The sequence below is a fragment of the Rahnella woolbedingensis genome, assembly GCF_003602095.1.
Taxonomy (GTDB): Bacteria; Pseudomonadota; Gammaproteobacteria; order Enterobacterales; family Enterobacteriaceae; genus Rahnella; species Rahnella woolbedingensis.
Genome location: NZ_RAHH01000016.1, coordinates 1 through 57,671 on the forward strand (window position 1 = coordinate 1; position 57,671 = coordinate 57,671).

Genomic DNA, 57,671 nt, shown 5'->3' on the forward strand with positions numbered 1-57,671 from the left:
GTTCGAAGATGCCACCGCACAGGAGCTGCTGTCGATCCATGCCCAGAAGGACATGAAGACCAAGGTGCTGAATAACCGGATGACGGATGTGGTGGCAAATCACGCAGAAACGGTTGGCGGTAATCAGGCAATAACCATTGCAAAAAACCAGATACAAAACGTGGGTGCTAACCAGATTGAAACCATCACCTCTAATCAGGTCGTCAATGTGGGAAGTAACAAGTCTGCAACTGTCGGTAAAATGAAAACAGAAACGGTCGGTTTTCTAAGCATATTAACGGTGGGAATTGCGTATCAGGTTTCCGTGGGCAGCAGCATGAATACGACCGTTGGCGTATCGCAATCCTCTGAAATAGGTGTCTTAAAAACGTTGAACGTAGGACAAACGTACCGCATCGACGTCGGGAAAAAAATGAAGCTGAGCGTAGGTGAAAGTAAAAGCGAAAAGGCTGGCAAGATCTCGCTTTTTTCATCCGGAGAACATCTGGAACTCAGTTGTGGTGCCGCCAAAATAGCACTAACCCAAGATGGCAAAATATTTCTCTCCGGCACCTCATTACATATGCAGGGAGTCGCGATGGTTAACAGTGACTCGGCGCTCATAAATCTTAACTGCGGATTATCAGAAGCGCCGCCATCCACCCCCAAAGACGACGAAAGCAGTGATATGCCAGCAGGCGCAACGCCCCCGTTTATTTAAAACATTAAAAGGATTTACCCCATGACCGGATTTCCGGCTGCACGACAGTTTGATATGACCGCTACGGGCGGCCAGATTGTTCAGGGCTCGCGCGGTGTGATGATTGGTGCACCGACCGGCGTGGCGTGCTCGGTGTGCCCCGGCGGTGTCAAAGAGGGGAGCCCGGTCAACCCGTCGCTGGGCGCCAAAGTCCTGCCAGATGAGACCGATATCGCGCTGCCTGCGGCACTGCCGTTTGTGCTCAGCCGCTCCTACAGCAGCTATAAAACCGATACGCCCGCGCCCGTCGGGCTGTTCGGCCCCGGCTGGACGGCAGCGGCGGACATCCGCCTGCAAATCCGCGCGGATGAGCTCATCCTTAACGATAACGGCGGGCGCAGCCTGCATTTTCATCTGCTGCCGCCGGGCCAGATTGCCTTCAGCAACAGCGAAAAACTGTGGCTGGCGCGCGGCGGCGTGGATAAACAAAGTGACGCGCATCCGCTCAGTAATCTGTGGCAGGCGCTGCCGGAGAGCCTGCGCAACAGCCCCGAGGACTATTTCGTGGCCAACGACGCCACCGGCCCGTGGTGGATTTTAGGCGGCGTTCAGCCTCCGGAAACCTCGCAGAACGAACTGCCGCCATTTCGCGAACTGCTCGGGTTAAGCGACCGCTTCGGCAATACGCTGCGTTATCACCGTGATACCCAGGGTGAGTTTGCGGGAAAGATTACCGGCGTGACCGACAGCGCCGGGCGGCGTTTTCGCCTTGAGCTGGAGCGGCTTGCGGACTTCAAGCCCGCGCTGAATACCGGCTGGGGCGAAGACTCTGGCGTGCGCCTGGCCGCCGTCTGGCTGGCGAAAGATGTGAGCTTCCCGGATTTGCCCGACAAACCGCTGGCCCGCTACGATTACACGCCGCGCGGCGAGCTGAAAACCGTCTATGACCGCGCCGGTGAAATGGTCCGCCGCTTTGACTGGCACCCTGACAATACCGGCCTGATGATTGCGCACCAGTACGCCGGACGTCCGGCAACAAGTTACGTCTACGATGCGGCTGGCAAAGTCATTTCTCAGGCCAATCCCGGCGGCCTCAGTTATCAGTTTGAATACAGTGACAGCCAGACCCGCGTCACCGACAGTCTGGGACGTGTGCGCCTCTATCACTTTGAGGGCGAGCGCGGGCTGCGCCGGGTGGTGAAGCTCGAACAGGCCGACGGCAGCTGCACGCAGAGCACCTTTGACACGCAGGGGCGGCTGACGTCGCAGACCGATACCCTCGGTCGCATCACCAAATTCCAGCTGAACCCGGCCAACGGCGCGCTGGTCGCTGTCTGGTATCCCGACGCCGAAAAACGCAGCCAGTTCAGCTACAACAGCGCCGGCCAGCTGGTCACCGCCATTGCGCCGGACGGGCGTCGGGTGGATAACAAGTATGATGAGCTTGGGCGTCTGACGACTGAAACCGATGCCCTGAACCAGACCCGCCGCTATCACTACGCGGATGAAAACAGTGCGCAGCCTTGCGCGACGGAAGACGCCGCGGGCGGCAGGCAGGAACTTGAATGGAACGCGTTGGGTTTACTGACGTCGTTTACCGACTGCTCCGGCTATAAAACTTCGTACCGCTACAACCGCGACGGTCAGCCGGTAGAAATTATCCACGAAGAAGGGATGACGAGCCGCTTTGAATACGACGCTCGCGGCAGAAGAATATCGGGCGAAGACAGCGCCGGAGCGAAAACCCTCTGGCAGTACAACGAGGCCGGGGACGTCACCGCCATAACCCGTCCGGACGGCAGTAAAAGCGTGCAGAGCTATGATGCACGCGGCAATCCGGCCTCGCAGACTGACGGCGGATTAACGCGCCGGACCGAATTCGACAGCGCGGGCAGGCTTGTCCGACTGGTGAATGAAAACGACGCCGAAACGCGCTTCAGCTATGACGTGATGGACCGGCTGACGCAGGAAATTGGCTTTGACGGACGCACGCAGAGTTATCGCTACAACGTCGCCGGCCAGCTGGTGCAAAGCGACGACTGCGGGCTGACCACGTTCTGGCACTACGACGACGAAGGCCTACTTCTCCGTCAGCAGCGCCCTGAACTGAGCGACGGCCCAGACGAAGTGCTGTGGCGCTACGACGCTTCTGGTCGCGTACTGGAAACCGGCCACCGCAGCGGAACGCACCTCGTCAGCGTGCGCTTTCAGTACGATAACAACGACAACCTCACCGGCGAACAGCAGATTATCCATAACGCCAGCGGCGACCTGCTGTGGCAGCACACCGTGCGCCGCCAGTTCGACCCGCGCGGCTTTGAGTCATCTTTAACCTGCGACGGCCTGCCGGACATCCGCTGGCAGACCTACGGCCCCGGCCATCTGCTGGGCGTCAGGCTCGGCGATGACGTCCTGCTGGAACTCACCCGCGACAAACTGCACCGGGAAACCACCCGGCAGTTCAGTGAGCGCTGGCAGTCTGAAAAAAGCTATTCCCGCATCGGCCAGCTTGCCGGTCAGCACGCTGTATCCGGCGGTCACCCGAACCTGACCCGCGATTATCATTACAACGCCGCCGGGCAGATGACGCAGATGTCCACCGGCGGCGGCGACCATTTTTACCGCTACACGCCCGCAGGCAGGCTGCACAGCGTCAGCTCACCGGCGGGCGTGCTGACCACGCTGACCGACCCGGCGGGCAACCGCACGCTCACGCATCATGATACGCATCCGGCTCCGATAAACGAGCTGCCGGTCTGGCACGGCAACCGCGTTCAGCACGACGAAAAGTATCAGTATGAATACGATGTCTTTGGCAATCTGACCGCAAAACGGCCTTACTACGCAGGCTGGGTACAGCATTCGCACGACGACGAGGCGGTGCAGACCTTTGCCTATGACCGCGCGCACCGGCTGACGCGCTTTGCGATTGAGGAGAACGGGCAGACCACCACGCAGGCGCGCTACATTTACGACCCGCTCGGGCGGCGCGTCGGCAAGCAGGTCATCACGCTGAACCCGCAAACGCAGGAAACCGACACGCAAAACACCTGGTTCGGCTGGGACGGCGACCGGATGGTGCTGACCGAGAACCGCGACATCCAGCTGCACACGATTTATCACCCCAACAGCTTCGTGCCGCTGCTGCGCGCCGAACACGCGCGGGCAGAAGACAGCCACCGCACGCTGGCCGAAAAGCTCGAAGAGGACGCGGGCGGCGTTTTCCCGCCGGACATTCATCAGCGCTTTAACCAAATTGAGCAGGAAATCCGCCGTCATCAGGTCAGCGACGCAAATCACCAATGGCTGGCCTCTGTCAACCTGAAGGCGGAAAATATCGCGCTGTGGGTTGACCCGCTGCCGGAAAGCGATGAGATGGCGTTGCACCTTTTCCACTGCGACCATCTGGGCACGCCCATCGGGCTGATTAATCACAAAAATGGCAAAGTGGACTGGAACGCAGACATTGACGTCTGGGGCAACGTGCAAAGCTGCGACAACCCGCACAAACTGCGCCAGCCCATCCGCATGCAGGGCCAGCAATACGATGAAGAATCGGGGCTGCATTACAACCGGCACCGTTATTATGACCCGGCGCAGGGACGGTATATCACGCAGGATCCGATTGGGTTGAGAGGGGGATGGAATGGGTATAATTACGCGTTAGATCCCATTCTCGCAACAGATCCTACAGGACTCAAAACTTGCTCAGGCAGCGCTCGCATTTTACTCGGAAACTCAAGATTAATTGGTAAAGGAGGGGGTTACAATACGGAACCCACTAATCCAGACCTTTACAACGTAACCAAGGACTCGGCCGCAATTATTCCCTCTCAATGGGGATTGAAAAATAAAAAAGAAAGCCGAAAAGTCATTAATAACATCAGTGGGAAAATAGCTAATGGTACGACATTTAGTTGTGTCCGTGACATTGTTGATGATCTCAATTTGCGTAAGAAGGGTATAGACCCACAAAAAAAACTGATGGATAAATATCCTGGAAATCTAATTTTGGAATTGCCAGGTGCGTCAGGTGATTTAGGTATACAAGATGTTGACGTAATAGTCCCTGAGGGCATGGATTGTCCGGAAGGTACAAAATGAAAACATATTCAGCAATCTGGTATGTGTTATTTTTTTTAACTTTACCTGCAGCAGCAAATTACACTGGCATCATACCCATTCACAAACATGCTGAAATAACGTCAGAAAACACTTCTTTTGAATTTTACCTATCATCTAAACAAAGAGTTAAAGCATACAAATTTGTTTGTCAGGATGGCGATTATTATAATGAAGAAAATTACGGTAATTTCTCAGGATTTTATCAATGCAAACTGTTTGAGATCCTAAAAAATGGTCATTTGGGCTCTGATATACTTGGCCCCGATAGAAGTTGGCGATCATCTGTAACGCGTGCTCGTTTTGATATCTCGTCGATTATTGGAGGATGTAAAAACCATTCTGAATATGGACATGAAAGGATTTTTTTAGTTCATGGAATGAAAGTTATTATTAACATTCACGATCTCAAGCCAACAAATGGAATGGATAATATTTTTGAAAAATACAGCTTCAGCTTAGATGTAAATATAAATAACCATCAATCATCTCAATCAGAATTTTCTGGGTATGAAAAAGAAGAATGCGCAGCCGTATACGAAAAAATTGATCCATCCGGGCACTATATTGATAAAGTTAAAATAAATTGAGATTGTTCTTATTCTCTACTGAGTTTATGACACGGGTGCCAGTTCCAGCACTGCATTTGTTCCACTGCGACCATCTGGGCACGCCCATCGGGCTGATTAATCATAAAAATGGCAAAGTGGACTGGAAGGCAGACATTGACGTCTGGGGCAACGTGCAGAGCTGCGACAACCCGCACAAACTGCGCCAGCCCATCCGCATGCAGGGCCAGCAATACGATGAGGAATCGGGGCTGCATTACAACCGGCAATGACCCGACGCAGGGACGGTATATCACGCAGGATCCGATTGGGTTGATTGGTGATTGGAACTTATATATTTATTCAAATGACCCAATTCAGTATTTTGATCCTATGGGTTTAAAAACTTGTACATGTCGAGCATTCTTTTCTGGAGTAGGGCCAAATCAGGCTACTGGTATTGGTGCATTAGGATTTTCTCCTCCAAATAAGTCAGTTGCGATAAACCCGGCAGCATTTGGGCTTCCATACGGCACAATGAAAGAAAGAGTCGCAACACAGAAAGCAATAAAAGCGCAAGAAGGAAAAATAAAAATTAGCACCAAGGGATTAGATAAAACGGGCTCACTTGGTACTGAGTACACTATCGGAGATGTAGGTGATAAAAATGTAAGGAATAGTTCTAAAACAAGATTTGATATTTACAGGTTCTCTTCACAAAAGGATGCCCTTGATTTTGGCAAGCAAGAATCTGACGCGATAATTACTGGCGTCCCTGATGAATGGAGTTGTCCAAAGTGATTATTATTGTAGGGAGGAAAAATATACTATTGTTACTTGCTTTAGTGTTGATGAATAATTCATTCGCCAAATCAATAGATTCCAGTTATCAATGCAGGGGGATATGGTCTGCTTTATCAACTTATCCATACGAGCATGAAAATTTTTTATCCAGAACTATTTTTCCCCAGATAAAAAATGGCTATCAAAGGACTGAGTGATGGGGTTGCTTTCTATTCAGGAGGGATTAATAAAATACTTAATGTTCCGATAACTCCTGCTCTTAGCGAAGTGCTATGGTGGCCAAAGTCTGAATGGTTTGTAGTGAACTACAGTGACGGAGGGCTTGTTGGTGCCTGGAATTCATATTTATATTTTGTAAAAAACAATAAAGTTAAAAATAGAATTGATATAAGTCATTTCCTCTCTGAAAGATACATCAACTTGAAAGCTAACTGTGATGAGGTTGAGGAACTAAATTATGGAGTGGTTTCATGGACAAACGGAGGGGGCGCTATAATTATTTCCGCTGAGGTGCCACCTCACTCATCATGTAAAAACATGGGAGAGACGATATTTATTAGCTTGAACATTAATAGCATGAAATTAAAGGAAGAAATAAAAAAGAGTCAATTAACTAAAGCACAAAAAAACACTTAGGCTGCAGGTTTCATAGCTTGAAAACCGAATTATAATTCATTGAGATTTAAGGTAACTAACAAAAGAGTCGAAGGTACGTTATAACCGGCATCGGTATTACGGCCCGGCTCAGGGATGGCATCCTACACAAATTTACGGGGATAATATTCAAAGATAAACTCATCGTGTAAGTATCCCACCAAAGCGAACCCTTGTGTTTCAGAGATCGTCAGGCATGAGGATTAGTGAACTTCCGCCCCACGCTCACCGCAGCCTCTTAGCCCAAACATCCGTCACCAAAACACCGTCAGCTTCTTTAAGCTAACGGTGCATTCCAACCAATCTGAATCCCTACTTCTTCACAATCCCGGCAATATCATTGGTGTTCATCAGGTGGTAATCGCCGTCCATGTCGGTGTAGCTGGTCATGCCGGTATCGCGGTCACGCTCGGGTTCGCCGTGGGCGAAAAGCTGATCGCCGGCTTTGGTATTGATCACATAATCACCGGCACAGCCCGTTAAACCCAGAGCCAGCAGCATTACCATCACGCAGGATAATTTCTTCATTGTTCAGTAGTTTCCCGTTGCAATCATCTGCCCGCATTACAAAACAACCCGCCGCAAGAAGCAAAGAAAAAATATAACAACAGGTTATCTGACCGATTATCGCGTTGCATTTTGGTGCATGGCGTTGCGGCATCGTCATTTTCCTATTCTTTTCAGCACCAGCGCAGTGCGATGTGATCCCGTCGTTGTTTCTGTGAGTTCCCCGTAACGCCTGACGGACGCTATCTATACTCACATAACCGTAACATTCACAGATGTCGGGTAACACTGGCAGATATTTTGCTTACGTTTCTTACCTTTGATGTTGTCCGCCGCGGTGGACAAACGGGATCTTCTCTCCATTGGCTTGTGCTTTAAATTTCAGATTTTCAGATTACGACTTTGCGTTGGTGTTTTTGCTGCATGCGTTGCCCATAACCCGTTTGCATAAACTCAGTCCTAAGGATCTTGATGATGTCGATGAAATTTATGAAAAGTCCGCTCTCTCTTTTACTGGCAGGTTGTCTGGTCACGGCGTTCGCCGCGCGTGCCGATATTGTGATTGGTGTGGCCGGTCCGTTCACTGGCCCGAACGCTACTTATGGTGATCAGTACTGGCATGGCGCGACTCAGGCCGCCGAAGACATTAATGCCGCAGGCGGGATTAATGGTGAAAAGATCAAACTGGTGCAGGGTGATGATGCCTGTGAGCCAAAACAGGCCGTTGCCGTGGCTAACCGGCTGGTGGATCAGGACAAAGTGCAGGCCGTGGTCGGGCATTTCTGTTCGTCTTCTACCATGCCTGCGTCAGAGGTGTATAACGACGCCGGAATTATCGCCATCACGCCGGGGTCAACTAACCCGCAAATTACCGAGCGCGGGATGAGTGACATGTTCCGTATGTGCGGACGCGATGACCAGCAGGGACTGGTCGCCAGTGATTACATCATCGATAAGCTGAAAGCCAAAAAAGTGGTCATCATCCACGACAAAGACACCTACGGTCAGGGGCTGGCGGATGCCACCAAAGCGGCGCTTAACAAACGCGGCGTGAAAGAGGTGATGTATGAAGGCTTATCGCGCGGCGAAAAAGACTTTAACGCGCTGGTTACCAAAATCAGTGCGCAAAAGCCGGATGTGGTGTTCTTCGGTGGCTGCCATCCGGAAGCCGGTCCGTTAGTTCGCCAGATGCGTGAGCAGGGCGTTCAGGCCACCTTCTTCTCCGGTGACTGTATCGTGAACGAAGAAATGGTCACTGCCGCTGGCGGCCCGCAATACACCAACGGCATTCTGATGACCTTCGGCAAAGACCCGCGTCTGATCCCAGACGGCAAGGCCGTTATCGATAAATTCCGCGCCAACAAATTCGAACCGGAAGGTTACACGCTTTACTCCTACGCATCCGTGCAGGCTATTGCTGCGGCATTCAAAGCCACCGGCGGCAGTGACTCCGCCAAAGCCAGCGCCTGGCTCAAAGCCAACAGCGTCGATACCGTCATGGGTAAAAAATCCTGGGACAGCAAAGGCGACCTGAAAGTCTCCGATTACGTCGTCTATAAATGGGATGACAAAGGCAAATATCAGGAAGTGAAAGAATAAAGCTATCTTTTTTGCCATTCTGAACCCGTGTCAGACCGCGCGCTCAGCCAGGCGCGGTCACAAAAAGAGACTGCGTATTTATGGATTCCTTCTTCCTGCAACAACTGTTCAATGGCATTACGCTCGGTGCGGTCTACGGTCTCATCGCCATCGGCTACACCATGGTTTACGGCATTATCGGCATGATCAACTTCGCGCATGGCGAGGTGTATATGATTTCTGCCTACCTTTGCGCCATCGCGCTGGCGCTGCTTTCCTTCTTCGGGCTGCACTCTTTTCCTCTGCTGATCCTGGGCACGCTGGTGTTCACCATCGTGGTAACCGGCGTTTATGGCTGGGCGATTGAGCGCATCGCCTATAAACCTTTGCGAAATTCCACCCGCCTTGCGCCGCTGATTTCTGCCATCGGAATGTCGCTGATATTACAAAACTACGCGCAGATCAGTCAGGGGCCGCGACAGCAGGGGATCCCAACCATGATGGACGGTGCCCTCAGATTCCACATCGGTGAAAGTTTTGTCCAGATGACCTATACCAAACTGTTCATTCTGGCGGCCTCGCTGGTCGGAATGCTGGTTTTATCGTGGATTATCAGCAACACGCGGCTCGGACGTATGTGTCGTGCAGTGCAGCAGGACAGAAAAATGGCCTCGATTCTCGGCATTAACACTGACCGCATAATCTCGCTGGTCTTTATGATCGGCGCGGCGATGGCCGGGCTGGCGGGCGTTCTGGTCACCATGAATTACGGCACCTTTGATTTCTATGCCGGATTTATTATCGGCATCAAGGCCTTTACCGCTGCGGTACTCGGCGGGATTGGCTCCTTACCGGGCGCGATGCTTGGCGGGCTGATTTTAGGCATCGCCGAAGCGCAGTTCTCGGGCATGGTGAATTCGGATTACAAAGACGTGTTCTCTTTTGGATTGCTGGTGGTGATCCTCATTTTCCGCCCTCAGGGCCTGCTCGGCCGTCCGGTCGTGACGAAAGTGTGAGGGAAATAAAATGACGACACAAACTGCTGTGAGCGGCGGGTTTTCGCTCAAACACTGCCTGCTGGATGCCATTTTCGCCGGACTGGTGGCGCTGATTATTTTCGGCCCTGTGGTCGGCGTGGTACTGGACGGTTATAGCTTTAACTTTCATTCCCAGCGGCTGATGTGGATTATCGCTGCCGTGATGCTCGGGCGCTTTTTGCTCAGTGCTTTTCTGGAAACCGCGAGCGGTCAGAAAATGCGTGCTCGATTTGAGTCGGACAGCGCCGGTGTATACGTGCGTCCGCCGGATCACAAAAGTAATCTGCGCTGGATATTGCCGCTGCTGATGGTGTTGGCGATTTTCTTCCCGTTCGTGGCCACCAAATACATTCTGACCGTCGCGATTTTAGGGCTGATTTACGTGCTGCTTGGCCTCGGGCTGAATATCGTGGTCGGTCTGGCCGGGCTTTTGGATCTGGGATATGTCGCCTTTTATGCCATCGGTGCGTACGGGCTGGCGCTGGGGTATCAGTATCTCGGCCTCGGGTTCTGGTCAATGCTGCCGCTGGCCGCACTGATGGCGGCGGCTGCCGGTGCGTTGCTGGGTTTTCCGGTGCTGCGCATGCACGGTGATTATCTGGCGATTGTGACGCTCGGATTCGGTGAAATCATCCGTCTGGTGCTGACCAACTGGTTGTCGTTTACCGGCGGTCCCAACGGCGTATCCGCACCGCCACCCACCTTTTTCGGGCTGGAATTCGGCAGGCGGGCGAAAGAGGGCGGAGTACCGTTCCACGAGTTTTTCCATCTGACCTACAACCCGAATATGAAGTTTATTTTCATCTACGCGGTGCTGGTTCTGGTGGTATTGCTGGTGCTGTTTATCAAACACCGGCTGACCCGGATGCCGATTGGCCGCGCCTGGGAAGCCCTGCGCGAAGATGAAATTGCCTGCCGCGCGATGGGGCTCAATCACGTTCTGGTCAAGCTGTCGGCGTTTACGCTTGGCGCTTCAACCGCCGGTATCGCGGGGGTGTTTTTCGCCACCTATCAGGGGTTCGTCAACCCGACATCGTTCACCTTTTTCGAATCTGCGCTGATCCTCGCCATCGTGGTGCTGGGCGGTATGGGCTCGACCATCGGCGTGGTGCTGGCGGCATTTGTGCTCACCGTCGCACCGGAACTGCTGCGCAGCTTTGCGGAATACCGCGTGCTGCTGTTCGGCGTGCTGATGGTGGTGATGATGATCTGGCGGCCACGGGGATTAATCCGCATCAGCCGCAACGGGTTTGCCGTGCGTAAAGGAGTCGCGCCATGAGCGAAGCGTTAGCGGGAAACAATATTCTGAGCGTTGAACATTTACGTATGCATTTCGGCGGCATTAAGGCGCTGAACGATGTGAATCTGGCGGTAAGACGCGGCTCGATTACCGCGCTGATCGGCCCCAACGGTGCGGGTAAAACCACGGTATTCAACTGCCTGACCGGTTTCTATAAAGCCTCCGGCGGCAGTATCTTGCTCAACACCCGCAGGCGCACCACTAATGTGATTCAGGTGCTCGGGCAGAAATTCCAGCCGGATGACTGGGTAAAACCTGCGCAACTGGGTAAGCGGATTTTCTACAAAATGTTTGGTGGCACGCATCTGGTGAACCGCGCCGGGCTGGCGCGTACTTTCCAGAACATCAGGCTGTTTCGTGAGATGTCGGTGATCGAAAACCTGCTGGTCGCGCAGCACATGCAAACCAACCGTAATCTGATCGCCGGCGTGCTGAACACGCCAGCCTATCGTCGTGCAGAAAATCAGGCGCTGGACCGGGCATTTTACTGGCTGGAAGTGGTGGAACTGGTCGATTGCGCCAACCGGCTGGCGGGGGAAATGTCTTACGGTCAGCAACGGCGGCTGGAGATCGCCCGCGCCATGTGTACCGCGCCGGAGATGATTTGCCTCGATGAACCAGCTGCCGGGCTCAATCCTGTAGAGACGCGGACGCTGAGCAAAATCATTCGTTTTTTGCGCGATCACCACGACATCACCGTGCTGCTGATTGAACATGATATGGGCATGGTGATGGAGATTTCAGACCACATTATCGTGCTCGATCACGGCGATGTCATTGCCGAAGGTTTACCGCAGGCTATTCAAAATGATGAGAAAGTCATTGCCGCCTATCTCGGTGCTGATGAAGACGACGAGGTCAGCTTATGAGTGACGCGATGCTGGAATTTCGCGAGGTGAATGTCTGTTACGGGGCGATTCAGGCGTTACAGCAGGTCTCTTTGCAGGTCAATCAGGGTGAAACTGTGGCGCTGATTGGTGCCAACGGTGCCGGAAAATCCACGCTGCTGATGTCAATTTTTGGTCAGCCGCGCGTGCAGAGCGGGCAGATTCTATTTCGCGGCGAAGATATCAGCCATAAATCGACGCACTTTGTGGCATCGAAGGGCATTGCGCAGTCGCCGGAAGGGCGGCGGGTTTTTCCGGACATGACCGTCGAAGAAAACCTGCTGATGGGCACCATTCCCATTGGCAATAAATATGCATCGGAAGACCTGCAAACCATGTTTGATTTGTTTCCGCGTCTCAAAGAGCGGCGCAAACAGCGGGCGATGACCATGTCCGGCGGTGAGCAGCAAATGCTGGCGATTGCCCGTGCGCTGATGAGTCGACCCAAACTGCTGTTGCTAGACGAACCCAGTCTGGGACTGGCGCCCATCATCGTAAAACAGATTTTTCAGACGCTGCGCGAACTGGCACAAAGCGGCATGACCATTTTTCTGGTCGAACAAAATGCACATCATGCGCTGAAGCTTTCCGACCGCGGATACGTGATGGTCAACGGCCAGATACGTCTCAGCGGCAGCGGAGAAGAGTTGTTAGGAAATCAGGAGGTGCGTAAAGCCTACTTAGGCGGAATCTGATTTTTGCTTCTTTAAGCCCGTAATGCCGCGTGTTGCGGGCTTCTCCACAAATTTCTTTCTCAATTTTGCATCTCCCTCCACATTTCGCTCATACTATTCCGCTATCATGCAATTCTTACCGAAAAGTGACGGTGTCGTTAAAGTTATGCGTTATCATCCGCAATTAACGGTCAGTAGTTTGTAAAAAGTCAGTTTTTTAGGATAAATCAGTGACCTGACGCAGTGTTAAGGCGTTGACCTGCAGAGGGCAACACGCTAAACAGCGCTATCTGTTTTTGGCATGGCATTTTCCTGTCTCAAGGATGAAGTGAAAGACCAGTCAGTCATTCACTCAGTGAGTTGAACCGTCGGCGCTGTCCGTAAAGCGGCAGAGAAGGGTCGTAGAGTTTATTGTTTTAATCAGACAGGGTGCTGAAATGGCTTCTGAGATAATTTCATTTATTTTATTTCTTTCTTCAATTTTCTTATACGTTACCCGGGCGTCGGCCAGCCGTGTCTGGTTTTCGCTGGTGCTGTTTTTCCTCGGCCTCTACGTCATCCTGAATGTCATTCTGATTGGCAGTAATTACTTCACCGGCGAAGGCATCACGGATGCGGTGTTATATACCGTCACCAGCAGCCTGAAAGGCGCGGGCCTGAATAAATATATTCTGCCATTCATAGGGTTACTGAGCGGACTGATTGCCGTTTTCGCATTGCTGGCCTGGGGACTAAAACAGCGCCGGGCCAAAAACAGCAGCGTGATGTACAGCGTGCTGGCCGTTGTGCTGGCAGTTTTCTCGGTGGGATCTACTCAGGCATTCCAGAATATTTCACGTCTGGTCAAAACTCAGATTTCCGGTAATGGCGCCGATTTCGATACTTATTACAAAGTGCCGGAAAAAATCGTTAAAGGCGCGAAAAAACCGAATCTGGTTTATATCTATGGCGAAAGTCTCGAACGTACCTATTTCGATGACAAAGTGTTCCCGGGGCTGACGGCTCAGTTAAGTGAGCATAAAGCGCAGAGCATTGATTTTACGAATACTAAACAGGTGCCGGGCACCGGTTATACCATCGCCGGTATGGTTGCCTCGCAGTGTGGTATTCCGCTGTTTGCGCCTTTCGATGGCAACGCCTCGAGCGCGCTGGCGACGTTCTATCCGGAAAACGTCTGTATAGGTGATGTACTCAAAGGCGCCGGTTATACCAACTATTTCTATCAGGGCGCAGAACTGGCGTTCGCCGGTAAAGGCACCTTCCTGAAATCTCACGGTTTCGACCATCTTTATGGCTACAACGAACTGCGTCCGACCGTCGCGGACCCGTCTTATAAAAATGACTGGGGCTGGTATGACGATACGTTGCTGGACGAGGTCTACAAAAAATTCGTGACGCTGAGCAAGGAAGGCAAGCCTTTCTCACTGTTCACGCTGACCGTGGATACTCATCATCCGGACGGCTTTATTTCACGCGGTTGTACCCGCAACGAATACAAAGTTAACGGTAAGGCTAACCAGTCGCTGAGTGCAGTTTCATGTAGTCAGGAACTGATTGCGGCCTTTATCGATAAAATTAAAAAATCCGGGTATTTCGATAACACCATTATTGTGGTGTCTTCCGATCACCTGGCGATGAACAACACGGCTTACAACATTCTGACTAAACAGAACCGTAAAGACCTGTTCTTCGTGATGGACGGACGTCATCCGGTGAGCGAACTGAATGCGGCTAAACGCAGCACCATTGATAACGGTGCGACTGTGCTCGATATCATGGGCGGCGACAACTATATCGGTCTGGGACGCAGCGGAATTTCGGCGACATCAATGACCGCGCAGTTCCTGAATATTGATGACAAAGTAAATGCCTGGAAACCGGCTGTCATCAAGCAGTGGGGCTTCCCGAACAGTATTAAAAATTACACGGTAAACAATAAAGACAGCAGCTTCACGTTCTCTGGTATGACCATCAAAACGCCGTTTATTCTGAAAGTGACCGGCGACAAAATTGAACCGATGTTCGACGTTTATCTGTCCACACCGCTGAAAAAACAGCTGGCCGGACTGGCGACCAGCGACAACTTTGTCTGGGTGGATAAATGCTACGAAATGGGGCGTGTCTGGGCACCGGAACTTTCGCTCAATACCGGTCTTTGCGTGGCTTCCGGTAATCTGGGAGCGAAACCTTCTATCGTGCAGGCGACCGGCGATACCTTCAAAGGTAAAGTTGATTTCGCCAAAGATACCTCAGGCAGCAATGCGATTTACCAGCAGACCCTGAAAACGCTGAATATTGACGACGAGGCAACCCGGTATCAGTCACCAGCTATCGCCTTTATGGTGCCGGGTTTACCGGAACAGGTGAAAGCGATTACCGGTGTCTCTACGGTGGAAAACTGGGGGCGCTGGTCGGATGCCAATCTGGCACCATCGGTGAAAATCGATTACGTCAAACCGCTGCCCACCACGTTTGATGTGGTGATACGCGCGCGTGCTTACGGTAATAACATTGATAAACCGGTCTCTGTCCGCGTGGGCGATCAGGAGCAGTTTGTCACCTTCGGCGATCAGGACGGCATTGTGAAAGTGCAGTTCACTAACCCTGAAGCGGCCCAGAGCATTGTTATCACACCACCTGCACCGACCGAGCCAACCGAAGGCACCAGCGGCGGCTTCCAGCCACGTAAACTGGGCATCGGCATGGTATCGCTGGAAGTCCAGCCGGTAGAAGAGCCGCAATCTTAAAACGTGCTGATTATGCTCCTGATGTACCTGAAAACCCGCTGCGGCGGGTTTTTTTTATGGGCTGTTTTCTTCCCGCATAAGCCTTAGCTTTTTATAGGTTTAAAAGCATTCTTTTTACTTGTCACTGTGATGATATTACGGAAAGCGTGTAAGGCGAATAGGGCGATAATTAGGACAAAGTGCAGGCGGTGATCGGTTTTTGTACAGCAGGAGTTGCTAGAATGCGCGCGGGTGCCTGAGGCTTATTTGGCTTGGGCAGAAAGACATAAAAGTTGTTCAAGGCATATAGGACGAAAGCCCCGAGGAGATTTTTCAATCGACCCGGGGCTATCACTGCCTGTCTAAGCAACAGCAGGATAGCCTCTTAAAAGCAGAAATGCAACGGAGGGCAAGATGTCGCGAAAGCTTGTGTTACACGGACTCATCGTGGTTTGTTTCACATTGCTGGCCTGGACCTGGATGGTGCGTGATTCGCTCTGCGAGTTACATATCAAACAGGGTATGACAGAGATTGCGGCAGTCTTAAGCTACGAAATTAAGAGCTAACCGTAAGGTGGGGTTCGCCCCACCTTTTTGGTTGTTGACGAAGCATGTTGGCTTCAGGCACCCGTTCTTTCTCTTCTTCATCGCACGAAATTTGGAAGACGTCTTCCGTATTTATACTTTCCTTCTTGTGAACTACTCCCTTCGCGCAGTACCTTCTGATTATAGTACTTGGCCTATATAGCATTTGACCTATAATCGACAAAGGGTCACTGTGTGGATAATTAATACGACAGAAAGATTTGATGGCTGGTTCGTTGGTCTTGAAGATGTTGAGCAGGCGAGTGTATTGGCTCTGGTGATCGTCTTAAAAGATAAAGGGCCTGCATTATCCAGGGCTTATGCAGATACAGTGAATTACTCCTGTCATCGCAATATGAAAGAACTGCGTATACAGAGTAAAGGTGATCCCATCCGGGCGTTCTTTGCTTTTGATCCTTTGCGCAGAGGCATATTGCTTTGTGCGGGAAACAAAGTCGGAAATGAAAAACGATTTTATGAAGTCATGATACCGGTCGCCGACAGTGAATTCACCCGGTACCTGAATACGTTAAAAGAAGAGGAATTGCCTTAATGAGCAGAACCCTTGAACAGTTACTGGCATCGGTAAAACCTGAGGTTGCCGCGCAGGCGCAGGCAATGGCCGCAGATATTCTGATTCCCCTTGAGCTGGCCGAACTGCGTGAAAGAATGAATAAAACACAATGTGAGATGGCTGAATCGTTGGGCGTTAAACAGCCGACGGTTGCCGGTATGGAAAAGCCGGGTCGTGACCTGAAATTATCAACTTTGAAACGTTATGTTGAAGCAGCCGGTGGCAAATTACGTTTGGAAATCGATCTTCCGGATGGCAGCCATTTTGGGTTTGCGATGTAGCGACAAAACCTGACTTTTTACAATTTCAGGCATCAGATCAGAAAAGCAAAAAGCCCGCTTAAGTTTCCTTAAGCGGGCTTTTCTAATTTGGCTCCTCTGACTGGACTCGAACCAGTGACATACGGATTAACAGTCCGCCGTTCTACCGACTGAACTACAGAGGAATCGTTTGAACGGGGCGAATAATAACGACTGACCCGAAGCATGTCAAAGGGTTAACGCAAAAACTTGTCCGACTGCTGTCTTAATATTCAACTTGTTGAGTATTAAGACAAAGTGGTTAAAACCTCCGCCAGATGTTCCCCTCCTCACGCCATTTCATTGACGGATTGCACTAAAAGCAAACATAAGTTGCTTGATTGTTGTGCAGTCGTTATCGGCAAGTTCAATTTAAGTCGATCATTAGCCAGTTTTTTGCCAGCAACGTGCCATAAAAACGTCATAAATTCAGATCTGCTGCACAAATTTCACTCATTTATGGAAATTGGCACACCCTGTGCATTGTTATTTTACTAACAGCGACTAGTTTTTTGACAATGAAGCAACAGAGGATTAACCGATGCAGCCAGCGCAGGATGTGATCGAACAACTCGAAGCCTCGTTCGCCGGACAGACACCGACGGGCAAACGCATTGCCAGTTATTTGCTGGCTAATCTGGCGCAGATCCCTTTCGAAACGGCGGACAGCATTGCACGCAGCGCCGCGACCAGCGGGATTTCCGTCGGGCGTTATCTTCGCAGTCTCGGCTATCGCAATCTGGATCATTTCAAACAAACGCTGCGCCTGCAAAGCGGCACCTCGTATCAGCCGTGGGTGGTGACCGACCGCCTTGGCGCTTACCGCGAACGCAGCAAACAGCCGCAACAGGAAAAGCTGCGACAGTCCCTGGCGCTCGAGCTTGATGCCATTAATCACGTATATCAGCTGGCACAAACCGACAGTTTCGCGCAGATCAGCCGCCGTCTGGCTGATGCGGAGGCAGTATTTATTCTCGGCATTCAGTCGGTGCGCGGCATCGCTAACAATTTCTCCAGTTATCTCGAATATTTACGACCAAAAGTATATTTCGCCGACGGGCTTTCCGGCACGTATGTCGAATCCCTGAATTCAGAATTCGCACAGCCCTACCTGGTGGTCACCGACACGCGCGCGTATTCGAAGATGGCGCAGACCTATTGCGAAGCAGCCTGTGAACGCGGGCTGAACGTGGCGCTGATCACCGACATTTACTGTCCGTGGGCGCGCGATTATCCGGTGGATTTATTGCAGGTGAAAACCGACACCGGCCAGTTCTGGGATTCGATGGCACCGCTCAGCTGCCTCTTCAATCTGCTGTGTTCGGCGGTGCTTGAACTGCGCGGCATTGAGGTAGAACAGCGTCTGGCCAATAACCGGATCCTGCAAAAGCAACTTGGGCAATTCGAATCGTAATTTCACTGCAAAGACAGGAACGGAAAGACATTAACCATGACCCTCAATCATAAAACACCTGACATCGCGCTGACGGATCTGGCTGAAATACTTCCCGACACCGTGATCGACCTGAAATACGCCACCGCCGATAACCTGACCGGTCAGCCGATTTATCGCGAATCCCGCTGCTTGTTACACCCTGATGCCGCCGCCGCGCTGGTTCGCTGTAATGAGGTGGCGAAACTGGCCGGATTTACCCTGAAAATTTATGACGCCTACCGGCCGCAGGCGGCTCAGGCCTGTTTGTGGGCGGCATTTCCAAACCCTGATTACGTCGTGGATATCAAACTCGGGTCGCATCACAGCCGCGGTGTGGCGGTGGATCTGACCTTGCTGGATGAGCAGGGTGAGGTGGTGGATATGGGCGCAGGCTTTGATGAAATGACCGAAGTATCGCACCCGTTTTATCCCGATTTACCGCCACAAATCCAGCGTAACCGCTTGCTGCTCAACGCCGTGATGGCGGCGGGGGGCTTTAAGGGGATCACCAGCGAGTGGTGGCACTTTGAATTACCGGATGCCAAAACGTATCCGTTGTTGGAAGAGCGGTTCGGCTGCTATCCGCCGGTCAACGCCGCGTAATCATTGCAAGTCTCTTATCACTTTTATAAAGCCAGGAGTTCTCCGATGAGCAACACAGCAATCAACACGTTTCGCAAAAATACGAAAACACAGGTCGCCGGTGCCATTTTCCTCGCCCTGTCAGGCTTAAGTTTTGCCGCGCAGGCCGCCGTGCCTAAAGACATGCTGGTGATTGGTAAAGCGGCGGATCCGCAAACGCTGGATCCGGCGGTCACTATCGATAACAACGACTGGACGGTCACGTATCCGGCCTATCAGCGTCTGGTGCAATACAAAACCGAAGACGGCAAAGGTTCGACGCAGGTCGAAGGAGATCTGGCGGCAAGCTGGACGGCTTCATCGGATCAACTGGTCTGGACCTTTAAACTCAAACCGGGCGCTAAATTTGATGATGGCACTGACGTGAATGCCGATGCGGTGAAGTGGTCATTCGGGCGGCTGATGAAAATCGGTCAGGGCCCGTCTGAAGCCTTCCCGAAAGATATGACGGTGACGGTGGTGGATCCAATGACCGTTACCTTCACGCTGAAAACGCCGTTCGCGCCATTCCTCTACACGCTGGCGAATGACGGCGCGGGCATCGTCAATCCGGCGATTGCTAAAGCGAACCCTGCCGATGAAGGCAAGGCATGGCTGGCCGGTCATACTGCCGGCTCCGGCCCGTACAAACTCGATCGCTGGCAGAAAGGTCAGCAACTGGTGCTGGTGCCGAACCCGCATTACAGCGGCGCAAAACCCGCGTTCAAACGTGTCACCGTGAAAATTATCGGTGAAAGCGCCACCCGCCGTCTGCAACTGTCACGCGGGGATCTGGATATCGCCGATTCTCTGCCGATGGATCAGCTGGCTGCGCTGAAGAAAGAGGACAAAGTCGCCGTTGAAGAATTCCCTTCATTACGCGTGACGTATCTGTATCTCAATAACGCCAAAGCGCCGATGAATCAGGTAGATTTACGCCGCGCGATCTCTTCTGCCGTGGATTATCAGGGCATGGTGAAAGGCATCCTTGGCGGTAACGCCAAACAGATGCGCGGGCCGATCCCTGAAGGCATGTGGGGTTTTGACCCGACGGCCAAGCAGTACACGTTAGATATGACTCAGGCCAAAGCAGACCTGGAGAAAGTCAAAGACAAACCTAAAACGCTGGACTTCCTGTACTCCGATAATGACCCGAACTGGGAATCTATCGCGCTTGCCGTGCAGGCCAGCCTGGGTCAGGCCGGTATCAACGTGAAGCTGGAAAAACTGGCTAACGCCACCATGCGCGACCGCATCGGGCAGGGCGATTACGACATCTCGATTGGTAACTGGAGTCCGGATTTCGCCGACCCGTACATGTTCATGAACTACTGGTTCGAGTCCGACAAAAAAGGCCTGCCGGGTAACCGTTCCTTCTACTCCAACCCTGACGTAGATGCGTTGCTGAAAAAAGCGGTGTCCGTCACCGATCAGAAACAGCGCACTGACTATTACCAGCAGGCGCAGAAAATCGTTATCGATGAAGCGGCGTATGTTTATCTGTTCCAGAAAAACTATCAGGTGGCGATGAACAAAGACGTTAAAGGCTTTGTTTTCAACCCGATGTTGGAGCAGGTGTTTAACGTCGGCCAGATGAGCAAAAAATAAATCCCGGTCATACTTCGAACTGCCGATGCGTTGGCTGCACTCATTCGCCCCGGTCACAGGGTATATCCATGCTCCCGGGGACTTGTGAGCTTGTCGCCTTCCTGCAGCCCGAATTATTTAGGGGATTGGGTTAGGAGGTAGAATGACTTTTTGGACTCTGATCCGGCAACGCTGCTGGGGGCTGATTTTGGTGATGGCGGGCGTGTGCGTCATTACTTTTATCATCTCGCATATGATCCCCGGTGACCCTGCGCGTCTTCTGGCGGGCGACCGTGCAAGCAATGAAATGGTCGAACATATCCGTGAGCAACTGGGGCTGAATCAGCCGCTGTACGTGCAGTTTTTCCGCTACGTCAGTGATTTGCTGCATGGCGATTTAGGTACTTCGATCCGAACCGGTCGTCCGGTACTCGAAGACCTGAAAGCGTTCTTTCCGGCGACGCTGGAACTGGCCGTCAGCGCGCTGTTTCTGGCCATTGTGCTCGGCATTCCGCTGGGTGTGCTGTCGGCGTTTTATCGCAATAAATTCCCGGATCATCTGGTGCGACTGCTCTCAGTGCTGGGGATTTCGACCCCTGCGTTCTGGCTGGGGCTGGGGGTTATCATCCTCTTCTACGGCCATCTGAATCTGTTACCGGGCGGCGGAAGGCTGGATGACTGGATGGATCCACCCGCCAATATCACCGGTTTTTATGTGCTCGATTCCCTGCTGACCGGCAACTGGGATGCGTTCTGGAACAGCCTGCAACATCTGGCGATGCCTGCGCTGACGCTGGCGTTTGTACACATGGGAATTGTGGCGCGGCAAATTCGTTCGGCAATGCTTGAGCAACTGAGTGAGGATTACATCCGTACCGCACGTGCCAACGGGCTTTCGCACTGGCGCGTGATTCTCAGCCACGCTTTACCGAATGCGCTGATCCCGTCCGTGACGGTGCTCGGACTGGCGATGGGCGATTTGCTGTATGGCGCGGTACTGACCGAAACCGTGTTTGCCTGGCCGGGCATGGGCGCCTATGTGGTGAATTCAATTCAGGCGCTGGATTTCCCAGCAGTGATGGGGTTTGCGGTGGTGGTGTCGTTCGCCTATGTCATCGTCAATTTGTGTGTGGATTTACTGTATGTGTGGATTGATCCGCGCATTGGCCGTGAGGGGTGAGGCATGTCAGTGATTGAACCGGGCGTCAATAATCATCGGGCCGACATCGTGGCGCCGGACGTCAAACCGCGCTTCGCTAACTGGCGTCGCACATTTCATCTCCTGAGCCGCAGTCCGCTGACCATGCTGGGGCTGGCGATCATGCTGATCGTCTTGTTTATCATGATTTTCTCACCGTGGCTGGTACCGCATGATCCGAACGCGATCAGCCTGACCGACCGGTTGCAGGCACCTTCCGCATTGCATTGGTTTGGCACCGATGAAGTCGGGCGTGATCTGTTCAGCCGCGTGCTGATTGGCAGCCAGCAATCGGTGGCTGCAGGGCTGGCGGTGGTCACTATCGCGGGAACGATCGGTTCGCTGCTCGGCTGTTTCTCCGGCGTGGTCGGTGGTGTGGTGGACGCGCTGATTATGCGCTGCATGGACATCATGCTGTCGGTGCCATCGCTGGTCTTAACGATGGCGCTGGCTGCCGCGCTCGGGCCGAGTTTGTTTAACGCCATGCTGGCGATTGCGGTGGTGCGCATTCCATTTTACGTGCGGCTGGCACGCGGGCAGACGCTGATGCTGCGCCATCAGGCGTATATGCAGGCCACGCGGACATTCGGCGCGTCGCGGTGGCATCTGATTACCTGGCATGTTTTACGAAACGTCATGCCACCGCTGGTGGTGCAGGCTTCTCTGGATATTGGTACTTCGATTCTGATGGCCGCAACGCTGGGCTTTATTGGTCTTGGCGCGCAGCAACCGACCGCAGAATGGGGCGCAATGGTTTCCAATGGTCGCAATTACATTCTCGATCAGTGGTGGTATTCGGCGTTTCCGGGCGTGGCGATTTTAATCACCGCCACCGGTTTTAACCTGTTCGGCGACGGTCTGCGCGACCTGCTGGATCCAAAAAGCAGAGGGCGCTGAGATGACAGAACAAATCCACGTGCCGGTACTGGAAATCGACAATCTGCAACTGGTCTTTCCGGTATACGGTGGGGAAGTGAAAGCCCTGAATCAGGTCTCATTGTCTGTCAGCGCCGGAGAAATCGTCGGCGTGGTTGGCGAATCTGGTTCAGGTAAATCGGTCACGGCAATGATGGCGATGCGCCTGTTGCCACCCGATGGTTTTACCGTGACCGGCGGCGAGTTACGCATGCTCGGTACCGACGTGGTTCATGCCAGTGAAGAACAGATGCGTACACTGCGCGGCGCACGGGTGGCGATGATTTTTCAGGAACCGATGAACGCGCTGAATCCGACGCGCAAAATTGGTCGTCAGATGTGCGAAGTGATTTGTCTGCATCAGAAACTCAGTAAAACACAGGCGTGGAAAAAAGCCATCGGGCTGCTGGAGGATATGCAGATTGCTGATGCTGAACAGGTGATGTCGCGCTATCCGTTCGAGCTTTCCGGCGGTATGCGTCAGCGGGTATTAATCGCGATGGCCTTTTCCTGCGAGCCGGAACTGATCATTGCCGACGAACCGACGACTGCGCTGGATGTCACGGTGCAGCGTCAGGTTTTGCGTTTGCTACAGCGCAAAGCCCGGGCCAGTGGCACCGCCGTGTTATTTATTACCCATGACATGGCGGTGGTGTCGCAACTTTGCGACCGGGTTTACGTGATGTACGCCGGGCATGTGATTGAAAGCGGCAACACTCAGGATGTCATCGGCACGCCATCGCACCCGTATTCCATCGGGTTATTGCAGGCGGCACCGGAAAACGGTGAGCCACGCAGTCTGCTGAAAGCCATCCCGGGCACGGTACCGAATCTGGCAAAACTGCCGCAGGGCTGCGCGTTTCGCGGGCGCTGTAATCACGCCGACGATCGCTGCCTGATAACACCTGTATTGTTACCGCTGACACAATTTCCGCAGCAGTCTGTCGCCTGCTGGCATCCTCAGCGTGAAATCCTGATCCAACCGATTGAGGAGCTTTCCTGATGATTGATGACGCGTTAGTCGAACTCCAGGATGTACGTGTACGCTTTCCCGTTAGCGTTAACTGGCGCGGCAAACCGACCGGTTATGTCCATGCGCTGAACGGATTAGATCTGAATATTTTCCGCGGCGAAACCCTGGGAATTGTCGGCGAATCCGGCTGCGGAAAAAGCACGCTGGCGCAGTTACTGATGGGATTACAAAAGCCGAGCAGCGGAGAAATTCACCGCGCGCGCCATGATAACTCGTGGTTCGGTTCCGGTATGCAAATGGTGTTTCAGGATCCGCAATCGTCGCTGGATCCACGTCTGCCGGTCTGGAGGATTATCACCGAGCCGGTGTTTGTGCAAAAACACAATAGCAGCCGTGAGCGCCGTGAACTGGCTGCCACGCTGGCAGAGCAGGTCGGCATCCGCAAAGAATATCTTGACCGTTTGCCGCATGAATTCTCCGGCGGTCAGCGTCAGCGAATTTCCATCGCCCGCGCGTTATCTTCAGAACCAGACATTATCGTGCTGGATGAACCGACCTCCGCGCTGGATATTTCGGTGCAGGCGCAAATCCTCAATCTGCTGGTTGAACTGCAACGTCAGAGAAACCTGACCTACGTGCTGATTTCGCATAATGTGTCGGTTGTCCGGCATATGAGCGACCGCGTGGCGGTGATGTATCTGGGGCAAATCGTCGAGCTGGGTGCGGCGGAAAAAGTGTTGTCCGAACCGCAGCATCCCTACACCCGTTTGCTGCTCGATTCTGTTCCCCGCGCCGGGCGTGCTCTGGATGAAGGAATAGTCGATAAAAAAGGTGAATTACCCAGTAACCGCAACCTGCCGATGGGCTGTTATTTCCGCGAGCGCTGTCCGCTGGCTGGTGACGGCTGTCAGATGCCGCAGGATCTGGTTTACGGAGCAGGCGGGGTGGTTGCGCGATGTCATAGGGTTATGCCGGAGCGGGCATAAAGGCGCTTTTTTAATTTCAAGTTCAAAACTGTGGGTGGCAACCCACACGGGCCTTAAGGTCAAAACCGTGGGCATCGGCCCACACCGACTTGGGGGGCGGCCAATCGCCGCCGCCCCCCAAGCCCCCCCGGGCTCATTTACTGCGCGCTATCGCAGGAACGACGGACATGTTCCGCAGCAATCGTGAGTGGCGCAAATCCAGGTGCTTCGCACTGCCTTCTCTCGGTCTTCGAGCCAAAGGTCTCGAAGCAGCTCCGTTCAGCTGGATTTTGAGCACGCCAGTTAACTTTTTGAAAAGATGGGAATCAGTCTATTTTTGAATTTAAGATCGTGCGGGCGACTCAGAAATCTTGCTGAACGGAGCGGCCTGGAGACCCAAGGCTCCAGGACCGAGAGAAGGAACCGCGCAGCGGCAAGATTTCCAGCCTGTCGCCGTGCTAGCTGAAGCATAGCCAGCGAGCGGTAGCGCGCAGTAAAAGAGCCGGAGATTCTTAAGAGGCGCGGCGATAGGCGCCTCTTGAGGCCCGTGTGGGTGGCAACCCACAGTTTTGACTTTAAGGCCGGCACCCCACGCCCCCCGACCTTATGATCGGTTCGCATCACCGGCGATGCAAACTATCTATAGTTTTATCCCACTCAAACGGCTCCAGATCCGAATACCCGATCCCCTTCGCCGCCAGCGCGTCCACCAGCCCTTGCTGGGCCAGCACCGTGCCGGAACTCATATTCGGCGCGACGCCCACGTCTTGCAGCGTTTTAACCACTTCCCGCATCTCCTCGGCACGACGTTTGCCGTGTTCGGCAATCCGGCTGATGAGATAATGCGGTAACTGCGCGTCCCAGCCGAGTGACGGAAAACTGGCGTGCAGCGAAGCCAGCACTTCGTTCCCGACGCCGTACTGGCGGGCGGCGCTCAGGCATTCGGCGGTCAGCGCTTCCAGGCCTTTGATCATCACGCTGCGGCACATTTTGATGGCGGAGGCTTCTCCCACGGTGGTGCTGTGGACTTTGCTGCTGAATCCGTTTTCATTCAGCCATTCGCTGATAGCATTTACCTGCGTGCCGCCCAGCAGCAGCGGGGTTTTCAGCCGCGCAGGGGGATAGGGTGCCATCACCGCGACGTCAATATAATTGCCGCCCGCCTGTTCAGTCAGAGCCATCGCCTCGCGTTTGGTATGCGGTGAAACTGAATTCAGATCCAGAAAGAACTGTCCGGGGGCGAGATGCCGGGCGACGGTTTCGGCCACATTCAGCGCTTCGGCGGCGGTCACGGCAGAAAAAATGATCTGACTGCCTTTCATCGCGTCTTCTGGCGACGCTGCAAAATGCACTCCGGCATCACGGGCGCGCTGCCGGATAACGGCTGAATCCGTCTGCTTATCAAACGCCACAATATCCAGCGCCGGATTTTGTTTTTTTAAATCCGTTGCCAGAATCGTGCCGACCTCGCCGAGGCCAATTAAGGTAACGCGGGTCACTTTATTCATGGCGGAGCTCCTGATGTCCGTCCCAGACGCTGGCGGGGATTGCGACGCGGCCTTCAAAAATCAGTCGGGCGGTGCGTAACAGTGCGCAGCCTTTAAGACGTTGTGCGCCGGTTTGGGTCGGATCGAGTTGTAATTCCACGCTGAATTCGCCGGTCGGATGTTCGACGCTGATGAGTGGCGTGTTGCCAGCGGGTGCGTGCGCCAGACCTTCGGTGATGCTGCCCGGGATCAGACAGGCGCTGGCGACGCTGACCGCGCCGAGCACGCCAATCGAGGCGTGGCAGCGATGCGGAATAAACGTCCGGCTGGAGATAGCACCGCCGTTTCGCGCTTCAGCGATCAGCGTCATTTTCGGCACGCTGCGCTGCGATACATCGCCCAGATTCATTTTCGGACCGGCCTGCAAGCGGACCGACTCGAGACGCTTTTTCAGCGCCGTGTCGGCATCCAACTGTTCGCGGGTTTCATAACCACTGCGCCCGAAATCGGCAGCACGCAGCAGGATCACCGGCATACCGTTGTCGATGCAGGTCACGTCGACGCCGTCGAACGTGTCGCGGGCGTTGCCGGTCGGTAGCAATGCGCCACAACTCGAACCGGCGATATCGGCAAATTCCACGCTGATTTTGGCCGCGGTACCCGGCACGCCGTCGATGCGTAAATCACCCTGATAGCAAACCTGACCGTCTTTGACCGGTACATACGCGGTCGCAAGTTGTCCGGTGTTTTCCATAAAAATGCGTACCAGCGTGATGCCGCTCTGCGGGCTGACCAGATCCCGTTCGATAGCGAACGGGCCGACAGCGGCCAGAATATTGCCGCAGTTTTGTCCGTAATCCACCACCGCTTTATCGACATTCACCTGAGCAAAAAGATAATCGACGTCGGCATCAGGGCGCGCTGAAGGACGCACAATCGCCACTTTACTGGTCAGTGGATCGGCGCCACCGAGGCCGTCTATCTGACGCGGATCGGGGGATCCCATCACCGCCAGCAGCACGCGGTCGCGCAGGCTGTCGTCTTGCGGTAAATCGTCCGCCAGAAAGAACGCACCTTTTGAGGTGCCGCCGCGCATCAGCAGGCAGGGAATTCGGGTCTGCGGCATATCGGCTCCTCAGCGCTTTTCGGCTTGTTCTAATTCTTCGGTGGAATCAAAATATTTCAGGCCTTTTTCCGCCAGACGCGGGCGCATGTTGTAGATATCCAGCCCGAGTTCGCCATCCGCCATTCTTGCGCGTTTGCTCTCTTCCAGCGTTTCCCGTTCGCGGCTGGCCTGCACCACTTGTGCGACTTCTTCACGGCGCACCACGACCACACCGTCGTCATCGGCCACGATGGCATCGCCCGGATACACCAGCTGTCCGGCGCAGACCACCGGCACGTTAACGGAACCGAGCGTTTCCTTGACGGTGCCCTGCGCATGAACCGCCCGCGACCAGACCCGGAATCCCATATCACGAAGGGTTTTGGTATCGCGCACACCGAGATCTGCCACCAGCCCGACCACGCCACGCGCTTTCAGCGACGTTGCCAGCAAATCGCCGAAGAAGCCGTCAGAACATGGTGAGGTTGGCGCAACCACCAGAATATCCCCCCGCTGACATTGTTCGACAGCAACGTGGAACATCCAGTTATCGCCCGGCGCGGTCAGCACAGTGACGGCACTGCCGGAAATCGCGCAATCTTGCTGAATCGGACGAATGCCTGCGTCCAGCAAACCTTTACGTCCCTGCGCTTCATGCACGGTTGCCACGCCAAAGGCGGCGAGTGCGCTAACGTGCGATTTTTCTGCCCGTGGAATATGGCGAACCACGACGCCTTTTTTGCCGACCAGGCTCATGCTAAATCCTCCGTCACACGCGGGAAGATGCTCTGATAGCCTTCGCCGTAAACGATGTTTTTGGTGCTGGTGATCCCGACGTTTCGTTTCGCCTGCACGCCGCGCTGCTGGGCGACGCGGGTGTAGTATTCCCACAAATGTTCCTGACCGGCCATGCACTGAATGGCCTGATATTTCTTGTCCCAGACTTCGGTGATATCGAGCAGAACGTCGGGTTTCCACTCGCATTGTTCCGGCTGATGCGGCTCAAAACAGTAAACAGGCGGTGCGCCGACGATAGTTTCGCCAGGCTTATAGCCTTCGGCCTGGGCGATAATCCGCGCTTCCTGCGCCAGATGTGTCGCCATCGGATGGTCATAGTTGTACGGGTCTTTCAGGGAGTGCGTCAGCACGAAATGCGGCTGCACGCGGCGGTACACATCGGCAAGGCGGAACAGCGATTCTTTGTCGGCACGCAGCGGATAATCACCCATATCGAAAAACTCAACGGTCGCACCGAGAATTTCTGCGGCCGCCATCGCTTCTTCGCGACGCGATGCTTTCACGATTTCTTCGGTCATATTGCCTTTACGCCACAATTTTGCGGATTCCCCGCGCTCGCCAAACGACAGGCAAACGATGTGGACGGCGTAACCGGCCTGGGTGTGTTTGGCGATGGCGCCGCCCGCGCGCCAGACGAAATCGGCGGAATGGGCGCTGACGACTAATGCGCTTTTAGCATCATCTTTTATTGGCTGAGTCATGAGGGTGTCCTTGGTTTTATTGTTCTCAAAATGTCTGAGTTCCATGCTGTCAGCCTGCGCCCGTGACGGGTAATTCATTTGATTGCAGAAGGTATGCATTTTATTTATATAACCGTCATACTTCACATTGCGGATGCGTTGGCTGTGCTCAATCTCCCGAATCACTTACTTATGTAAGCTCATCGGATGCTCTCGCTTGCCGCCTTCCCGTAACGTGGATTATTTAGGTTATAGTGCTGAGGGATGTCACTGAAAGGAACTAACAGGAGAAGGGGATGGCAGAGACTGAGATGCTGAGTAACCTGATGCAAATACGGGCATTTTGTCAGGTTGTCGATCAGGGAAGCGTATCGCGCGCAGCCGATGAGCTTTACCGCACGCAGTCGGCAGTCACGCGGGCGATACGGGATCTGGAACAGGCGCTCGATGTGCCGCTGTTTGAGCGTCATGCTAACGGCATGTTGCTGACCGATTTCGGTAAATGCCTGCTGCCCCGTGCGCGGCGGGCCATTGCCGAGCTGCATCAGATCCCCTCGCAGTTGGCGAAATTACAGGGCAAAAGCGGGCAGCGGCGTGGCGATACCGAACCGCTGTATCTGTTTAATGTCCGGCGTCTGCAAATTTTTATCTCCCTGTGCAAAACGCGGCATATGCAGACGGTGGCCACTTTGCTGGGCCTTAGTCAGCCCGCGGTCAGTGCAGCACTGAAAGTGCTGGAAAGCGGGGCCGGTCTGGCGCTGCTTGAGCGCACGCCACACGGCATGATGCCATCACTGGCAGGGCAGGATATCGTGCCGAACCTGCGTCGTGCGCTTAACGAACTGCGCCATATTCCGGCGGATATTGCCGCCCGCCGTGGTGTGCTGGAAGGCACGGTGCAGGTCGGCGCGTTACCGCTTGGTCGCACGCGACTGCTTCCGCAGGCGATTATCGGCCTGACGCAACGATACCGCGGCGTAAAAGTGGTGACCAACGAAAGTGCGTTCAGCACACTGGCCTCAGAGCTGCGTTCCGGCGAAGTGGATTTTATTTTCGGCGCGCTGCGTTCCAGTGATTACGCGGCGGATATGGCGACGGAAACTCTGTTCACCGAAAGCATGGTGATTCTGGCGAGAAAAGGGCATCCGTTGCTGGGCGTTGCAGTGACACAGGCGCATCTGCGCGAGGCGCGCTGGGTGTTACCGCGCGCCGAAACGCCCGCCCGACGGCTGCTGGATAACAGTTTTGCCGCAATGAATATGCCGCCGCCCGATCCGGTGGTGGAAAGCGGTGATCTGGGGATTGTGCGCGGGCTGTTGCTCAGTTCCGACATGCTGGCGGCAGTGTCCGCACGGCAGCTGGAACACGAGCTTGAGTCCGGCGAACTGGTCAAACTGCCGCTGGATCTGGCCGATACGCAACGCGCCATCGGCCTGACGTTTCGCGCCGGAAGTCTGCTTTCGCCCGCCGCCGGGGCGTTGGTGGCGGAGATCAGGAAGGTGTGCGACAACTCAACTTTTGCATGAGAATTTTGATTCTGGATTAACTGGATGTTCGAAATATGAACGATGTAGATTTCTGATCCTGGGATGGGAATATTATTATAAATAAAAATCAGACAAATACCGATTCACTGTCTTAACTAAATACCGGCGGTAGAAGCTCTTCATTTTTAACCGATTCTGACGGCATAGGGAATTCTCTAATTTTTCAATCTGGGTCACTTTTGTGTCCGTTTTGTACATGAATGACTTGTCACTTTGAGGTAAGATACCAAAAGATATGAAGGATATGCCTGTTTGTTGATAAACCTTGTTTAAATATGTGTTGAGAAACAATGGTTAGATATTGCTCTCGCCTTTTGGGGGTGTGAAGAGACTGGACTATGATAACTAAGAAAAAAGAAGTTATTAACAAAAAGAAAATACTTCTGGTGACAGATTTACTTATCGGGCGTGGCGGTATGGAAAACGTGACCAGTCAGGTAATTTCAGCCCTCAATAAGAGTGGAGAGTTTGAGGCGGGTTTTTTCGTTATCAATAGCGGCGAAACGACGCACTCAAAATCCTGGCTGGAAAACGTCGTGCTCTTTGAAAGTGTATGCGCGTTAAGAAATAAAAAAGTAAAAAACTTCATACATACTCTCCGTCTTCTATTTTTTATCAGGAAATATAAACCAGAGCATATTATTACGCTCAATACGATACCCAATTTGATGGCGCATCGGGCGATTAAATATTCTGCACATAAAGCCATTTTATCGACGTGGATGCATCTCCCACCCAAAGATCGTTACCGTCCGCATTATTTATTATTAGCAGATCACCACTTTTCAATTAGCAATGAAATAAAAAATCAGCTGGTTGAGTTGGGTATAAACAATAACAATGTCGATGTTGTTTTTAACCCGGTAAATAAATCCAGCAAGACGATTTTAAGACCTGAGCAGTTGAGGATCCTTTATATCGGCAGGATTCACTTTGAAAGACAAAAACAGTTAAAAGACCTCTTTGATGCGCTTGCACGGGTAAGCGTTGATTGGACATTAGATATTATTGGGGATGGCGAAGATTTAACCGAATGTCAATCTTATACCCAGCGACTGGGGATTTCAGACCAGGTTACCTGGCATGGATGGAAAAATGACCCCTGGGAATACGTTGAAAATAATATCAAAGAAGTCACGTGTCTGGTCATGACGTCTAATTTTGAGGGTTTCCCGCTGGTGCTGCTGGAAGCTGTCTCTCGTGGGATATATTGCGTTACATCTGATTGCATCAGCGGTCCGTCAGAAATAATTGAAAACAATATAAATGGGCAACTTTATCCTCAGAATGACATTATTGAGCTATCTAAAATCATTGCTACACTTGGCAATGGTCTGCGTCTACCAGAGCATGCTTTGATAAAAGAAAGTATCGGGAAATTTTACGAAGATGCATATATGAATAATTTTAAGAACATTCTTAATAATATTGCTGAGGGAAAAGATGAATAGCAGATCTAGAACTGCTTTTTTGAAAAAATTAGTGAATATATCGGCTATCGCGCTGTGTATGTCACTTTCATTGAGTATGTTTGTTACCGGATGGCCGCAGAAAATATTTTATGTGGTTTCTTATGTGAGTTTTTTTACTGTTTTGTATGCGGTATTCAATAAAGATATTTCATATCATAATGATCGCTTTCATCTGGTGATGTTCCTTTCATTGGTTTTTTTGGCTGTGGTTCGTTTTGTGTGGGCGATAACGCTAAAGCATAATGGTATCGCACCTTCGCCGACCAGTGCAGGCATAATTAACAACTACTTAGTGGGCAGTAAAAGGATCCTCCTCGGTGCTTTCGTCATCTTGTGTCTTTCTGTATATAGTTACCTGATAAGCAGGAAAACAATATTATTCAGCAAAGCGATAATTATGATTGGGTTGGTTGCTACGCTGGGATTCGGGTTATATGAGCATTATTATACCTTAATTGATCGTATAAAAATGACCACTGATGCTTCATCGATGGCATCTTATATGATTGTTTTTATTTATTGTGCATATTTAGGATTAAGCAGGCTGGAAGAACATCGCTACTCGAAATATCTCGATTTAGTGGCTTTTGTTCTGACTTTTTTTCTCCTGTATTTATGCGGAACACGAATAACTATACTGGCACTTATACTCCTGAAAGTGACTTTCATTTTCATAGAGTATAAAGTTGACCTAATAAAAAACTGGCGGGTAATGGGGCTCGTTCTGCTCGCTGTTATAGCTATCCTTGGGATCACCGGCAACCGCTGGGCTCAGGGTATTAATGATATCCAGAAATATGATGTTCAAAGTTCAACATCACTAGGCGCCCGGGTTGCTATATGGGAAAGTGGCGTATCTCTGTTGCATCGGCATATTGGTTTTACATCGCCTGATGATAGAACGACTCTGGCCAGGGAATTTATAAAAGCGCACCACCCGGAAAATTATGAAGGGTATAACAATGTGCAATATAATATGCACAACGAATTTCTTGAGGTGACTACCCTTCAGGGGTTATGGGGTACACTCGCTTTATTATTTCCTTATCTGGTATTAATTTATGGATGGGTTCGGAGATATGATGTTAGAGGGATTGTGTTACCCTTTATCGTATTATTCGTGACCGGGCTGACGGATTCAGTCATCCTTTATAATCAGACCGCTACACTATTTGTTATGTCGTTGGCCGTATGTTGTATTAATCTAAGGAAAACTGCTGATTGACCCGCATATAATATAAGGATTCAATTATGAATCCTTATATTAGTACCTCTGATAATTTCTGCTTTACTTATCCAGATTCACCACCGCCTGCCTGATTGCATATTCATACCCCTGAATGCCGAAACCGCAGATTACGCCGACGGAAACGTCTGAGAGAAAGGAGTGATGGCGGAATACGTCGCGTTTATGCACGTTGGTGATGTGCACTTCGTACAGCGGCAGGCTGACGGCGGTCACGGCATCGCGGATGGCGACGGAGGTGTGCGTCCAGGCGGCGGCGTTCAGGACAATCGCATCCACCGTGCCCCGGCAGGCCTGAATGCGGTCAATCAGCCCGCCTTCGTGATTGGTCTGGAAGAATTCGATAGTTGCGCCGCAGTTTTCACCGGTCTGATGGCACAGCTTTTCGATGGTCGCCAGTGTGTCGTGGCCGTAGGTTTCCGGTTCGCGGGTGCCGAGCAGATTGAGATTCGGGCCGTTAAAGACGGCGATTTTATAACTCATGGTCTTTCCTTTCTTCAGTAATCCGTAAATCCAAATAACTCTTTCGGGGTCTGCCACAAAATCTGCTGGCGGATTTTTTCGTCAGGGAATAATTGTTCCAGCAGCATCAGCAGCGTGCCGAGATCCATCCGGTGCTCCGCCCGCAGAAACGGCCAGTCTGAACCCCACATGCAATGCTGTGCGCCAAAGGCATCGAGCAGAGCGTGCTGATAGGCGTGTCCGTCCTGATAGGGAAACGGCTGGCGGCTGAACTTCGCCAGGCCCGACAGTTTTACCCAGGTTCTTTGCTGGTCAGCCAGACTGAGTAACGCCTGAAAAGCCGGTTGTTGCAGACCCTGCGTGACGTCAGGACGCCCTGAGTGATCAATCAGCAGCCGCGTTGTAGTGCGGTTGATCAGCGGCAACAGCGCCAGCAGCTGATCGTTCTGCACCTGAATAGCGGCGAACATATCCAGTTCGGCAAGACGCCCCATCAGGCCGTCGAGATGCAAAAACGGCTCGGTGCCGAGCATTGCCACATTCATGGCAATACCGACCACACCGGCCTGTTTCAGGCTGGCGAGCCGTTCAGTGCTGATATCAAAAGGCACCACGGCGATGCCCTTGAAACGGCCGTTGCCTTTTTTCAGCGCATCCAGCAAACACGCGCTGTCGGTGTTATAACCCGATGTCGGGCCGACAATCAGCGAGTGGCGGATGTTATACGCCTGCATCACGGCGCGGTAATAATCGGTGGTGCCAATCTCGTGCCCTTGCGGACAATAAGGCGTGTCCGGAAGGTACGGGAAGCGCGCCGGATCAAACACGTGATGATGTGTGTCGATCTTGGGTTGCTCAAAAATCGTCATGCTTTCGCTTTACCTGCTACTGAATAGAGAACTTGTTGATTGCGGGTTTTCTGGAATTCTTCCAGCGTTTCGCCGCGCATCGAGGAATAAATATGTAAGTTGGAGACACCGACGACCGCGCCGAGTTTTTCCAGCAGGAAGAAACTGACGCCGTAATGGATCATGCCGCGCCAGTCGAGTTCGCGCAGCAGTTTTTGCTCCTCGTCAGTCAGTTTGTTTTCAGCAAGCATCGCCTGCTGATCGGTAAGGAAACGCTCGCGCCACGCGGGCTGGATCAGGCGGTGCAGGAACCGGTTAATGCCCAGCGCTTTCAGGCTGCGTGCCTGTGTGAACGGATAGGTGCCCGGCAGCTTTTCGACGCCCGCCAATTGCTGCGCGATTTTGTCACGCTGGCGTTGCTGCACGTCATAAGGTGCTTCACGTGACTGATTCTCAAGGATAAGTGTGGCGATGCCGGTCATCGACGGCAGGTAATAGGCCTGATGCATTTTTTTCACATTGGCCGACAGCGCACCGCGCATCACCAGCCACATAATCACTTCCGCACCTTCCATCCCGCCCAGTGTGGCGAATTCGGCCAGTGTCATTTCGGTCAGACGTTCCGGGTCGTTGACTATCATATCCACGAACTGCTCATCCCAGTCCGGATTGTTAAAACCGCAACGCTCGCCGTGTACCTGATGTGAAACACCCCCTGTCGCAACAATCGCCACGTTTAAATCTTCCGGGAAACTTTCAATAGCGCGGCGCAGCGCCTGACCGAGTTTGTAACAGCGACGGGCGGTCGGAATAGGGAACTGCAACACACCAATTTGCAGCGGAACGATTTGCGTAGGCCAGCCGCCTTCATGCGGGAGCAGGGCAGAAAGCGGGGAGAACAGACCGTGATCTAAAGGTTTGTCCTGGAAAAACGACATATCAAATTCGTCCGCCATCAGGCTGGCACCAATGTGTTGTGACAGCGCCGCATGGCCTTTAACCGCCGGTAAATCACGCGGCCCGCCGCCTTCATCAGCGACTTCATATTTTTCGTCGATACCCAACGTAAACGCAGAATAGTGATCGAAGAAAAACGACGTCACGTGGTCGTTAAAAATGTAGACCAGCACGTCGGGTTTTTTCTCTTCCAGCCATTTTTGCATTGGTGCAAAGCTTTCGAAAATCGGTGCCCAGGCGCGCTCTTCCTGCTTGTTATGGTCAACCGCAAAACCGATGGTCGGGGTATGTGAAACTGCTAAACCACCTATGATTTTCGCCATCTTAAATCCTCAATACTTTTGTAGGGTCACTGCGGCACGAACGTCGCGCCGCGTTTTATTTAGGGTGATGAATATGTTGCTGATTATGTTTCTAATTATCAGGTGGCTAATCCAAAGATTAGCGGATATTCATGGTGCGCGACAACTCCGGGATGTCAGTAATATCAACGCCTTTGATCATCTCGGCCGGGTGTGCCGCACGGTGTAAAAGAATGCTCAGACCTGCCAGCAATGCAGGCAGCGCCAGAATAATAAAGATCATGTTTTGACCGGAGAAAACGCCCAGCAGAACGCCGCCCATTGATGAGCTGATAATGGCTCCGCTGCGTCCGATGCCGTGCATCCAGCAGACACCGGTGGCGCGCATTTCTGTCGGATAGAAGGCCGGGGAAAACGCCTGCAAACCGGTTTGTGCGCCGTTGATACACACACCGCTGATGAACACCAGCAGGGCAAGAATATCCGGGCCGAAGTTGCCGATACCCTGCGATAACAGGCTGACCACGCCCATCATGTAGAAACCTGCAATGACGCGCTTAGCGGTAAATCTGTCCATCAGACCGCCGACCATCAGGCCGCCAAAGGTGCCGCCCAGCTGGAATAAACCGGCAACGATGGCTGCGCGCTCCAGTGAGAATCCGCCGTTACGCATAATGGTCGGCAGCCAGCCGTTGAGCAGATAAATCACGAACAGCCCCATGAAATAAGTGACCCACAACACGATAGTGCCTTTGGCGTAACCGTTGGCGAACAACTGGAAGACTTTAGCTTTTTTCTGAATCACCGGCGCTTTCAGCACGAATTTGGTGCCTTCGTTAAATACTCCACCGGCGCGGGTGAGGACTTTGGCGATTTTTTCTTTCGCCACGTTGCGTACCACCATGTACATGGCGGATTCAGGCAGGATCCACAGCAGCAACGGCAGCATCAGCAGGGGCACAACACCTCCGGCAAAAATCACCGCTTTCCAGCCAAAGTGCGGCAGCAAACCGGCGGCAATAAAACCGCCCGCGCCGGAACCCACGTTAAAGCCGCTGTACATGACGGTGATCATCAGGCTACGGCGGCGTTCGGGCATATATTCCGACACCAGCGTCACGGTATTAGGCATCACCGCGCCTAAACCGAGGCCGGTAAGAAAGCGCAGGATCGCCATTTCCATGGGCGTGCGGGCAAAAGTGCTCAGCAGGCTGAAAAGAGCGAAGCAGAAGATTGACCACATCAGCACCCGTTTGCGACCGAAGCGGTCCGCATTGGGCCCGGCAATCAACGCGCCAACCGCCACACCAAACATGGCGGCGCCCAAAATCGGCCCCATTTCCGCGCGGCCGATGCCCCAGTCCTCGATCAGCGCCGGGGCGATAAAGCCCATCACGGCGGCGTCATAACCGTCGAACATAATGATGATGAAACACAGGGATAAAACGACCCACTGATATTTCGATATCGGGCGTTCGTCTATCCACGCTTTGACATCCACGATGGTGTTGTTGCTCATAGGGTACGCTCTCTGTTTTTTTTATTAATATGTGATCGGATTAAAACTTTGAAAAAAAATTCACTGACCGGCGGAGCATGGAAAACGGCAGTGAGGGTGTTTCATGATAATTATTTTATTTATTAAACAATGATTTGATTTCTCGTTGTTGTGCTTCCTGATAACCAACTTAGGGGCTGTAAAGCGCGCTGTCTGCCATAAAATCATTATGCAGGTATGAGTTTTGTTTATGGTGAGGTGTTTGAAATAACGGCAGGCTGGCTGCCGTTATCAAAGAGGAAGTTGAGAGAGAAGGGATAAAACCCGTCAAAAAGCGGAAAGAGTTACGCGGGCATATCCCGGAAACAGTCGTTATCGAGGGTAATTGTGGCGATTTTCTGCACCGGGCCGCGCATGTTGACCTGAAAATCACCGCTGAAACTGATGGCCAGTTTTCCGCCCGGCATATGTACCGTGACATTGTCATCCACCAGTGTGAGTTTGCGCATCGCACTGGCCGCGGCGCAGCTGCTGCTGCCGGAGGCCAGCGTATAACCGGCACCACGTTCCCAGATACCGATGCTGATATTGTTTCTGTCCAGAACTTGCACAAACTGCACGTTGGTCCGTTTCGGGAAAATCGCCAGCGTTTCGATTTCTGAACCCAGCTGTTTCACCAGCTCTAAATCCAGTTTATCCACCCGGATCACGCAGTGCGGATTGCCCATTGAGACCAGCGTGGCGCAAAGATGATGACCGCCCGCCACCAGCGGCAGGGCAAGGGCTTCGTCACCTTCTACTCTGGCGGGTAAAGCAGCAGGCGAAAATTTCGCCTGCCCCATATCCACGCTCACCTGATGCGCCCCTTCGGTGACTGCACAGCGCACCTGTCCGCCTAAGGTTTCGACCTGAAACGGCTCATGCGTCACGCGGCCAAGATCAAACAGATAGCGGGCATAAATGCGCAGGCCGTTGCCGCTTTTCTCGGCTTCAGAACCGTCGGGATTAATAATGCGTAGTGAAGGAATTTCAGCGTCATCATGGTCGATCAGCAAACCGTCTGAACCGATGCCGTAATGACGGTCGCAGAGTCGCTGAATTTGCTCGTTGCTGAGCAGAGCGGCAACACTCTGATGGCAGACCAGATAATCGTTACCCAGTCCGTGATAGCGGTGAAAAATCATGTTGGCACTTCCTTTGGTAATTCCTGCAAACTCATAATTGATGTGAATAGCTTTAATAGGAAATCTTGCCTGTTTCAATAGCACAACGTAAATTCAAAATGGTCAGTGCGAAAAAGCTCCGCTGATGTCCGTGAGATCCCGCCATAAACAAGGAGTTACTGATGGAAGCTTTTACTGTTCCTGTGGCTGTTCCGCCGCTGAATATCACTACACCGCGCCTTATCCTGCGTCAGTGGCAGGATGCTGATGCAGACCCTTTTGCAGCAATGGTCGCCGACCCGCAGGTGATGGAGTTTTTCCCGTCCACCATGACACGCGAGAAAAGTGATGAAATGCTGATGCGCTGTCAGAATTTGATCAATGAACGCGGCTGGGGGATCTGGGCGGTTGAGCTGCGTGATACCGGCGAGTTTATCGGTTTTGTCGGGTTGCATACGCCGGGATACGATCTGCCATTTGTGCCCTGTGTGGAAATTGCCTGGCGCTTAAAAGTGGATGCCTGGGGACAAGGTTTTTGTACTGAAGCGGCCCGCGCCGTGATGGATGCCGGATTCACTCAGCTGGGGCTGGAGGAGATTGTGGCTTACACTGCGCTGCCGAATGTCCGTTCGCAGGCGGTAATGAAAAAGCTGGGAATGGTGTGCGATCCGCAGGAGAACTTCATGCATCCGATGCTGGAAGAGGGGCACTGGCTGCGGGAACATTGTTTGTATCGTTTACCGCGTCCCTGAACGGAATACTGCTCCCCCTTTTCAGACGGAGCAGTCAGTTTTCAGCAAGGGCATTTACCCATTTTTCCGCCTTCGCTCGGGAATCTCGCCTCCAGACAACGGCGGTGGAATTCCCGTTCTGTCATCGGCGTTGTCTGCGGGTGTCGCACCTGCATATGCCGGACATAATTCTGATAATCCTGCACGCCGACCATCAGCCGGAAGCTTTGGGCGGTGCGCTTTAAAGCCAGTTTCAGCCAGTCAGTGACATTGTGCGGTTCAGGCTGTGGCACAAATAATGGCTGACAGCGCGTCACCTGAAATGCGCTCAAACGCGGCGTCTTAAATAATGCGCGTGATTCAGACATGGCGCGCCTCCCGGCGGTTAACGACGGCCGTTTCATGCACCGTTGGCGTAGCGGATTTCAGCGCCCGGCGGATAACAAAGAAGGCGGAAATCAGCATGGTTACCGCCACCAGCATGAAGAATCCGCACAGGATGGCGTTGATCTGATTGTTCAGCACGATGGTGTGCATGTCCGCCAGTGTTTTCGCCGGTTTGATGATTTCACCACTGTCGATTCCGGCACTGAATTTCTTCGCCTGCGCCAGAAAACCAATCGACGGTTTTTCGTGGAAAATCTTCTGCCAGCCGGCGGTCATAGAAGTGATGAACAGCCAGATGGTCGGCAATATCGTCACCCACGCGTAACGCTGTTTCTTCATTTTGAACAGCACTACCGTACCTAAAATCAGCGCCATTGAAGCCAGCATCTGGTTGCCGATGCCGAACAGCGGCCACAGGGTATTGATGCCGCCGAGCGGATCTACCACGCCCTGATAGACGAAGAAACCCCAGCCTGCGACCGCGACGGTAGTCCCGGCAAATGTACCGATCCATGAGCGGTTATTGGCCAGCGACGGAACCGCGACGCCGACCAGATCCTGCACCATAAAACGGCAGGCGCGGGTACCGGCATCCACGGCGGTCAGGATAAACAGGGCTTCAAACAGAATGGCGAAGTGGTACCAGAAGGCCATCATCGCGCGGCTGTTGAACACGTCGGTGATAATGTGCGCCATACCGACCGCAAAGGTCGGTGCGCCACCGGCACGGGAAAGAATCGACTGCTCGCCGACGTCTTTGGCGATTTGCGTCAGAACGTCCGGCGTGATGACAAACCCCCAGCCGTTAATGACTTGCGAGGCGCTTTCCACCGTGGTACCAATCAGCGCCGCCGGTGAGTTCATCGCAAAATACACGCCGGGGTCGATAACCGACGCACAAATCAGCGCCATGATCGCCACGAACGATTCCATCAGCATTGCGCCGTAACCGATAAAGCGGATATGACTTTCGCGCTCAATCAGTTTTGGTGTGGTACCGCTGGAAACCAGCGCATGGAAACCGGAAATAGAACCGCAGGCAATGGTGATAAACAGGAACGGGAACAGGCTGCCGGAGAAGACCGGACCGCTGCCGTCAATAAAGCGCGAGACGGCGGGCATCTTCATTTCAGGCATGGCGAAGACGATACCGACTGCCAGACCGGCGATTACGCCGATTTTCAGAAACGTAGACAGATAATCGCGCGGCGCCAGCAGCAGCCAGACCGGCAATACCGAGGCAATAAAGCCGTAAATCACCAGCACCCAGGTCAGCGTGGTGCCGTGCAGCGTGAAGAACGGTCCCCAGTAAGGATCCGCTGCCACATTGCCGCCGTACACAATCGCCAGCATCATCAGCACGAAGCCAATCACCGACACTTCAGCGATTTTTCCCGGACGCAGAAAACGCATGTAGATGCCCATAAACAGGGCGATCGGAATAGTTGCCGCGATGGTGAACAGACCCCAAGGGCTGTCGGCCAGCGCTTTAACCACCACCAGCGCCAGCGCGGACAAAATAATGATCATCACCCCGAGCGCGCCGAGCATGGTGATCACCCCGGCAAAATCGCCCAGTTCCTGTTTGGCCATTTCACCCAATGAACGCCCGTCACGACGGGTAGAGATGAACAAGATCAGGAAATCCTGCACCGCGCCGGCCAGCATCACACCGACTAAAATCCAGATAGTGCCCGGCAGGAAGCCCATTTGTGCGGCAAGGATCGGGCCGACCAGCGGACCCGCTCCGGCGATGGCCGCAAAATGGTGCCCGAATAACACCCATTTATTGGTCGGCACGTAATCCAGCCCGTCGTTATGACGCTCGGCCGGGGTCATGCGTTTGTCATCGAGCTCGAAGACTTTTTCAGCGATAAACAGGCTGTAAAAACGGTAGGCAATGCTGTAACAGGCAATAGCGGCGACCACCAGCCACAGGGCGTTAACATGTTCGCCCCGGCTCAGGGCCAGCATTCCAAAGGCAAAAGCCCCGATTAACGCCACCACCAGCCAGGTTATCCCGGACTTGACGCTTTTCATGATGTACAACTCCTTCTGAGTGGTCCCGCGAATAGCGGGCCACTTTTTTTGTGAGGGTGTGATGTAGGGAGGTCAGGGTCGGTGTACAGAATGTACGTTGCGACTATGTTAAATTACTGTTTAAAAATAATGTGTTTAAACAGAAAAGTTTTAAGTTAAGAATGAAAATGTGATGAGGCTGGCGCTTTGGGCAGAGAAGACTGGTCTGATGTCATCAAAGTTGTGAGAGCAGGTCACTCTGCGCGGGTGACCTGTGCGTTTTGCACGATGTTTTCCCCGGCCTTACCGGAACAAAGCGCAATACCTGCGGCAATCAGTAACGTGCTGACCAGATGAAATGCGTGCAGGGGGATATTCAGAAACAGAATACTCAGCGCACCGCCGCTCAGCGGGATCAGATGCGAGTAGATTTCTCCCCGCGTAGCACCAATCACCTGAATGCCTTTGTTCCACAGTAAATACGAAAGCCAGGAAGGAAAAATCACCAGATAGGCTAAACCGGCCAGAAAACTGCCATTGAGACAGGCGTGCAGTTGCTGGTGCAGGTTTGATGCAGACATGAATTCAGCAAAACTGAAAGCCAGCACCGGCAGCAAAATCAGGGCGCCGAGAGCCGCGCTGACGGCAACAAAAGCATTGCCGCCGACGCTTTTTGGCTTAGTGCGCAGGAATGCGCAATAAAGCGCCCAGCTGATGGCGGAACCCATAGTCCAGACATCACCGCGGTTAAGATTTTTCAAGGTTTCAACATGCAGCAAGTCGCCTTGCATCACCAGCCAGACCACACCGAAGGAGCTTAAAACCACGCCGGTAATATTGCGGGAGGAAATCCGTTCTTTGAAAATAAACTTATTAATCAACAGCACCAGCGCAGGCGTGGTGGATAAATAAATGGCCGCATTTAATGACGACGTATATTGCAGACCAATGTAGAGCGTGAGGGGAAATAAGACCTGTCCGCACAGCGCCAGAAACAGAACAGTTCCTTTCGCTTTCTTCATCTCAGGCCATTGTTTTTTCACCTGCGGGAAATAAAGCGTCAGCAACAACAGGGCGGTAAGCATCCAGCGGGCTTCGGAAAGCATAATCGGGTCGGCCTGCGTCACCAGAAAATGACCGACGACATAGTTACCCCCCCAGAAACAGGCGGCCAGCGTCAAAAATAGATAAGGCATAAGTTTTACCAAAAAGTTGTGCCTGCTGTGATATCGGTTTTTTGCATACCGCGATCAATATCAGGCGGGTTAAGTACGCTAAAATGGTAAAACGCCAGCCGTGGCAAATCTAATTCAAAGTTTTCATTGGAAGGTATAGTTTTAAACTATGAAATTCACCCTGCGGCAACTAGAATTTTTCATTGCGTTAGCACAAACGCAACAGATATCTAAGGCAGCCTCGCGCTGTAATATTTCTCAGTCGTCGATGACCGTCGCGATGCGTAATCTTGAAGAGGCGGTGAATAACGCGCTGTTTGTGCGCCATGCAAAAGGGGTGACCCTGACGGCGGCCGGAGAGCGTTTTCTGCATCACGCGCGCAAAATTATGAATGACAGCCAGCGCGCCATTGACGATTTGCTCTATCAGCCACAGCTGGCAACAGGCACCGTGAATATTGGCGTGGCGAAAACCCTGTCGGCGTATTTACTGCCCGCCATCATTACTGAAGTGGAACAGCATTTTCCGCTGATGACGCTTAATTTCATTGAAGCCGATCCGGCGCAGCTTATTGCGTCTTTAAGGCAGCGGGAAACCGACTTATGTCTGCTGCTCACCTCGAATATTGCCTGTGAAAATGACCTTAAAATAGAAACGTTTATACGCTCGCCGCGAAGGCTTTGGATTGCGCAGGGACATCCGTTGCTCAGTAAACCGGTTATCTATCTGGCCGATATCGCCGACTTGCCTTTTCTGCTGCTCGACACCGACGAATATCCCGATGTTATTCGTGAGCACTGGCATACGCGCGGGGGTCAGCCCAACGTGGCTTTTACCACCACATCATTCGAAACCGTGCGCAGCCTGGTGGCAAAAGGCCGGGGCGTGACCATTTTGTCGGACTTGGTTTATCGCCCGTGGTCGCTGGAAGGATTGCGGGTGATGCGGCGAACGGTGGAAGACAGCATGACGTATATGGATGTGGGCGCGGTGCTTTCCGCTACGGTGGCGCTTTCGGAACCTGCGGCTGTGGTACTGGATTATTTGCGGGTCATGATCACCCGTCATGGTGAAGATGCCTGAGGACGTGAGGCAAAAAAAACCGGCCCGTGAGGGGCCGGTCATGCAGGTTATCAGACGATATTACTGAGCCGTTGTGGTGTTGGCTTCACCTGGTTTGTGGTCACGCATCTGTTCCATTTTGGCAGAGCGTTTCTGGTAGTTCTCGTTGAACTGTTTTTTCTGCTCAGGTGTCAGCAGGTTATACATTTTGTTCTCAGCACGGGCACGTTCCAGCATACGGTCGGACTGCGCTTTGGTGATGGTATCAATCTGCGATTTCACTTTTGATTCATCGAAGCTGTCGGATGCCACCAGGCTGTGCATCTGATCCATCTGTGCTTTCATTGCTGCGCGGTCAGGACGCGCGCCGCTGTCTTTCATGATGTCTTTCATCTGAGTTTTCTGCTGCTCAGTCAGGTTCAGACCGGCAAACGGGTTCATGTGATGCGGGCCTTTATGGTGCATCATTTTGCCGTGTGGTGCGGTGGTGGCATCAGTTGCCGGAGCCGCTGTGGTTTCAGCAGCAAACGCGAAAGAAGCAGAGCTCAGAGCCAAAGTTGAAGCCACAATCATTGCGGTAAGTTTGCGCATAATTAAATTCCTCATTGAATATTCAGGCACGTCGCCCGTTTTGTTTCGACGAAAACAAGTCTACTCAATCCAATGAATAGTAATGCGATCAAGATGTAAAAGAGTGAAAGCCAAATTGTCATTTTTCCGGCAATCATGGAGAAACTGTTTAGAAAGCGTAAGGTTGCGAGAATAGGTGTGAACGGAGGTTCAGATAAATCTGAGTAATGCGGTGTATTCACACATTAGCATGGTGAATCTTTCGCCGCCAGACCTCTCTGGTAAACATTGATTGCTGTTGATGCGTTGTTGAGTTCGAAGGTTTAAGCCAAACCAAAGGTAAATCAGGTATAATAGTTATCATTTAGTGAACACTTCCTATAACAGTGCGGATTAATTATGGTCGAATCCCGTTACGAAATGCTGGCACGGACATTACGCAGACAAATAGACTCGCAGGTCTGGCTACCCGGTGATCGTCTGCCCTCATTGCGCGACACCTGTAAACAGTCCGGCCTGAGTCTGATGACGGTATTGCAGGCTTATCAGCTGCTGGAAAGTCAGGGTGTAATTGTCGCGCGACCGCAGTCGGGTTATTACGTGGCGGCAGGCGTCCAGCGCCCGGTTCGACATTCGCCGGATGAACGTCTTCACGCAGCCGAACAGGTGGACGTCAACGACGCCATTTTCGATATCCTCAAAGCCGGGCAAGACCCGGCCGTGGTGCCGCTCGGTTCTGCGTTTCCTGACCCGACATTATTTCCGCAACCCCGGCTGGCGCGATCGCTTGCCAGCGCCGTCCGCCGTATGTCGCCGCACAGTGCGATTGCCAATCTGCCGCCAGGTAATGAAGAGCTACGCCGCAGCATCGCACAACGTTATGCGCAAAACGGTATTGAAGTGGCACCCGATGAAATTGTGATTACGTCGGGTGCCATGGAATCCCTCGGATTAAGTTTGCAGGCGGTCACCGAACCGGGTGACTGGGTGGCAATAGAGTCACCGGCTTTCTATGGTGTGTTGCAGGCCATTGAGCGGCGCAAATTAAAAGCTGTCGCGATCCCGACGGATGTACGTTTGGGGATGGATCCTGATGCGCTGGAAAAAGCGCTGGAAACCTATCCGATTAAAGCCTGCTGGCTGATGTCGAGTTTTCAAAATCCACTCGGATGCAGTTTGCCGCCGGAAAATAAGGCACGGCTGGTAGCAATTTTGCAGGCGTATAAGGTGGCGCTGATTGAGGACGACGTATACAGCGAACTTTATTTCGGCAGTGAACGCACGGTGCCGCTCAAGGCATCCGATTATCGCAATGAAATTCTGCACTGTTCGTCTTTTTCAAAATGTCTGGCGCCGGGATTTCGTGTCGGCTGGGTCGCTGCGGGCGCTTATGCCGAACGTATCCAGCGCCTGCAACTGATGAGTACTCTGTCGGCCAGTGTGCCGGTTCAGCTGGCATTAGCCGATTATTTGCAGGGCGGACAGCAGGGCGGTTACGACACGCATTTACGGCGTTTACGCCGTCAGCTCGAACAACGCCAGCTGGCAATGCGCCACGCCATTATCCGGGAATTTCCCCCACAGGTTTCCGTTTCGCAACCGGCGGGCGGATATTTTCAGTGGCTGGATCTGGGCGATAACGTGGACGCGGCACGGGTTTATCAGCGCGCGCTGGCAAAAGGCGTCAGCGTCGCGCCCGGCACTATGTTTTCCGCCGACGAGCGTTTTCGCCACTGCCTGCGTCTGAACACTTCATTCGAATGGGGGCCGCACACCGCGCGTGCGATTTCGATTCTGGCCGCGCTGGTGGCAGAAGAAATTAAAGGATGAAAGGAGCTGTCAAATATCCTTCTCCCGCAATGTCTTCCCGACATTCCCGCCCGGATGCACTTTCAGCAAGCGCTGCTGATCGAAACCGTTGCGCAGCATGATGTTGCCGCACAGCGCATCGAATACCGCCAGCACCAGTACGATAGACGTGGTGGCCAGCATATTGAGCGGGTCGATTTCCCGCTGAATATGCGTTTTCACCACCAGCGTGGCGGCGCGGGCAATCGCCGAATCAAGATTTTCCGTCACGCTGATGATGGCCACGCCTTTGGCTTTCAGTGCAGGTAACAGGCGCGTCAGTTCTTCGGAATTGCCGCCGCGGGAAATCAAAATCATCAGGTCATTACTGCGCATAAAGCCTAAGTCACCGTGGGCGGCGTCGGTGGCGCTGAGATAAACCGCCGGTTGTTCGACGCAAGCCAGCATATGGGCGATTTTCCGCGCCGCGATGCCTGACGTGCCGACGCCGGTGACGGCAATCTTGCCCTTGCATCCGGTGACCAGCGTCAGAAGCTGCTGCCAGATATCGGCATCAAGATTGCGCTGTAAAGCCAGCAATTCCTGGCTGTAGGTTTGCCAGCCCAGACACGCAAGGGAGAATTCTTCCTCTGCATTCATTCGGTTTCCCCCTGCATCAGGCGGCGGTATTTCATGCTGTCGTGGTACATCTCATGAAATACGCGATATTTACGGTCGTAATACTCTTTGATTTTATTGGTTTGCGGCGTGACGGTTTTACCAATGCGGCTCATCGCTGCCATCGCTTCCGGCAGCGAGTCGTATGCGCCCGCCGCAACGGTGCCCATCATGGCGCTGCCAAGTAACATCGCTTCGCTTTCTTCCGGCAATAACATGGCGCAGCCCGTGGCGTTGGAATGCTCCTGCACAAACACCGGGTTTTTGGTGCCGCCGCCGCTTGCCATCATGGTATCGATACGGTAGCCGCTCTGATTCATGGTTTCGATAATGTGGCGGGTACCGAGCGCCAGCGCTTGAATGGTCGCCAGATAATGCAGCGCCATGTCTTCCGGCGTTCGCGAGAGTTTCAGGCCGGTCAGCGTACCGGTCAGTGTCGGGTTGGCGCGCGGCGATCGGTTGCCGTGAAAGTAAGGCAGCATATGAATGTCTTTGGTCAGGAACGCGATATTCTCCGGTTCTCCGGCCATTTTGCGCAGAATACCGTTGAGCACTTCATAAATGGTTTTGCCGCTGTCTTTACCTTGTTTCAGCAAATCCTGATAACACGGATGCGACTGGATCACGTGGTCGATCAGCGCGCCGGTGGTAGATTGCCCGCCTTCGTTCAGCCAGTAATCCGGCAGGATCGCCGAGTAATAAGGCCCCCAGATGCCGCCGATATAGCGTGCGCTACGCGACATCGCCATATGCGCCGTGGACGTGCCACCAATCAGCGCGATGCGGTTGTCGAAATCAGCCGATTCGCCGGATGCGCCGCTGGCACCGAGAATGCCGAGGCTGCCCGCGTGAGCATCAATAATAGAAACACTGACTGCGGTGCCGGCCATCAGGCCCATTTCGGCGGCGGCGCGCTGCGTCAGGCCATGCCCGAGCGGTTCGCCCATGGTTTTCACTTCGCTGCCGATTTTCGCTGCATTGTTTTCCAGCAAATCTTCCAGCCCGATCTGGCGGAAATAGCTCGGATCCCAACGGTCTTCGTGGCCGATATAGGTCCATTTGCAGACGGTGGAACACAGCGAGCGCGTGGTGTCCTGCGTGGCGCGCCAGGTCAGAAAATCCGGCAGGTCGAAAAGATGACCGACGTTGTTCCAGGTGGTTGGCATATGCTGTTTCAGCCACAGCAGTTTTGGCGTCTGCATTTCCGGCGAAATAATCCCGCCGACGAATTCCAGCACGCGGTGACCGGTGGCGTTGATGCGTTCTGCCTGAGTGATGGCGCGGTGATCCATCCAGACAATAATGTTCTGCTCGCTGCGCCCGGACGGACTGACGGTCAGCGGTTTACCCTCTTTGTCCAGTACCACCAGCGAACAGGTGGCATCGAACCCGATACCTTTCACCTGGATCGGGTTGATGTCGGCCTGATTGACCGCATCTTTCACGGCGTTACAGACGGATTGCCAGATTTCATCGGAAGACTGTTCGACGAAATCGGCTTTCGGACGGTACAACGTGATCTCACGACTGGCCTGGCCGACCATGCGGCCGGTCATGTCGAAGACGCCCGCGCGGGCGCTGCCGGTTCCTACGTCAACTCCAATAAAATAACTCGCCATGTTCTTTCCCTTCGGTAAAAAGCTTTCGCTTAAGATTTTCTGTTTTGCAGAGCGATAAACAGGATCAGGACGCCGCCCCACAGGGCCATCGTCAGATAACTGCTGACGCCCATCAGGTTCAGGCCGCTTTCCAGCATTTGCAGGACGATCAGTGCCAGTACCAGCCCGATGACCCGCCCGAAACCGCCGTCGGGGTTAATCCCGCCGAGTACCGAGGCCAGAATAGTCACCAGCAAATACGAGTCGCCGTAACCTGCTTTCGCCGAGTTAAATTTGGACATCATCAGCAGCGCCGCGCCCCAGCCGAGCAGGGCGGAAAGCACATACACCGCAATGGTCACTTTGTGGGTGTTAACGCCGCTAAAGCGCGTGGCCTGTTCGTTGGAACCCATCAGATACAGGCTGCGGCCAAGCGTGGTGTGTTCGAGCAACACCCACAAAAGCAGCGCAACCAGCAGGAATAACAGCAGGGCGACCGGAATGCCGAGCAGACTGGCGTTGCTGAGATACTGAATTGCCGCCGGGAAACCGGAAATCACCGCGCCGTTGGTCAGCAGAATATTCAGCCCGGCGATCAGCGTCATGGTACCGAGCGTCGCGAGAATCGGTGAGACGCCGATATAAGCGATCAATGCGCCGTTGAGAACGCCAATCACCACTGCCACGGCCAGACCGGCGAGCATCGCCAGCGCGAAGTATTCCGGCTGACCCGGATGCGCCACCAGAATGGCTGCCATCGCCAGCGAACAGGCATTCGCACCGGCAATCACTGAAAGGTTAATACCGCCGGTGAGCATGGTGATGCCCATTCCCAGTGCCAGCATGCCCAGAACCGGCAGCTGCGAGGAGATCGACTGAAAATTGCCGACGCTGTAAAAACTGCCACCCAGCGTGAATGAGAACAACACGGCAACGGCGACGATGATCAGCAACTGCAAACGGATGATGCGGTCGCCGGGGAAGAATCGGGTTAAGGTCGTCATGTCACATTCCCTTTGCCAGTTTGCGTTTTTCATTCCATGCGGTGCTGCTGATGCTGACCAGAATGATCACGCCGCTGAAAACCTGATGCCAGTAAGACGAAATACTCAGCAGCGTCAGGCCGTTTTGCAGGAAGGCCAGCAGCATGACGCCCAGAATGGTCCCGGTGAGCGAACCGCGTCCGCCGGTCATGCTGGTGCCGCCTAATACCACCGCCGCCAATACCGTCAGCTCATAGCCGAGCAGGGAATTAGGCGCAACAGACTGGGTGATTTGCGCCTGAACCACGGCCGCAATACCCGCCAGTAATCCCATAAAACCGTACACGTAAAAATGCAGACGCAGGATGTTCAGACCGAGGCGCGACGCGGCGTCACGGTTGCTGCCCATGGCGTAAATCTGGCGTCCGACGCGGGTGCGGTTCATCAGCACGCCGGTGGCGATAATCACGCCCAGCAAACTGAGCAGCGGCAGCGTGAGGCCATAGTCGTAACCGTCGGCGGCGGTAAAGGAGAACCAGTTAATGCCGTTCATAAACCAGTCCGGGAAACCGTACAACCAGGTGCCGTTAGTCAGATACACCAGCAAACCGTAGAACAGGTTCAGCGTAGCGATAGTGATAATAATGGCCGGAACGCGCAGCCAGTACACCAGAAAGCCGTTGACCAGTCCGAGCAGTAAACCGGTGCCCATCGACATGGCAAACGCCAGCGGAAAACTGCCGCCGTGATGAATGATGTAACTCGCCATCACGTACTGACCGATAGACGTCACGGCCGGGAAGGAGATGTCGATACCTCCCGCGATTAGCACCACAAACAGGCCGCAGGCCAGAATGCCGAGGATGGCGTAACTGGTGGCCACGTCGGTCAGGTTGCCGAGCGTCATAAACTCATGGGTACTGACGCTCAGGCCAATCACCAGCAGCAGTACCAGTAATCCCAGCCAGAATTCGTGCTGAGAAAACAGTTTCGAGAGAGATTTTTTATCCATTGATCGCCTCCGCAATCTGCGCTTCGCTGCTCTGGTGCGGGGCGAATTCCGCGACCAGCTGGCCTTTGCGCATCACCAGCACACGGTGACTGTTGTAATAAGCTTCCGGAATTTCATCGCAAATCATCAGCACCGCCATCCCTGACTCCGCCAGATCCCGCGCGATGCGGTAAATTCCTTCTTTGTTGGCGATATCGACGCCGACGGTCGGTGAATCGAGGATCAGAATATGTGGCTGCGTCGCCACCCATTTGGCGATGGCGATACGCTGGGCGTTACCCCCGGAAAGCGTCTTCACCGGCAGACCGCTGTCGGACACTTTTATGTTCAGGTCACGGATCAGATTTTTCACCACTGATGCGGCTTTGCGGTGATCCATCAGCCCGGTGCCGGTGTGTAACTTGTCGAAAATCGACACCAGCGTGTTGTCGTAAATGGACTGCTCCATAATCAGCCCCTGCGTCAGGCGGTCTTCCGACACGTAGGCGATACCGTGGCGGATAGCGTCGCGGTTGCTGCGAAATTTCACTGCATTGCCGTTAACGCGGATTTCACCGCTGTCCGGCTGGCTCATGCCGAACAGACTCAGACACAGTTCTGTGCGCCCTGAACCCAGCAGACCGATAATCGAGGTGATTTCGCCCTGTCGCAGTGACAGCGAAATATCCTGATACTGGCCTTTGCGGCTCAGGTGGCTGACTTCCAGCAGCGGCGTGACATTGGCAGGCGCGCGATGCGGCAGATGACTGTAGGTAAAACGCTGTCCGGTCATCAGGAACGCCAGTTCATTGCAGTCGAGTTCGCTGGCCGGATAGGTGCCGACCAGTTTGCCGTCGCGCATCACGCTGATCCGGTCGGCGACTTCCATCACTTCATCAAGACGGTGACTGACGAACACCACGCAGATACCGGCGGCTTTTAGCTCATTGACGACCCGCAGCAGGCCATTTACCTCGGTGCGGGTCAGCGACGCGGTCGGTTCATCCATGATAACCAGGCTGGCGTCAGCAGCGATTGCGCGGCATATTGCCACTAACTGACGGTCAGCGATCGAGAGTTTTTCGACTTTACGGTCCGGATCGAGAGAAACACCGACACGTTGCATCGCCGCGACAGCTATTTTGCGCATTGCCTCGCGATGTACCCAAAAATCACCGCCCGGTAAATAACGGTGAATGGCGATATTTTCGGCCACCGATAAATTCGGAAATAAGGACAAGTCCTGATAAATAACCTGAATGCCGTAATAAGACGAAAGTTGCGGCGTCAGGGTATGAAAGAGTTTTCCATCGAGCGTAATCGCCGCGCCTTTTTCCGGCTGATACACACCAGAAATGACTTTAATAATAGTGCTTTTCCCGCAGCCATTCTGACCGGCCAGACAATGCACTTCGCCTTTATTCAGCGTCAGGCTGACATTATCCAGCGCTAAAACACCGGGGAATTTTTTACTGATTTTTTCGAGGCTGATAAAGGCCTCAGCAGGGGCAGGGGACGTGCGCGAACCGGACGACGGAGTGAGAGTGTTCATCACATTATCCTTACGACATTCTATTTAAGGTATAAGTTTTCAATGTCTGATTAGAAATTCAGATACGGCACAGCACACAACGCCGTATCTGTTTCTATTTGCCTGGTGTGGCGTTGGAGATAAATCTATCTCCGGTAAATATCGGGTAAATAAAATAATTAAAAAGTTAAATCAGAAGCCGAGTGATTTCGCATTCTCTGGTGTGACTTCCAGAATTTTATTAAAGCGGATCACGTGCTTATCCATATCCACATCAGCTTTACCCAGCCCTTCGATGCTCAGGTCTTTGGTCACTTCTTTACCCTGCAACAACTGGTCGGCGACGGTGACTAAGGCGTAACCGGCATCTTTTGGATCCCATAACAGCACTTTCTTAACATCCCCGCGCATCAGATATGGCGCAGCCTGAGCAGGCATGGCGATACCCACAACCGCGATTTTGTTTTTCGCACGTTTCTGCTGAACCGCCTGACCGGCACCGATCGGGCCGAGCGAACCGAATCCGATAATCCCTTTCAGATCAGGATAGGTTTTCATTAAATCCAGCGTGGTGGAGTAAGACTTGTCGATGTTTTCTGCGACCGGGAGGCGTGAAGTGACTTCATGCATATCCGGGTATTTTTCTTTCTGATATTTAATCGCGGCATCTGCCCAGGCGTTATGCAAAGGCACGGTCAGGGAACCGACATAAATGGCGTAACCCCCTTTGCCACCCATATCTTTTGCCAGCTCATCCATATTGGCTTCGGCATATTTCTGGCTGTCGATAGTTTCGATATCCCACTGGCCAATCTGCTGATCCGGCGATTCATGCGTTAACACCACGATGCCCTGATCACGCGCTTTTTTCAGCACCGGCTCCAGCACTTTGGCATCGTTTGGCACCACGATAATGGCGTCGACTTTTTTGGCGATCAAATCTTCAATCACTTTGACTTGCTGCGCCGGGTCCGGCGTGGAGGCGCCTACCTGATAGGCGTTGACGTCCAGTTTTTGCGCGGCTTCTTTCACGCCGACTTCCATACGGGTGAACCACGGAATACCGGTCACTTTGGCGACGACGGCGATGTCGTAAGGTTTGGCGGCGAATGACGGTGTTGTGAATAACATGCATGCTGAAACCACACATGCACTGACTAATGCGAGGTTAAATTTCATGTCGGTACCTTTCTTATAATGTTCTGTTCTTGTGTAGGGGAACGGGCAGTGGTCATTTATTCCACACTCAGAGATTAACTTAACGGGAAAGCGCTTTTCGCATGGTCGTGAACGGAATGTGATCAAAGCCCTTTATTGTTAAATTAAATGATTTTGTATGTTAAATTATAGTTAATTAATTCTAAGGGCGTACTGCGATACTGCGCGGGTAATGGGTGTTACCGATAACAATGAAACAAAATTGGATCAAATAAATAACAAATAAAATACAAGCGAACAGTATCGCGGGGGTTTTCCAGAAAGAAAGTCGGGGTGCTGTTTTTTATTTGCACAGAGTGTGAACAGGGTCACGCGGAACGGATGCGCCAGAACAGTGCGGAACTGCACCTCTTTCGGGCGCTGCGCCCGAAAGAGGCAGAAGCGATACGCGCCGGATCACAATCCTGCATAAAACATTGCGGCGGAACTGAAATTATTTCCCTGCATACTCATTCTTAAGCGCCCGTTGCTGCGAAAGGGGATTTTTCCTTTTATTCATTTTCTATGCATTTAAAGTGAATATCAGGCGGTATTAAGTGGTTGTTTTTTCTCAATGTGACTTTTTTTATTCACTTTTTCCTTTGCTGGCATGAAGACTGCACTCTATGATGTGACTGAGTGAGATTATTTATTAACTTTTAAATAACAAACTAATAACCAGAATTCCTGCCGGTATGGGGGGCGGACTCCTGCACCCTGAATTCAGCCAGTCACTGGCCTTACATTAAGAGGTTTATATGGAACACCAACAGCAGTCACAAAACGTCAGCCGCCAGAACTTTGATGACTGGATGGTGCCGGTATATGCCCCTGCGGCGTTTATCCCCGTGCGTGGCGAAGGATCCTGGCTATGGGATCAGGCGGGCAAAGATTATGTCGATTTTGCGGGTGGGATCGCCGTGAATGCGCTGGGTCATACGCATCCGGAAATCCGTAAAACATTGCATGAACAGGCGGACAAAGTCTGGCATCTGGGCAACGGTTACACCAACGAACCGGTGCTGCGTCTGGCGAAACAACTGATTGACGCCACTTTTGCTGACAAAGTGTTTTTCTGTAACTCCGGTGCGGAAGCCAACGAAGCGGCGCTGAAACTGGCGAGGCTCTACGGTAATAAGTCCGGCGGCGAAAAGAATGAAATCATCGCCTTCAAAAATGCGTTTCATGGACGCACGCTGTTTACCGTGACTACCGGCGGTCAGCCAAAGTATTCCGAAGATTTTGCGCCATTACCTCAGGCGATCACCCATCTGCCGTTTAACGATCTGGCCGCTGTCGCCGGGCAGATTTCTTCCCGCACGTGTGCCGTCATCGTTGAGCCCATTCAGGGCGAGGGCGGTGTGGTGCCGGCAGAGGCCGGATTCCTGCAAGGCCTGCGCGAGCTGTGTGACAAACATCAGGCGGTGCTGATTTTCGATGAAGTGCAGACCGGTGTCGGGCGTACCGGCGAGCTGTATGCCTATCAGCATTACGGCGTGGTGCCGGACATTCTGACCAGTGCCAAAGCGCTGGGCGGCGGTTTCCCGATTGGCGCGATGCTGACCACCGACCGCTATGCCGCGTTATTCCAGCCGGGCACGCACGGCACCACCTACGGCGGTAACCCGCTGGCGACGGCGGTGGCGGGCAAAGTGTTTGAACTGATTAACACGCCGGAAGTGTTATCTGGTGTCACTAAACGTCATGACTGGTTTATCGCCGGACTCAAGCGCATTAACGACCGTTATCAGGTGTTCAGCGAAGTGCGCGGGCAGGGTTTACTGCTCGGTGCGGTGATGAGCGGGCGGTATAAAGATCAGGCCAAACAGCTGAATACGCTGGCGGCAGAAGAAGGGCTGATTGCGCTGATTGCCGGACCTAACGTGCTGCGCTTTGCGCCGTCGCTGATTATTCCAGGTGCGGATATTGAAGAAGGGCTTAACCGCCTTGAGCGGGCTGTCGCGCGCCTGTGCGTGTGAACAATTGGGTAAAATGAGGTAGAGCATCATGATGTTGATTCGACCTGTGCGGCCCGGCGATCTTGCCGATATCCTGCAGTTATCAGGCAAAACCGGCATCGGTTTAACGTCTTTGCCCAAGGATGAAGCGCATTTACGCGGGCGCATTGAACGCTCAGTGGCGACCTGGGAAGGTCGCCTGGAGAAAGGCGATCAGGGTTATCTGTTCGTGCTTGAAGACACCGAAAAGCAAAAAGTGGTGGGCGTCAGCGCCATTGAAGTAGCGGTCGGACTGAGCGAGCCGTGGTACAACTTCCGCCTTGGCACGCTGGTGCATGCCTCCAAAAGCCTGAACATTTACAAGCCGGTGCCGACGCTGTTTCTCAGTAACGATCACACCGGCTATACCGAGCTTTGCACGCTGTTTCTTGATGCCGATTACCGCAATGGTAAAAACGGTCAGTTGCTGGCGAAAGTGCGTTTCCTGTTTCTGGCGGCGTTCCGCGAATACTTCTCCCGCAAGGTCATTGCCGAAATGCGCGGCGTCTCTGACGACAACGGTCATTCGCCGTTCTGGGACAGCGTCGGGCGACATTTTTTCGGCATGGAATTCGCCGAGGCCGACCGTCTGACCGGCATGGGACAGAAATCCTTTATCGCCGAACTGATGCCCAAACATCCTTTATATACCGAGCTGCTCAGCCATGAAGCCCGTGAAGTGATCGGCGAAGTGCATCCGCAAACCGCCCCGGCGCGCGCTGTTCTTGAAGGTGAAGGGCTGCGTTACGAAGGTTATGTGGATATTTTCGATGCCGGGCCGACGCTTGAAGGTGAGATTGATCAGTTACGTGCGGTAAAAGAGAGCCGGTTGTTGCCGGTCCGTCTTGCAGAGAACCGGAGCAGCGGCGATGAGCCATTGTATCTGGTCGCGAACGAGCAGTATCAGAATTTCCGTGCGCTGCTGGTTCCGGGCGGCGAAACGCCTGAAAACCTGACAATTAATGTCGCAGAAGCTGAAATACTCGGCCTGCGTGAAGGCGATACTCTGCGCGCCGTGGCGCTTTTCCCCGGCAGTAATATCACCCCTGCCACCCAACCTCTCAAAAAGGAAAGCCTCGCATGATGCAACCTGCACTTTTTATTCAGGGCCAGTGGCGCAGCGGACAAGGTGCGCAGCTCAACAAAACCAATCCGGCTGATAACACGTTGCTGTGGTCGGCGCTCAGCGCTAATGCGGAAGATGTCGAAGCCGCCTGTACGGCAGCGCGCACGGCATTCCCTGCATGGGCACGTAAAACCGTGGGCGAACGCGCAGAAGTGATTAAGCGATTCGCAGATTTACTGACGGAACACAAAACCCGGCTGGCGGAAATCATCAGTCAGGAAACCAGCAAACCGCGCTGGGAAACGCTGACTGAAATTCAGGCGATGATCGGCAAAGTGGCGATCTCGCTGGAAGCTAATCAGCAACGTACCGGTGAGAAGCATACCGCGATGCCCGATGGCGAAGCGGTGCTGCGCCACCGGCCACACGGCGTGCTGGCCGTTTTCGGGCCGTATAATTTCCCAGGACATCTGCCGAACGGTCATATTGTTCCGGCCCTGCTGGCGGGTAATACGCTGGTATTTAAGCCCAGCGAACTGACGCCTAAAACAGCCGAAGAAACCGTGAAATTGTGGGAACAGGCCGGGCTGCCGGAAGGCGTGCTGAATCTGGTGCAGGGCGGACGTTCAACCGGCGAAGCGCTGGCGGCCTGCGGCAATATTGACGGCCTGCTGTTTACCGGCAGCGCAGGCACCGGCTATCAGTTGCATCGTCAGCTGGCCGGTCAGCCAGAAAAAATTTTGGCGCTGGAAATGGGCGGCAACAATGCACTGATCGTCGAACCGGTGGAAGACATTGATGCGGCGGTTAATCTGACTATTCAGTCGGCCTTTATTTCTGCCGGTCAGCGTTGTACCTGCGCGCGCCGTTTGCTGGTGAAAGAGGGCGCGGCGGGTGATGCGTTTATCGCGCGCCTGCTCGAAGTCACCATGCAACTGCGTACCGGTGGCTGGAATGACGACCCGCAACCGTTTATGGGCGGGGTGATTTCTGATGCAGCCGCACGCAATATGCTGAAAGCGCAGGACGAACTGCTGGCGCTGGGCGGCAAACCGCTGCTGTTGCTGACACGCCCGGATCCGCTTAACACCGTGCTGACGCCGGGGATCATCGAGCTGACCGGTGTGGCGGGCATTCCTGATGAAGAATACTTCGGTCCGTTGCTGAGTATTTATCGCTACAGCGATTTCGATAATGCCATCGCGCTTGCCAATCAGACTCGCTTCGGACTGGCTACCGGCCTTATCAGTGCTGAGCGGGATCAGTTTGAGCAGCTATTATTGGAAGCAAGGGCAGGCATTGTTAACTGGAACAAACCGCTGACCGGCGCATCAAGCAACGCGCCTTTCGGTGGCATTGGTGCTTCAGGCAATCACCGTCCAAGTGCTTATTATGCGGCGGATTATTGTGCCTGGCCGATGGCCTCGTTGGAAACAGACAAGCTGGAACTCCCTGCGACGTTGTCGCCTGGTATTGATTTCCATACAACCTGAGGAGACAGGAATGTCTGGATGTGAAGCAAATTTTGACGGATTAGTCGGGCCGACGCACCATTATGCCGGGCTGTCGTTTGGCAACGAAGCCTCCACCAAAAACCAGAATGCGGTAGCGAATCCGCGTCTGGCGGCGAAACAGGGTTTGCTGAAAATGAAAGCGCTGGCTGA

At 53.2% G+C, this 57,671-nt stretch carries 52 protein-coding genes and 1 tRNA gene (1 of these 53 running past the window's edge); 32 read left to right on the top strand and 21 right to left on the bottom strand.

Translation table 11 applies throughout. The annotated features are described in order from the left end of the window. From D6C13_RS14380 to D6C13_RS14400, 6 genes are all read left to right on the top strand, one after another. The coding region (locus D6C13_RS14380) for a bacteriophage T4 gp5 trimerisation domain-containing protein (RefSeq protein WP_425272717.1) at positions 1 to 700 on the top strand (700 nt) is incomplete at its 5' end. A 21-nt stretch (positions 701 to 721) separates the two neighbouring features. After that, positions 722 to 4,783, top strand: coding sequence for an RHS repeat-associated core domain-containing protein (locus tag D6C13_RS14385; RefSeq protein WP_120133418.1), 4,062 nt, complete (start codon positions 722 to 724; stop codon positions 4,781 to 4,783). Then, positions 4,780 to 5,391: a hypothetical protein gene (locus D6C13_RS25475; protein WP_147408183.1), complete on the top strand. Its 612-nt coding sequence runs from the start codon at positions 4,780 to 4,782 to the stop codon at positions 5,389 to 5,391. The genes D6C13_RS14385 and D6C13_RS25475 overlap by 4 nt, the downstream gene beginning before the upstream one ends. 35 nt (positions 5,392 to 5,426) lie before the next feature. Then, positions 5,427 to 5,642, top strand: coding sequence for an RHS domain-containing protein (locus tag D6C13_RS26210; protein ID WP_425272718.1), 216 nt, complete (start codon positions 5,427 to 5,429; stop codon positions 5,640 to 5,642). Further along, positions 5,608 to 6,150 carry an RHS repeat domain-containing protein gene (locus D6C13_RS26215; RefSeq protein WP_425272719.1) on the top strand — a complete coding sequence of 181 codons (543 nt, stop codon included), beginning with the start codon at positions 5,608 to 5,610 and terminating at the stop codon, positions 6,148 to 6,150. Before D6C13_RS26210 ends, D6C13_RS26215 begins: the two co-directional genes overlap by 35 nt. A 177-nt stretch (positions 6,151 to 6,327) precedes the next feature. Then, positions 6,328 to 6,789 carry a hypothetical protein gene (locus tag D6C13_RS14400; protein ID WP_120133420.1) on the top strand — a complete coding sequence of 154 codons (462 nt, stop codon included), beginning with the start codon at positions 6,328 to 6,330 and terminating at the stop codon, positions 6,787 to 6,789. Between the two features lie 330 nt (positions 6,790 to 7,119). Here the strand turns inward: D6C13_RS14400 and D6C13_RS14405 are convergent, their stop codons facing one another. Next, positions 7,120 to 7,335, bottom strand: coding sequence for a YgdI/YgdR family lipoprotein (locus D6C13_RS14405; RefSeq protein ID WP_120133421.1), 216 nt, complete (start codon positions 7,333 to 7,335; stop codon positions 7,120 to 7,122). A gap of 453 nt (positions 7,336 to 7,788) precedes the next feature. On the opposite strand from D6C13_RS14405, the gene D6C13_RS14410 reads away from it, so the two are divergent. The 9 genes from D6C13_RS14410 to D6C13_RS14450 all read left to right on the top strand — a co-directional run bounded on the left by D6C13_RS14410 (position 7,789) and on the right by D6C13_RS14450 (position 16,956). Then, positions 7,789 to 8,913 carry a branched-chain amino acid ABC transporter substrate-binding protein gene (locus D6C13_RS14410; RefSeq protein ID WP_120133422.1) on the top strand — a complete coding sequence of 375 codons (1,125 nt, stop codon included), beginning with the start codon at positions 7,789 to 7,791 and terminating at the stop codon, positions 8,911 to 8,913. An 80-nt stretch (positions 8,914 to 8,993) separates the two neighbouring features. Then, positions 8,994 to 9,908: an ABC transporter permease subunit gene (locus D6C13_RS14415; RefSeq protein WP_120133423.1), complete on the top strand. Its 915-nt coding sequence runs from the start codon at positions 8,994 to 8,996 to the stop codon at positions 9,906 to 9,908. Positions 9,909 to 9,918: 10 nt separating this feature from the next. Then, on the top strand, positions 9,919 to 11,208 hold the full coding sequence (gene livM, locus D6C13_RS14420; RefSeq protein ID WP_120133424.1) for a high-affinity branched-chain amino acid ABC transporter permease LivM: 1,290 nt from the start codon (positions 9,919 to 9,921) through the stop codon (positions 11,206 to 11,208). Next, complete coding sequence (locus D6C13_RS14425) at positions 11,205 to 12,098, top strand: ABC transporter ATP-binding protein (RefSeq protein ID WP_120133425.1); 894 nt, start codon at positions 11,205 to 11,207, stop codon at positions 12,096 to 12,098. The genes livM and D6C13_RS14425 overlap by 4 nt, the downstream gene beginning before the upstream one ends. Continuing rightward, on the top strand, positions 12,095 to 12,811 hold the full coding sequence (locus D6C13_RS14430; RefSeq protein WP_120133426.1) for an ABC transporter ATP-binding protein: 717 nt from the start codon (positions 12,095 to 12,097) through the stop codon (positions 12,809 to 12,811). The genes D6C13_RS14425 and D6C13_RS14430 overlap by 4 nt, the downstream gene beginning before the upstream one ends. Positions 12,812 to 13,227: 416 nt before the next feature. Continuing rightward, positions 13,228 to 15,537, top strand: coding sequence for a phosphatidylglycerol--membrane-oligosaccharide glycerophosphotransferase (opgB, locus tag D6C13_RS14435; protein ID WP_120133427.1), 2,310 nt, complete (start codon positions 13,228 to 13,230; stop codon positions 15,535 to 15,537). A gap of 393 nt (positions 15,538 to 15,930) precedes the next feature. Then, positions 15,931 to 16,083 carry a Hok/Gef family protein gene (locus D6C13_RS14440; RefSeq protein ID WP_112290661.1) on the top strand — a complete coding sequence of 51 codons (153 nt, stop codon included), beginning with the start codon at positions 15,931 to 15,933 and terminating at the stop codon, positions 16,081 to 16,083. A 211-nt stretch (positions 16,084 to 16,294) separates the two neighbouring features. Further along, a complete protein-coding gene (locus D6C13_RS14445; protein WP_120133428.1) occupies positions 16,295 to 16,654 on the top strand; it encodes a type II toxin-antitoxin system RelE/ParE family toxin in 360 nt (119 codons plus the stop codon). Then, positions 16,654 to 16,956, top strand: a complete 303-nt coding sequence (locus tag D6C13_RS14450) for a helix-turn-helix domain-containing protein (RefSeq protein WP_120133429.1) — start codon at positions 16,654 to 16,656, stop codon at positions 16,954 to 16,956. The genes D6C13_RS14445 and D6C13_RS14450 overlap by 1 nt, the downstream gene beginning before the upstream one ends. 88 nt (positions 16,957 to 17,044) lie before the next feature. On the opposite strand, the gene D6C13_RS14455 is transcribed toward D6C13_RS14450, so the two are convergent. Then, positions 17,045 to 17,120, bottom strand: a tRNA-Asn gene (locus D6C13_RS14455). A gap of 395 nt (positions 17,121 to 17,515) precedes the next feature. Here D6C13_RS14455 and D6C13_RS14460 point away from each other — a divergent pair. From D6C13_RS14460 to D6C13_RS14490, 7 genes are all read left to right on the top strand, one after another. Beyond that, positions 17,516 to 18,388, top strand: a complete 873-nt coding sequence (locus D6C13_RS14460) for a MurR/RpiR family transcriptional regulator (protein ID WP_120133430.1) — start codon at positions 17,516 to 17,518, stop codon at positions 18,386 to 18,388. 36 nt (positions 18,389 to 18,424) lie between these two features. Further along, the gene (ddpX, locus tag D6C13_RS14465; protein WP_120133431.1) at positions 18,425 to 19,012 is read left to right on the top strand and encodes a D-alanyl-D-alanine dipeptidase; all 588 of its coding nucleotides are present in this window, start codon (positions 18,425 to 18,427) and stop codon (positions 19,010 to 19,012) included. 45 nt (positions 19,013 to 19,057) lie between these two features. Continuing rightward, the gene (locus D6C13_RS14470) at positions 19,058 to 20,638 is read left to right on the top strand and encodes an ABC transporter substrate-binding protein (protein WP_120133432.1); all 1,581 of its coding nucleotides are present in this window, start codon (positions 19,058 to 19,060) and stop codon (positions 20,636 to 20,638) included. Between the two features lie 142 nt (positions 20,639 to 20,780). Next, entirely contained in the window at positions 20,781 to 21,797 is a 1,017-nt protein-coding gene (locus D6C13_RS14475) for an ABC transporter permease (protein ID WP_120133433.1), read from the top strand. A gap of 3 nt (positions 21,798 to 21,800) precedes the next feature. Further along, the gene (ddpC, locus tag D6C13_RS14480; protein ID WP_120133434.1) at positions 21,801 to 22,712 is read left to right on the top strand and encodes a D,D-dipeptide ABC transporter permease; all 912 of its coding nucleotides are present in this window, start codon (positions 21,801 to 21,803) and stop codon (positions 22,710 to 22,712) included. Between the two features lies 1 nt (position 22,713). Then, the gene (locus D6C13_RS14485; RefSeq protein ID WP_120133435.1) at positions 22,714 to 23,733 is read left to right on the top strand and encodes an ABC transporter ATP-binding protein; all 1,020 of its coding nucleotides are present in this window, start codon (positions 22,714 to 22,716) and stop codon (positions 23,731 to 23,733) included. Further along, positions 23,733 to 24,689: an oligopeptide/dipeptide ABC transporter ATP-binding protein gene (locus D6C13_RS14490; RefSeq protein ID WP_120133436.1), complete on the top strand. Its 957-nt coding sequence runs from the start codon at positions 23,733 to 23,735 to the stop codon at positions 24,687 to 24,689. Before D6C13_RS14485 ends, D6C13_RS14490 begins: the two co-directional genes overlap by 1 nt. Positions 24,690 to 25,288: 599 nt before the next feature. Here the strand turns inward: D6C13_RS14490 and D6C13_RS14500 are convergent. From D6C13_RS14500 to galB, 4 genes are read right to left on the bottom strand one after another with little or no spacing between them, the layout of a single operon-like run. Next, positions 25,289 to 26,176 carry an NAD(P)-dependent oxidoreductase gene (locus D6C13_RS14500; protein WP_120133438.1) on the bottom strand — a complete coding sequence of 296 codons (888 nt, stop codon included), beginning with the start codon at positions 26,174 to 26,176 and terminating at the stop codon, positions 25,289 to 25,291. After that, the gene (locus tag D6C13_RS14505; protein WP_120133439.1) at positions 26,169 to 27,281 is read right to left on the bottom strand and encodes a 4-oxalomesaconate tautomerase; all 1,113 of its coding nucleotides are present in this window, start codon (positions 27,279 to 27,281) and stop codon (positions 26,169 to 26,171) included. Before D6C13_RS14505 ends, D6C13_RS14500 begins: the two co-directional genes overlap by 8 nt. Positions 27,282 to 27,290: 9 nt before the next feature. Further along, positions 27,291 to 28,016 (bottom strand): 4-carboxy-4-hydroxy-2-oxoadipate aldolase/oxaloacetate decarboxylase, encoded by a 726-nt coding sequence (locus D6C13_RS14510; protein WP_120133440.1) that lies wholly within the window; start codon positions 28,014 to 28,016, stop codon positions 27,291 to 27,293. Further along, on the bottom strand, positions 28,013 to 28,759 hold the full coding sequence (gene galB, locus D6C13_RS14515) for a 4-oxalmesaconate hydratase (protein ID WP_120133517.1): 747 nt from the start codon (positions 28,757 to 28,759) through the stop codon (positions 28,013 to 28,015). Before galB ends, D6C13_RS14510 begins: the two co-directional genes overlap by 4 nt. A gap of 275 nt (positions 28,760 to 29,034) precedes the next feature. Between galB and D6C13_RS14520 the strand changes: the two genes are divergently transcribed. From D6C13_RS14520 to D6C13_RS14530, 3 genes are all read left to right on the top strand, one after another. Continuing rightward, positions 29,035 to 30,264 (top strand): LysR family transcriptional regulator, encoded by a 1,230-nt coding sequence (locus tag D6C13_RS14520; RefSeq protein WP_120133441.1) that lies wholly within the window; start codon positions 29,035 to 29,037, stop codon positions 30,262 to 30,264. A 359-nt stretch (positions 30,265 to 30,623) separates the two neighbouring features. Further along, positions 30,624 to 31,736 (top strand): glycosyltransferase, encoded by a 1,113-nt coding sequence (locus D6C13_RS14525; RefSeq protein WP_120133442.1) that lies wholly within the window; start codon positions 30,624 to 30,626, stop codon positions 31,734 to 31,736. Next, positions 31,729 to 32,982 carry an O-antigen ligase family protein gene (locus D6C13_RS14530; RefSeq protein ID WP_120133443.1) on the top strand — a complete coding sequence of 418 codons (1,254 nt, stop codon included), beginning with the start codon at positions 31,729 to 31,731 and terminating at the stop codon, positions 32,980 to 32,982. The genes D6C13_RS14525 and D6C13_RS14530 overlap by 8 nt, the downstream gene beginning before the upstream one ends. 63 nt (positions 32,983 to 33,045) lie before the next feature. On the opposite strand, the gene aroQ is transcribed toward D6C13_RS14530, so the two are convergent. From aroQ to dapF, 5 genes are all read right to left on the bottom strand, one after another. Beyond that, complete coding sequence (gene aroQ / locus D6C13_RS14535; protein ID WP_120133444.1) at positions 33,046 to 33,486, bottom strand: type II 3-dehydroquinate dehydratase; 441 nt, start codon at positions 33,484 to 33,486, stop codon at positions 33,046 to 33,048. Positions 33,487 to 33,500: 14 nt separating this feature from the next. Further along, positions 33,501 to 34,334 carry an amidohydrolase family protein gene (locus tag D6C13_RS14540; protein WP_120133445.1) on the bottom strand — a complete coding sequence of 278 codons (834 nt, stop codon included), beginning with the start codon at positions 34,332 to 34,334 and terminating at the stop codon, positions 33,501 to 33,503. After that, positions 34,331 to 35,593, bottom strand: coding sequence for a gallate dioxygenase (locus tag D6C13_RS14545; protein WP_120133446.1), 1,263 nt, complete (start codon positions 35,591 to 35,593; stop codon positions 34,331 to 34,333). The genes D6C13_RS14540 and D6C13_RS14545 overlap by 4 nt, the downstream gene beginning before the upstream one ends. Before the next feature lie 118 nt (positions 35,594 to 35,711). Beyond that, positions 35,712 to 37,091 (bottom strand): MFS transporter, encoded by a 1,380-nt coding sequence (locus tag D6C13_RS14550; RefSeq protein ID WP_120133447.1) that lies wholly within the window; start codon positions 37,089 to 37,091, stop codon positions 35,712 to 35,714. A 323-nt stretch (positions 37,092 to 37,414) separates the two neighbouring features. Further along, the gene (gene dapF / locus D6C13_RS14555; RefSeq protein WP_120133448.1) at positions 37,415 to 38,254 is read right to left on the bottom strand and encodes a diaminopimelate epimerase; all 840 of its coding nucleotides are present in this window, start codon (positions 38,252 to 38,254) and stop codon (positions 37,415 to 37,417) included. 161 nt (positions 38,255 to 38,415) lie between these two features. Here dapF and D6C13_RS14560 point away from each other — a divergent pair, with 161 nt between their 5' ends. Next, positions 38,416 to 38,985, top strand: coding sequence for a GNAT family N-acetyltransferase (locus D6C13_RS14560; RefSeq protein WP_120133449.1), 570 nt, complete (start codon positions 38,416 to 38,418; stop codon positions 38,983 to 38,985). Between the two features lie 41 nt (positions 38,986 to 39,026). Here D6C13_RS14560 and D6C13_RS14565 read toward each other — a convergent pair whose 3' ends face one another. From D6C13_RS14565 to D6C13_RS14575, 3 genes are all read right to left on the bottom strand, one after another. Continuing rightward, positions 39,027 to 39,332, bottom strand: coding sequence for a YbdD/YjiX family protein (locus tag D6C13_RS14565; RefSeq protein ID WP_120133450.1), 306 nt, complete (start codon positions 39,330 to 39,332; stop codon positions 39,027 to 39,029). Further along, the gene (locus D6C13_RS14570; RefSeq protein WP_120133451.1) at positions 39,325 to 41,391 is read right to left on the bottom strand and encodes a carbon starvation CstA family protein; all 2,067 of its coding nucleotides are present in this window, start codon (positions 41,389 to 41,391) and stop codon (positions 39,325 to 39,327) included. The genes D6C13_RS14565 and D6C13_RS14570 overlap by 8 nt, the downstream gene beginning before the upstream one ends. A 233-nt stretch (positions 41,392 to 41,624) precedes the next feature. Then, positions 41,625 to 42,566 carry a DMT family transporter gene (locus tag D6C13_RS14575; protein WP_120133452.1) on the bottom strand — a complete coding sequence of 314 codons (942 nt, stop codon included), beginning with the start codon at positions 42,564 to 42,566 and terminating at the stop codon, positions 41,625 to 41,627. A gap of 148 nt (positions 42,567 to 42,714) precedes the next feature. Here D6C13_RS14575 and D6C13_RS14580 point away from each other — a divergent pair, with 148 nt between their 5' ends. After that, positions 42,715 to 43,629, top strand: coding sequence for a LysR family transcriptional regulator (locus D6C13_RS14580; RefSeq protein ID WP_120133453.1), 915 nt, complete (start codon positions 42,715 to 42,717; stop codon positions 43,627 to 43,629). 60 nt (positions 43,630 to 43,689) lie between these two features. On the opposite strand, the gene spy is transcribed toward D6C13_RS14580, so the two are convergent. Further along, entirely contained in the window at positions 43,690 to 44,199 is a 510-nt protein-coding gene (gene spy / locus D6C13_RS14585) for an ATP-independent periplasmic protein-refolding chaperone Spy (RefSeq protein WP_120133454.1), read from the bottom strand. 378 nt (positions 44,200 to 44,577) lie between these two features. On the opposite strand from spy, the gene D6C13_RS14590 reads away from it, so the two are divergent. Beyond that, on the top strand, positions 44,578 to 46,008 hold the full coding sequence (locus D6C13_RS14590) for an aminotransferase-like domain-containing protein (protein ID WP_120133455.1): 1,431 nt from the start codon (positions 44,578 to 44,580) through the stop codon (positions 46,006 to 46,008). 9 nt (positions 46,009 to 46,017) lie between these two features. Here the strand turns inward: D6C13_RS14590 and D6C13_RS14595 are convergent, their stop codons facing one another. The 6 genes from D6C13_RS14595 to D6C13_RS14620 form a co-directional block, all read right to left on the bottom strand. Beyond that, positions 46,018 to 46,626 (bottom strand): KpsF/GutQ family sugar-phosphate isomerase, encoded by a 609-nt coding sequence (locus D6C13_RS14595; RefSeq protein WP_120133456.1) that lies wholly within the window; start codon positions 46,624 to 46,626, stop codon positions 46,018 to 46,020. Beyond that, positions 46,623 to 48,263 (bottom strand): FGGY-family carbohydrate kinase, encoded by a 1,641-nt coding sequence (locus D6C13_RS14600; RefSeq protein ID WP_120133457.1) that lies wholly within the window; start codon positions 48,261 to 48,263, stop codon positions 46,623 to 46,625. The genes D6C13_RS14595 and D6C13_RS14600 overlap by 4 nt, the downstream gene beginning before the upstream one ends. A gap of 29 nt (positions 48,264 to 48,292) precedes the next feature. Beyond that, the gene (locus tag D6C13_RS14605) at positions 48,293 to 49,246 is read right to left on the bottom strand and encodes an ABC transporter permease (protein WP_120133458.1); all 954 of its coding nucleotides are present in this window, start codon (positions 49,244 to 49,246) and stop codon (positions 48,293 to 48,295) included. A gap of 1 nt (position 49,247) precedes the next feature. Beyond that, entirely contained in the window at positions 49,248 to 50,237 is a 990-nt protein-coding gene (locus D6C13_RS14610) for an ABC transporter permease (protein ID WP_120133459.1), read from the bottom strand. After that, positions 50,230 to 51,768 (bottom strand): sugar ABC transporter ATP-binding protein, encoded by a 1,539-nt coding sequence (locus D6C13_RS14615; protein WP_120133460.1) that lies wholly within the window; start codon positions 51,766 to 51,768, stop codon positions 50,230 to 50,232. Before D6C13_RS14615 ends, D6C13_RS14610 begins: the two co-directional genes overlap by 8 nt. Before the next feature lie 171 nt (positions 51,769 to 51,939). Then, a complete protein-coding gene (locus tag D6C13_RS14620; protein WP_120133461.1) occupies positions 51,940 to 52,926 on the bottom strand; it encodes an autoinducer 2 ABC transporter substrate-binding protein in 987 nt (328 codons plus the stop codon). A 776-nt stretch (positions 52,927 to 53,702) separates the two neighbouring features. Here D6C13_RS14620 and D6C13_RS14625 point away from each other — a divergent pair. The 4 genes in view from D6C13_RS14625 to astB are tightly spaced (at most 28 nt apart) and all read left to right on the top strand, a layout consistent with a single transcriptional unit that may run on beyond the window. Further along, positions 53,703 to 54,923 carry an aspartate aminotransferase family protein gene (locus tag D6C13_RS14625; RefSeq protein WP_120133462.1) on the top strand — a complete coding sequence of 407 codons (1,221 nt, stop codon included), beginning with the start codon at positions 53,703 to 53,705 and terminating at the stop codon, positions 54,921 to 54,923. Positions 54,924 to 54,951: 28 nt separating this feature from the next. After that, the gene (gene astA, locus D6C13_RS14630; RefSeq protein ID WP_120133463.1) at positions 54,952 to 56,025 is read left to right on the top strand and encodes an arginine N-succinyltransferase; all 1,074 of its coding nucleotides are present in this window, start codon (positions 54,952 to 54,954) and stop codon (positions 56,023 to 56,025) included. Next, positions 56,022 to 57,500, top strand: a complete 1,479-nt coding sequence (gene astD, locus D6C13_RS14635; RefSeq protein WP_120133464.1) for a succinylglutamate-semialdehyde dehydrogenase — start codon at positions 56,022 to 56,024, stop codon at positions 57,498 to 57,500. The genes astA and astD overlap by 4 nt, the downstream gene beginning before the upstream one ends. 10 nt (positions 57,501 to 57,510) lie before the next feature. Beyond that, positions 57,511 to 57,671, top strand: the 5' portion of a protein-coding gene (gene astB / locus D6C13_RS14640) for an N-succinylarginine dihydrolase (protein WP_120133465.1). Its footprint extends 1,183 nt past the window's final position; 161 of the gene's 1,344 nt are visible here — the first part of the coding sequence; its start codon is at positions 57,511 to 57,513; its stop codon lies beyond the right edge, outside the window.

Coding starts and splice junctions, on each gene's coding strand:
- galB (WP_120133517.1), bottom strand. CDS start 28,759: ATGACTCAGCCAATAAAAGATGATGCTAAAAGCGCATTAGTCGTCAGC.
- D6C13_RS14490 (WP_120133436.1), top strand. CDS start 23,733: ATGATTGATGACGCGTTAGTCGAACTCCAGGATGTACGTGTACGCTTT.
- D6C13_RS14400 (WP_120133420.1), top strand. CDS start 6,328: ATGGCTATCAAAGGACTGAGTGATGGGGTTGCTTTCTATTCAGGAGGG.
- D6C13_RS14500 (WP_120133438.1), bottom strand. CDS start 26,176: ATGAATAAAGTGACCCGCGTTACCTTAATTGGCCTCGGCGAGGTCGGC.
- D6C13_RS14440 (WP_112290661.1), top strand. CDS start 15,931: ATGTCGCGAAAGCTTGTGTTACACGGACTCATCGTGGTTTGTTTCACA.
- D6C13_RS14600 (WP_120133457.1), bottom strand. CDS start 48,263: ATGGCGAGTTATTTTATTGGAGTTGACGTAGGAACCGGCAGCGCCCGC.
- D6C13_RS25475 (WP_147408183.1), top strand. CDS start 4,780: ATGAAAACATATTCAGCAATCTGGTATGTGTTATTTTTTTTAACTTTA.
- D6C13_RS14595 (WP_120133456.1), bottom strand. CDS start 46,626: ATGAATGCAGAGGAAGAATTCTCCCTTGCGTGTCTGGGCTGGCAAACC.
- D6C13_RS14460 (WP_120133430.1), top strand. CDS start 17,516: ATGCAGCCAGCGCAGGATGTGATCGAACAACTCGAAGCCTCGTTCGCC.
- astA (WP_120133463.1), top strand. CDS start 54,952: ATGATGTTGATTCGACCTGTGCGGCCCGGCGATCTTGCCGATATCCTG.
- astD (WP_120133464.1), top strand. CDS start 56,022: ATGATGCAACCTGCACTTTTTATTCAGGGCCAGTGGCGCAGCGGACAA.
- D6C13_RS14505 (WP_120133439.1), bottom strand. CDS start 27,281: ATGCCGCAGACCCGAATTCCCTGCCTGCTGATGCGCGGCGGCACCTCA.
- D6C13_RS14410 (WP_120133422.1), top strand. CDS start 7,789: ATGTCGATGAAATTTATGAAAAGTCCGCTCTCTCTTTTACTGGCAGGT.
- D6C13_RS14605 (WP_120133458.1), bottom strand. CDS start 49,246: ATGACGACCTTAACCCGATTCTTCCCCGGCGACCGCATCATCCGTTTG.
- D6C13_RS14580 (WP_120133453.1), top strand. CDS start 42,715: ATGAAATTCACCCTGCGGCAACTAGAATTTTTCATTGCGTTAGCACAA.
- D6C13_RS14565 (WP_120133450.1), bottom strand. CDS start 39,332: ATGTCTGAATCACGCGCATTATTTAAGACGCCGCGTTTGAGCGCATTT.
- D6C13_RS14625 (WP_120133462.1), top strand. CDS start 53,703: ATGGAACACCAACAGCAGTCACAAAACGTCAGCCGCCAGAACTTTGAT.
- D6C13_RS14485 (WP_120133435.1), top strand. CDS start 22,714: ATGACAGAACAAATCCACGTGCCGGTACTGGAAATCGACAATCTGCAA.
- D6C13_RS14430 (WP_120133426.1), top strand. CDS start 12,095: ATGAGTGACGCGATGCTGGAATTTCGCGAGGTGAATGTCTGTTACGGG.
- D6C13_RS26215 (WP_425272719.1), top strand. CDS start 5,608: ATGAGGAATCGGGGCTGCATTACAACCGGCAATGACCCGACGCAGGGA.
- D6C13_RS14570 (WP_120133451.1), bottom strand. CDS start 41,391: ATGAAAAGCGTCAAGTCCGGGATAACCTGGCTGGTGGTGGCGTTAATC.
- D6C13_RS14450 (WP_120133429.1), top strand. CDS start 16,654: ATGAGCAGAACCCTTGAACAGTTACTGGCATCGGTAAAACCTGAGGTT.
- D6C13_RS14415 (WP_120133423.1), top strand. CDS start 8,994: ATGGATTCCTTCTTCCTGCAACAACTGTTCAATGGCATTACGCTCGGT.
- D6C13_RS14615 (WP_120133460.1), bottom strand. CDS start 51,768: ATGAACACTCTCACTCCGTCGTCCGGTTCGCGCACGTCCCCTGCCCCT.
- D6C13_RS14620 (WP_120133461.1), bottom strand. CDS start 52,926: ATGAAATTTAACCTCGCATTAGTCAGTGCATGTGTGGTTTCAGCATGC.
- D6C13_RS14610 (WP_120133459.1), bottom strand. CDS start 50,237: ATGGATAAAAAATCTCTCTCGAAACTGTTTTCTCAGCACGAATTCTGG.
- D6C13_RS14575 (WP_120133452.1), bottom strand. CDS start 42,566: ATGCCTTATCTATTTTTGACGCTGGCCGCCTGTTTCTGGGGGGGTAAC.
- D6C13_RS14510 (WP_120133440.1), bottom strand. CDS start 28,016: ATGAGCCTGGTCGGCAAAAAAGGCGTCGTGGTTCGCCATATTCCACGG.
- D6C13_RS14530 (WP_120133443.1), top strand. CDS start 31,729: ATGAATAGCAGATCTAGAACTGCTTTTTTGAAAAAATTAGTGAATATA.
- D6C13_RS14590 (WP_120133455.1), top strand. CDS start 44,578: ATGGTCGAATCCCGTTACGAAATGCTGGCACGGACATTACGCAGACAA.
- D6C13_RS14385 (WP_120133418.1), top strand. CDS start 722: ATGACCGGATTTCCGGCTGCACGACAGTTTGATATGACCGCTACGGGC.
- D6C13_RS14545 (WP_120133446.1), bottom strand. CDS start 35,593: ATGGCGAAAATCATAGGTGGTTTAGCAGTTTCACATACCCCGACCATC.
- D6C13_RS14520 (WP_120133441.1), top strand. CDS start 29,035: ATGGCAGAGACTGAGATGCTGAGTAACCTGATGCAAATACGGGCATTT.
- D6C13_RS14560 (WP_120133449.1), top strand. CDS start 38,416: ATGGAAGCTTTTACTGTTCCTGTGGCTGTTCCGCCGCTGAATATCACT.
- livM (WP_120133424.1), top strand. CDS start 9,919: ATGACGACACAAACTGCTGTGAGCGGCGGGTTTTCGCTCAAACACTGC.
- D6C13_RS14470 (WP_120133432.1), top strand. CDS start 19,058: ATGAGCAACACAGCAATCAACACGTTTCGCAAAAATACGAAAACACAG.
- D6C13_RS14425 (WP_120133425.1), top strand. CDS start 11,205: ATGAGCGAAGCGTTAGCGGGAAACAATATTCTGAGCGTTGAACATTTA.
- spy (WP_120133454.1), bottom strand. CDS start 44,199: ATGCGCAAACTTACCGCAATGATTGTGGCTTCAACTTTGGCTCTGAGC.
- dapF (WP_120133448.1), bottom strand. CDS start 38,254: ATGATTTTTCACCGCTATCACGGACTGGGTAACGATTATCTGGTCTGC.
- aroQ (WP_120133444.1), bottom strand. CDS start 33,486: ATGAGTTATAAAATCGCCGTCTTTAACGGCCCGAATCTCAATCTGCTC.
- ddpC (WP_120133434.1), top strand. CDS start 21,801: ATGTCAGTGATTGAACCGGGCGTCAATAATCATCGGGCCGACATCGTG.
- D6C13_RS14525 (WP_120133442.1), top strand. CDS start 30,624: ATGATAACTAAGAAAAAAGAAGTTATTAACAAAAAGAAAATACTTCTG.
- D6C13_RS14475 (WP_120133433.1), top strand. CDS start 20,781: ATGACTTTTTGGACTCTGATCCGGCAACGCTGCTGGGGGCTGATTTTG.
- D6C13_RS14540 (WP_120133445.1), bottom strand. CDS start 34,334: ATGACGATTTTTGAGCAACCCAAGATCGACACACATCATCACGTGTTT.
- D6C13_RS14405 (WP_120133421.1), bottom strand. CDS start 7,335: ATGAAGAAATTATCCTGCGTGATGGTAATGCTGCTGGCTCTGGGTTTA.
- D6C13_RS14550 (WP_120133447.1), bottom strand. CDS start 37,091: ATGAGCAACAACACCATCGTGGATGTCAAAGCGTGGATAGACGAACGC.
- ddpX (WP_120133431.1), top strand. CDS start 18,425: ATGACCCTCAATCATAAAACACCTGACATCGCGCTGACGGATCTGGCT.
- opgB (WP_120133427.1), top strand. CDS start 13,228: ATGGCTTCTGAGATAATTTCATTTATTTTATTTCTTTCTTCAATTTTC.